The sequence below is a fragment of the Tardiphaga sp. P4_G1 genome, assembly GCF_056401215.1.
Window position 1 is genome coordinate 282,415 of the sequence record NZ_JBFUJU010000006.1, and the last position, 57,671, is coordinate 340,085.

Genomic DNA, 57,671 nt, shown 5'->3' on the forward strand with positions numbered 1-57,671 from the left:
GTTCAGCCGTCCGCCATTGTGAGATTTGCGCGTGCACTGGGCTATGGCGGCTTCACGGAATTGCAACAGGTGTTCCGTTCAAGGCTCGTCGCCAGCGTGCCACCGAGCTACAAGGAGCGCATCACCGGGCTGCGACGCGACGGCCGCTTTCAGGATGCGAACAATCCTCAGGCGGTTCTGACCCGCTTCGCGTCAGAAGGCATGGTCTCGCTCGAAAGCCTGCAGGACCGCGTAAGGCAGGCAGATCTTGCGCGCGCGATCGAACTGCTTGGCGCCGCAGAGACGATCTACGTCCTGGGCCTTGGCGGCTCTTTCCCGGTCGCAGCTCATCTGACCTATGTTTTGCGCAAACTCGGGCGCCGCGTTGTTATCCTTGATGGACTTGGCAGCGCGCTTGGCGACCAGGCCGCTTCGGCGACGCCCGCCGATGCGCTCGTTGCCATCAGCTTCAGGGTCTACAATCCCGACACAGCGCGACTGTTTCCGGAACTCGTAGCCCGCCGCCTGCCCGTCATCTCGATCACGGACAGCTTGCTCAGCCCCATTGTCGAGGGTGCCAGCGTCGTCTTCGAAATTCCGGATATGCCGGAAGCCGCACTTCGTACGATGGTCGCCCCCATGTGTCTCGCCCAGACACTGGCCGTCGGTCTCACGCTTACACTCGACTGAAGATAACTCTCATTTAACTGACAGGATGAAGTCATGTCCGCTCGTATGCTGGAAGGCCAGGTCGCACTTATCACAGGTGCAGGTCGCGGGCTTGGCCGCGCCTTTGCCGAACGGCTCGCAGCCCTCGGTTGCCATATCGCTATTCACGGCATGCGCGAGCACGGCCCTGCCGAATTTGGTGGTACCGAAACGCTTACGGATGTCGCTCGATCGATAGCCGACAAACACAGCGTCCGCACTTTCAAGGTTCTCGGCGATCTTACGATATCGGAAGACATCGAGCGGGTCGTTCAAGTCACCGAGACCAATCTCGGCCCCATCGACATCCTCGTGCATAATGCCGGCGGTGACATCGCGGCTGCAGGCGGAAAGCCAAACCCAAATGATGTCGTAAATATCAAGGCCGAAGATGTGCGGGCCGTCATCGACCGTAATCTTCTTAGCACAATCTTCGTCTGCCAGCAGGTGGCGCGAGGCATGATGGACCGACGCCGGGGGCGTATTATCAACATCGGCTCAGTTGCAGCATTCAAAGGACGCACAAATGCATCGATCTACGCAACGGCGAAAGCCGGCGCGATGCATTTTACCCGGTGTCTCGCCGACCAGATGCGAATCTATGATGTCACCGTCAACACGATCGCCCCAGGCGACACACGCACGGAGCGGTTTATGGCAACACGTACCGTCGATCCGGCGCGCCTGATCCAGGAAGGGTCGCTCGACCGGATTGCCACCATAGACGAGGTTGCGCGCGTCATTGAGTTATTTGCCGGACCTATGGGAGCGTTCGTATCGGGGCAGGTCATTCGCGTCGACGGCGGCGGCCAGCTCTGGCCGGCATGAGCCTCAAACTCTCAGCTAGGTGACCATCGGGAATGCAGGAACCGCAATCAGTTCGGTATTAGTTGCAAGCCGCTGCGCAACTTCGCCACGAAACCTGCGGCACCTTTTTCACAGGAGTCCGCTTTGCGCCAGGAGCGGACATAGACCTTGCAAGCGAATAAGTGACATCCCTTTGTCTCGCAAGCCGACGGATCGGCGGATGTGACCGCACCTATTGCGGCGAACAATGCGTGCCGCCCTATCTTCTCGGTGACACGCCAGGCCCAGCGTTATCGTGGGTGGCGCAGCGCGCAGATCCGCCGCGTCCTGCAGGCGATCAGCGCCCGCAGCAGTCAATGGAAGTGGGTGGCCCCGTTGATATCGAAAATCGCACCGGAGGCGTAACCACTGCCAGCGCCGCATAAGAACACCGCGGTGGCGGCGATCTCTTCCGGCTTGGCCATGCGCTTCAACGGATAGAGCGATGTGTCATAGCCTTTGCCCTCGGTCATCGCGGTCTCTACCGGCCCCGGCGCAATGCCGTTCACGAGGACGTTGCGCGGTGCGGCCCTACTCGCCAGCCAGCGCACGAAGGAATGGATGCCGCCTTTGGCAAAGGCATAATGCGGCCCGGTGCGCAGACCGCCCATCCACCCGGCCACCGATCCGCACAGCACGATGCGGCCTTCGCCGGCCTCCATCATGCCGGGCAGGAAGGCGCGGGTCAGATTGATCGGCCCCTTCACATTGGCGCGAATGACGCGATCAAGCGACTCTTCCCAGTCCTCGGCCATCCAGTCGTCATGCGGTGCGATCGCCGCCGTATCGATCAGTCCATAGACCGGTCCAGTCTGCCTCGCGAGCGCCGTCACGTCGGGCCGCGAGCCGGTGTCGAGGCCGTAAATTTCAGAGCGGTCCGCAACCTCGGCACCGACGCGTTCGCGGATACGATCCTTGCCTGCGATATCGACCAGCACAAGCGTCGCGCCTTGCTGTGCGCATAGCTTCGCCGTAGCGCTGCCGATGCCGCCGGCCGCGCCCGCGATCACAATGCGCTGTCCGGTGAGATCGAATGGGGATTTTTCAGAAGACGTCATGACGATAATTCCCGCTTGTGTTACCACACCTCTGTAAACCCACGCAGAGTACGGTGTTCAATTCGGTTGACGTGACGACGGTCAGCGCGCCGGCGGCACGCCGCCATACGTCGTCAGATGCGAACTCGCGAGCCACCCAGCATCAATCGGAAGATTGATCCCGGTAACCGCCGACGCGTCGTCGGACAGCAGAAACGCGACGCCGCGTCCGATTTCTTCCGGATCGACCATGCGTCCCAGCGCGGAGCCTTCGATCAGCAGTTTCGGATCTCGCGTCCCACGTTCGATGTTGGCGAGCACCGGTGGGGTTCCCACATAGCCCGGCGACACCGCATTGACCCGCACACCCGAACGGCCCCAATCGGCCGCGAGGCACGCCGCCATATGAACCGCCGCAGCCTTCGAGGGCGCATAGGCGTGTAACGGCGCTGTGCGCGATGCCGTGACCGAGCCGGTGATCACGATGCCGCCGCGTCCGCGCTTGGTCATGCGCTTGCCGGCCGCAAGGCAGGACACGTAAACGCCGCGCAAATTGGCGGCGATTACCCTGTCGAATTCGGCGAGCGGCAGGTTCTCTGCACGGCCGCCGGACTGGATCACGCCGGCATTGGCGAACAGCGCCTCGATCGGCCCCAGCCGCGCCTCGATATCCGCGAAAGCCGTTTCGGTCGCGTGTTCATCAGTCACGTCGAACGGCACGGAGTCCGCGCCGATCTTCGCTGCAGATTCCTGATTGGCCTTCGCATTGATATCCGAAATGACGACGCGCCATCCGCGCTCGATCAAGATACCGGCTGTGGCTAGGCCGATTCCGCTTGCTCCGCCCGTCACCACGGCGATGCGGCCGCGCCCCTCGTCTCGTTTCATCCTGCACTCCCGTTGTCCGTTTCTTGTTGCACGCAGCAAAGCTGCGCGTTTGACGATGGCGACGGCGCTAGACCGCAAGATAGCGTTGCTTGATGTCCTCGTTGTGCCTGAGTTCATCTATGGTCGCGCGATACACGATCTGTCCCTTGTCGATCACCGTGGCATGGGTCGCGATACCCAGGCAGAAATGCATGTTCTGTTCGGCCAGCAGAATGGTGACGCCCATGCCGCGCAGCGTCTTGATAAGTTCGCCGATGGCCTGGACGATGATCGGCGCGAGGCCCTCACTGGGCTCGTCGAGCAACAACACATCGGGATTGCCCATCAGCGTGCGGGCGATGGTCAGCATCTGCTGCTCGCCACCCGACAGCCGGCCGGCCAGGCGGTCCTTCATCGAGGCGAGGATCGGAAACACCTCATAGATGCGCTCGCGATTCCAGTGATGGTCGCCGCGCGGCCCCTTCTTGGCGGCGACGATGAGATTGTCATCGACCGTATGGTCGGGGAACACCTGCCGGTTCTCCGGAACATAGCCGATCCCCGCGCGCGCGATCCTGTAGGACGGTCGACCGGCCAGCCCTTGACCTGCAAGAGCAACCTTGCCGCGGCGTGGCGGCGCGAGGCCGGCGATCATCTTGAACGTCGTCGACTTGCCGGCGCCGTTACGGCCGAGCAGCGCCATGGTTTGCCCCTGCTCGACCGCGAGATCGACGCCGAACAGGATCTGGCTGGCACCGTAATAGACGTCTGCCGCTTCGACATGGAGGAACGGGTCGGTCATCATGCCTCTCCCACTGCTGCGGAGAGATGGTGATCGGCACCGAGATAGGCGTCGATGACATCCTGATTGCGCCGGATCTCGTTGGCCGTGCCCTGCGCGAGCACGGCGCCGTATTTCAGCACATGGATTTTCTGGGCGATCTTGAAGACGATATCCATGTCATGCTCGATGAACAGCACCGTCATCTTCTTGACCTGCCACAGATGCTGCACCTTGCCGATCATGCGCCAGCGCTCGTCCGGCCCCATGCCCGCGGTCGGCTCGTCGAGCAGCAGCACCTTTGGCTCCATGGCGAGCGCAAGGCCGATATCGAGCAGCTTCTGGTCGCCATGGGAGAGATTGCGCGAGAGCGTCCCCGCCTTGTCCGCGAGCCCGAGCAGTTCGATGATCTCTTCCGTCCGCGCCTTGGCTTCCGCGACAGGAAACCGCCGCAGAAAGGTCCATGACTTGCGCAAATGAGAGATCACCGTCGCCATGATCGCCTCGGTGACGGTCAGGCTGGGGAAGATCTCGGCGACCTGGAACGCCCGCGTCATGCCGAGCCGCCCGACCTCGAGGCTCGATTTACCAACGATATCCTGACCGTCGAAAATGACCTTCCCCGAATTCGGCCGGAACGCGCCCGAGATCAGGTTGAAGAAGGTGGTCTTGCCTGCGCCATTCGGTCCGATGATCGCCGTGAGCGAGCCGTCGGGAAAATCGATCGAGACATTGCGCGTGGCGTGAACACCGCCGAAGCGTTTGTCGAGGTTCTGCACCGAGAGCATCAGGCAATCCTCTCCTTGGCGAAGGCGGCATCCTTGGCGGAAGCGTCCTGGGCAGGAGCCACCCTGGCCTCTTTGCGTCGCTGCAGAAATTCGACGATGTAATCGGCGATACCCTGCCGCAGACCGAGCACGATGGCCAGAATGACGATGCCCAGCACCAGGCCGTGATATTCTGTGTAGATGGATACGAAATGCTCGAGCAGGCGCAGCAGGATGGCGCCGATGATCGGCCCGACGAACAGTTGCGAGCCGCCGAGCATGATCATGAAGATGGCCTCGCCCGAGGTCGTCCAGAAGCCGAATTCCGGATAGGCGCCGGAGACGAACAGCGACAGCAGGATGCCGGCAACGCTGGCCATCGCACCGGCCAGGATGAACACGCCGAGCTTCATGCGAACGATATCGACGCCGAGGTAATTGGCCCGGTTCGGATTGTCGCGGATCAAGCGCAGCGTGTAGCCGAACGGCGACTGCCAGACCTGACGCATGATCAGGATACAGACGACGAAGACGCAAGCCGAGAAGATATAAAGCGACACACCGCTGCTGAGATCGATGCCGAAGAACGGGGGCCGCGGAATGCCGCCGCGCAAGCCCTGATCCCCGCCGGTCAAGCTGACCCATGTCAGGATGATCGAGTGGATGAACATCTGGAAGGCCAGCGTGATGAAGGAGAAATAGATTTCCTTGAGCCGCACGCAGATCGCACCGATCACCAGCGCAAGCACCGCAGTGCCGAGCACCGTGACGAGAATTGCAACGGGGATCGACACGCGGCCGGACTGCATCAGCAGACCGAACATATAGGCGCCGGACACGAAGAAGGCCGCATGCCCGAACGAGACCAGCCCCGTGAGCCCCACGAGGAGATTCAGCGACATCGCCAGCAGGCCATAGGCCATCACATAGATGAGGAAGTCGCGCAGCGATGGCTTGGTGAAGATGAACGGTACGACAATCAAAACGATCAGCACGGCAGCCGCAAAGAACAGATCGCGCAGGAACCCCGCTTTCATCATCGCGCGATCTCCCGGCCGAGCAAACCGCTGGGCTTGACGATCAGAACGACGGCCATCATGCCGAACATGATCCCGTCAACGAAGAGCGGGAAGCCGATCGCTCCGAAGGCCCGCGTGAAGCCGATGAGCAACGCTGCGATCAGCGCGCCGACAATCGATCCCATCCCGCCGATCACGGTGACGATGAAGCTTTCGATCAGGATCGATAGACCCATACCCGGCGTCAATGTGCGTGTCGGCGCCGCGAGGGAGCCGGCGATACCCGCCAACATGCTGCCGACGCCAAACACGGCCGCGTAGAGCAGCGTCGTGTTGATCCCGAGTGCGCCGACCATCTGCGGATTGATGGCGAGGGCGCGGATGATCTTGCCGATCCGGGTCTTCTCGATTGCGAGCCAGAGCATCGCGCCGATCGACAGGCTCGCGACGATCATGAAGACGTAATAGGCCGGAACGAAGCCGCCGGCGAATTCAAGCGGCGGAAGCGCGAACACGTCGGGCATGCCCATCATCTTGTATTCCGGGCCGGCAATGATCTTCACCAGATCGTCGAAGATCAGGATGATGGCGTAGCAAACCAGCAACTGCATCAGGATGTCCTTGCCATACACCTTGCTGATGATGAACCGCTCAAAGATGACCCCGATCAGGCCTGCCCCGAGCGCGCCGGCCAGGAATGCCAGTAAAAAGCTCGATGTCGCCTGATAGGTGAAGAAGGCGATATAGGCGCCAGCCATATAGAACGCGCCATGGGCGAAATTGATGACGCCGAGCACGCCGAAGATCAGCGACAGGCCGGACGCCACCATGAACAGCAGCATGCCGATGATGAGCGCCGTCGATATCTGCGTCACGGCGCAGGCTGACGATGACAGGCAGGAGGCAAGGGCTTCGAGGTTCACAGCGCAGTCCTTTGATGGTCTGACCTTCGATGGTCTGAACGAGCCTGTTCCGGCCGACGCGAACGGCAGGCCGGATGTGCGACGGAGCGGCCGAGCCCGTCGCCATGCGACGGGCCACGTCATCTAGCGACGATGCCCGCAGACAGCTCAGGCGTAACCCTTTTCCTTCTTCCACTCCTTCTCGAGCTCGACGATCTTCGACCATTCCGTATCGACGTAATCGACCACCCAGGGTGACTTGCTGACCGTCTTGCCCCATGCGACGGGGTAATTGATGATCGTATGATCGCTGTCACGCATGGTGATGCCGGCACCGCCAAACGGCTTCTTCACCGTCATGCCGGAGATTTCCTTCGCCAGCGCAGAACTGTCGGTATTGCCGTTCGTGCGACGCAGCGCCTCGATAATGAATTGCGACGCCGCGTAGTTCTGCCACGCCCAGTTGGTCGGCTCGTGCGGCGCCACCTTGACATAGGCATCGCAGAAGGCGGTGTTCTCGGGTGAACTCGGAAATCCGTTGTTATACCGATAGGCCGTGTTGAGTCCCTGCGGCAGGTTCTTGATGGCCGTCAGGATCGGCGGATCGCCAAGACCACCGGAGAAATAGGCGGTGTTCTGGAACAGGCGATACAGGTTCGACTGCTCGATAAACGCGACGAGATCGCCGCCCCACAGCGCCGAATAGACCGCCTGCGGCTTCACCTGCATCAGCTTGGTGATGCTCTCGGTGTAATCGGGCGCAAACAGTTTCGGCCAGAGCTGATCGACCACTTCGATCGACGGCTCGAACACCTTGGCGTATTGCAGAAATTCCGCGGTGTTGTCGCGGCCATAGGCGTAATCGGGCGAACAGGTCGCCCACTTCTTGAGCCCCTTCTCCTTGGCAATCTTCGCTGCGTAGCTACCACCTGCGACGGCATCATGGATGCCCTGTCGGGCGCATCTGAACACATTCTTGCTGAACTGCTTGGGGTCTGCCGTCAGCGACGAGGTTTCGCTGCAGGTATGGAGGCAAAGGATGCCGAGATCGCGCACGACCTCATGCACCGCGAAGCTGCCTGACGACGCCTCGCCATCGACGATGATATCGCAACCGTCATTATTGATGAGATCGCGCGTGACCTTGGCGGCTTCGTCGGGACGCCCCTTGGAGTCGCGGTCGACCACTTCGAATTTGCGGCCATTGATGCCGCCGGCTTCGTTTATCTGATTGAAAGCGAGCTGGACTGCAAACCGACTGGACGTGCCGAGGATTGCAACGCGTCCCGACAGGATCGTCGGCAGGCCGATCTTGATGACTTTCGCCTGTGCACCGGCGATATGCGGCGCGCCGAATGCGGCAAGGCCTGCCATGGCGCCAGCGCCCTTGAGGACGCGTCGGCGTGAAATGCCCTTGGTCGTCTTGGTCATTGAACCCTCCCTGATTTTGATGTCCGGCTTTGCCGGTACAGATTTTATTATTTCCAGATCAGCGTCGTCTTGGTGGCTTACTCTCCTCACTCGGTCCTTTGGTCGATCAGCGCAATACGAAGATCGTGCAGCAGGAACGGCGCGCTGTCCAACGGACTTTCCGAATGCCTCGCGTAAATTCGCCGCAGCGAGGTCGGGGACCAATGCTGCGGCGCCGACTCCTCTTGCCCGCGGCTTTCGCTCCGTCGGCCGCGGCATGGGCAGTTAGCTCAGCGCGAAGCCGCGATAACCGCTTTGCGCAACGTCGTCACAGATCGAGGTGTAGCGCGCCAATCCACCGGCGTAGGGCATGAAGACACGCGGCTTGCCCGGTACATTGGCGCCAAGATACCAGGACGAACTTGCCATGGGCAGCAGCGTCGCATCCGCGGCTTCGTTGACATGCGCGACCCACTTTTCGGTCGAGTCGGTATTGGCCTCGATCCGCTTTTGGCCGTTCGCGCGCATGTCGCGGATGCAATTGGTGATCCAGTCTACATGCTGCTCGATGGCAATCGGCATATTGCACAACACCGACGGGCTGCCAGGACCGGTGATGGTGAACAGATTCGGGAATTTCGGCGACTGCAGGCCAAGGTAAGTGCGCGGGCCGGCCGCCCAGGCATCCTTCAGCTTGATACCCTGGCTGCCGCTGATGTTTAGATTGACGAGTGGTCCCGTCAGTGCGTCGAAGCCTGTCGCGAACACGATGATGTCGAGCGCGTAGTCCTGCTTCGTCGTGCGGATGCCGTTCGCCGTCACCTCGACGATCGGTTCTGCCTTGAGATCCACCAGCAGCACATTGTCCCGATTGAACGTTTCGAAATAGCCGCTGTCGATCGGCGGACGCTTGGTCGCGAATCCATGATCGCGTGGCGTCAACATCTCTGCGACCACCGGATTCCTGACGACGGTCTTAATCTTGTCGCGGAGGAAGTCTGAGGCCGTGAGGTTTGCCTCGACGTTCTGCAGGACATCGGAAAACGATGCACGGAAGCGCAATCCGCCGCGCTCCCACGCCTTTTCATAGATCTCCTCCCGCTCCGCATCGGACACCGACAGCGCGGAACGCGTCGAGATCGTGAACGGATGTCCGTTGGTACCGGCGCGTGCCAGCCGCCAGATCTCGTCGTAATTGTCCCTTGTATGCTTGATGTCGTCCGCCGTCACCGGGCCGTTACGCGCCGGAATGCTGTAATTTGCCGTACGCTGGAAAACCGTGAGATGTTTTGCCTGCTCGGCAATAACAGGTGCGGTCTGAATCCCGGTCGATCCGGTTCCGATCTGGCCCACACGCTTGCCGCTGAAATCGACGCCCTCATGCGGCCACAGGCCGGTATGGTACCATTGGCCCTTGAAGCTATCGAGGCCCTTGATATCAGGCACATTGGCTGTCGAGAGACACCCCACTGCCGTAATCAGGAATGGCGCGGAGAAGAACTGTCCGTTCTTCGTCTGCACCGTCCAGAGATTGGCATCGTCATCGAACGCGGCCGAGGTGACCTCGGTGTTCAGCCGGATATCGCGCTTGAGATCGAGCTTGTCGGCGACGAAATTCAGGTATTTCCGGATTTCAGGATGTTCGGGATAGCGCTCGCTCCAGCTCCACTCCTGCTCGATCTCCTTGTTAAAGGAGTAGCAATAGTAATAGCTCTCGGAATCGCAGCGCGCGCCCGGATAGCGGTTCCAGAACCAGGTCCCGCCGATGCCATCGCCCTTTTCAAGCACAACGACGTCGAGGCCGAGTTCGTCCCGTAATTTGTGCAACTGGTAGAGGCCTGAAAATCCGGCGCCGATAATGATCGCGTCACAGGCATGGCTCGATTGTTCGTTCACTGCAAAAGCAGTGCTCTCCTTGCTCGCCAACGGTCGTCTCCCCGTTCGTTTATGAGCGGCTTCGCATGGCCGCGCTATTGCCTCGAAGGCTAGAGATTTGCCGGATGGCTTTCCATACTCTATCGTTCAAACCTGATGTGAATTTCCGTCACAAGAGAAAAACGTGAACCGCTACACAGAGATGCAGGTTTTCGTCAGGGCCGCGGAAGACGGCAGCTTCTCTGCAGCGGCCCGGAACCTTGCCATCACGCCGTCCGCAGTCAGCAAGCTGATTGCGCGGATGGAAGAACGGTTGGGCGCGCTGTTATTCCGCCGTGCGCACCGCAACATCGTCATGACTCCGGAGGGAGAGGTCTTCTATCGGGCGGCGCTTGCAGCCATCGAAGCCGTCGAGGCCGCTGACGCGACGATCTTCAGCGGCAAGCTCGGTCGCGAAACCCTGCGCATTCGCTCGATGCCGATCTTCGGACAGGTCATCCTCGCCAAGAAGCTCCCGGAGTTCTGCCGGCAGCATCCCGACCTTCAGGTTGAACTTCAGCTGCGGATCGATCCCGGGCCGCTACTTGACGAGGGAACCGACGTTGCGATTCATGTTGGGCACCTCAATGACTCCTCGCTCGTGGCCACGCGATTTACGAGCACGCGATGGATCATTTGTGCGTCGCCGAGCTATCTGGCCGAGTACGGCACGCCGTCACATCCCAACGAGTTAGCGGACCACGCCTGTCTCAATTTTCATTCGTCCATTGCCGCCAGCACATGGACCGTTCGCGGTGCCGATGGCTTGTCCACACCGCTCGCCGTCAAGAGCCGTGTACGCTCGAACCAGGCTTCGATCCTTATCGAGTTCGCGCGCGCTGGCCTCGGCATCGTGCGATTGGTCGAAGTCCAAATCGCCGACGATCTCGCCCAAGGCCGCTTGGTCGAGCTCTTTCCGGAACATCAGTGCCCAGAGGAACATCCCATCTATGCGGTGTATCAGAGCCGCCGACTGGTAAGTAACCGTGTCAGGGTCTTCTTAGACTTCCTCAAGACGAAACTACCCGATCCGCCGCCTTGGCGGTATTGGCGGGACCAATAGACGTCCGCTTTGCGCCAGAAGCGGCCGCCAAGTGTATGTAATTCTCCGATTGACGAGATATAAGCGGGCCATGAGTTCTTTCGGTGTCTGTCCCCCGTTACGAATGCCTCCGGAAGACGGAACCGCTATTTTGGTCAGATCGTCTCGGCGTGGCAGCCGCTATCTGTGCAACGTTACTACAAAAAGACTCTTTAAAAACAGGTGCCGCCAAACCGCTCGCGGCCCTTGATCTGGGCGGCAGCCTGCGCATCGTTCGGCAAGGGCGGCGTGATCGTCAGCCAGAAGCGGACGAACAGGGTCAGCGTTTCCGCGGTAACCCCAAGATCGCGTTCGAGACGTTGGACTTGGCTCGACAGCCGGTCGAGACGGCGCGCGAACGCCGCCTCGCGCCGATCCTCCCCATCCGGAGACAGAAACGAGGTGACCGCCGCTTCCACGATCGCCGATCGGGAAAGCTTCTTGCGGTCGGCAAGATCGGCGATCTGCTTCAGAAGGTCCGGCGGGAAATACACATTCATCCGGTCCCGCATGGTCTCACAACTCCATACTGTCATTCGGGTCGAGCGAGACCTGGCGAGCGATGCCACGCATCTGCTGGTGCAGGATGCGAGCCTGACGGGCTGCATCGTCCGACTCGTCGTCGAGCGCAGCGGCGAACTCTTCCGCAGGCCTCGGATCAGTCGCCTCCTTGGCAATGGCGACATGGTCGGGAAGCTCGGGTTCGCGACGCAAGCCGCTATTGGCGGCATCCTGTTCCGCCTTCTGAATCTCACCAAGCAACACGGCGTCCGGTGCCTGCGGCGTTAGAGCTGACCACCCATCCGTCCGTGACGACCGGCCAGACTTCGCCGGATCGGGCGGCGTCAGCACCCGTTCGGTGAAACGGTGATCCTCGTAATAGCGAGCTTTCTTCGCCCGGATCGGGGGCGTGCCGGCAACCATGACGATCTCGTCAGTGGGCGGGAGCTGCATCACCTCGCCCGGCGTGAGCAGCGGCCTTGCCGTCTCCTGCCGCGAGACCATGAGGTGACCAAGCCACGGATTCAGCCTGTGACCAGCATAGTTCTTCATGGCGCGCATCTCGGTTGCTGTCCTCAGCGCATCGGAGACACGCTTCGCCGTGCGCTCGTCGTTGGTGGCAAAGCTGACGCGGACATGGCAGTTGTCGAGGATCGCGTTGTTGGGCCCGTAGGCTTTCTCGATCTGGTTCAGCGACTGCGCGATCAGGAAGCTTTTGATGTCGTAACCTGCCATGAAGGCCAGCGCGGATTCTAAGAAGTCGAGCCGGCCGAGCGCGAGCCGGGTGCCGAGATCGACTTCCATTTGCCGGGCGAGATCGCGCGTGAAAGCTTTGAGATCGGTCATCCAGCGGCGTCCTCGGGCGAGACGATGAAACGGAAATGATGCCGGTCGTCCTTGCAGCGATCTGCAAAGGCCGCGTCGTCAGTGCGGTCATGACCGGCATCGAACATCACCGCCTTCTCGCTGTTACGGGTGACGCCGTCGCGCTTCAGATAGGACAGATGAGCGGTCAGCGGCGCGGAACGAAACGAACGGCCCTGATGGCGGACGACGCGCGCCTTCACCACCACGCGCCGCGCCGGGCTAAACAGGCGGTTGCGGCCAAAACTGATCCGGCCGCGCCCGAAGGTCGAGCGCCCGTAGCTTGAGGAGCGCTTCCCCGCAGCCGCAAGACTGGAGGTGGGACCGGACTTCTTCGCCGCGCGCAGCACCTGGTTGATGAAGCTCTTGGGCTTTGCCGCTCGCGTGCCGCGGATGCGGCCAGGCCGGATGCGTAAATCGCTGTCGCCTACGCTCACAGCAATCGCTCCACGGGCAAGGAATGGGGAGCAGTGCCGAAAACACTTTTGAATTCATTAGCGAAAGCATCAGGCGCGGCACGCGCCCCGACCGACCGGCACGGCCGAACCCAAGCCATTCCAATGGCTTGCGGTTCGGCCGGCGAGCCACTTTTATCTCGCCGTCCCGCTGTCGTGCCTCCCCACTGCTCTCGCCTTCCCAGCCATTCTATCCCGGAGCACGCCATGGCACGCCAGACTGCACATCCTGTCATTGCAGGTCTCCCGCGCTGGATCGAGCAACAAACAAGCTGCGCGCTTGCGGCACGAGCGCAGAGATATTGCGCGTCGGATCGCTCGGCGGAACGCGGTCCGATCGCCGTTCAGCCGACACACGATCGACAGCGGTTGCGCGTTCGGATTGCCCGATGAACAGTGGCGCCTCGGTCCATGACTTCGCGTGAACGACTGCGACGGAGAGCGGACTGGCGAGTTCGGCGCCACCGAACAGGGGAGCAAGCGTTGCCGCATAAGCGCGGGTCTCGGCCGGCAATGGACGGCCCGCGAGATACTGTTCGTAGCGGCCTGGTCCCGCATTATACGCCGCAAGGAAACCGGGCGAGCCATAGCGGTCGTGTAGTTCGTGGAGATACGCTGCGCCTGCCAGAATGTTGTCGCGCGGATCGTATGGATTGTCGCCAATGCGATGACGTATGCGCAGGTCTGCCCAGGTCTCGGGCATAATCTGCATCAACCCCATCGCGCCTTTTGGCGATCTTGCCCGCGCGTCACCGGCACTTTCGACGGTCATCACGGCGCGTATCCAATGCACCGGTACGGCGTAGCGGCGTGAGGCCTCTTCGATCAGGTTCGCAAACGAGCCGACAGACCGTGCGCTCGCCGAATGCTTGGCTGATGCGCTGCCAGTTTGTGCGGCATTCAGCGGCACAATCGCAAACGACAACGCCATCACGGCGGTACAAGCTACCGTCCCCAAACGGCTTGCGGCCGCCCTGGACCGCCGCTGCGCGCGCCGGCGTTGCGAATTCTGGTCGGGACGGAGGAATGGTGCAGCGTTTGGTCGAACAGAGGAATGGCAGATCGAGCAAGGAAGATACGCACGCTCACTTCTCCCCAGTCCACACCGGGAGTGCACGGCCGATGACGGCAGATGCCGCGATCGGCCCGAAATACCGACCGTCCAGCGAGTCCTTGGACTGCCGGTTCATGAGAAAGAGTTCGTCCTCGCCGACAACACGACAGCCGTGCCAGACCGGCAGCGGTCGGCCGTGGCTGTCTCGCTCGCGCACCTCACCCATGTCGATCTTATCGATCGAGATAGTGTGCCCGCTTCTGCAAACCGTTTGCCCCGGGAGTGCCAGCACGCGCTTCAGCATGGGAATGCCGACCGGCAGATAGCCGTTCAGGTCAAGAAAGGTCGCCAGCGGCTCAGGCGGCTTGATGGCGACGAGTTCGGTGACAAACAGTCTGTCTGCAGGCTGCAAGCGATAGAGGCCAAGCGGCACACTTTCGGAAGCATTCCACACATAGAGGGGAACCGGCTCCGCGACGACCGGGGCAACGAGAACGGTGATCCCAACAAACATGACTGCGAGCACCGAGAACCGGCCATTCATGGTGCGATCCTCTGCCGGTGAAGCCAGGCCTGGTGACGCGATTTAGTGTAGGTCCGTGGAGCTTCGTTGACGGACAAGCGGTTATGGACGTGATGCCAATAATCAGGTGCAGCGTTCGCGGGATCGATGCTGAGCGCTTCGATCGCATCGATCAGTTGCAGCACCCGCTCGACCTTGGGCCAGCCCGACAGCCGCAACAGAATCTCGCCGCCGGGTTTCACATAGGGCACCGTGGTGCAACGCTGACCGGCCGCGACTGCCCGCAAGATGTCGATCCGCGAGATGACCGTGCCAAAGTCATTTGAGGTCCAGCGGACGAACGCGAAGATGCTGCCGGGTGTGAACGACACAACGCGCCGACGGCGATCTAGGATCGGCTCCGAACAGTGCCCCCACAGATGCCAGGTCCATCAGACAATTAGGATGCCGATCGCCCCCTACGATTCACAGTTGCTCGTCAACTTCGCGGCAAAAGGGGGCGATTCGTCCTATTTGTACGCCACAACTACACAGCAGCCATACCAGCGCTTTATATTTCTTTCTTGCTGGAGAAGCCTACGATCTTATTGTCTGAGACCGATGGTGGTTCGGGGCGGAGGCATGGGCGGCAAGAACGAAAAGACTCGGATCGAGGCATTTGCGTCGCCAGGTAGGGGGAAAATGCCGCGTGCCACGAAGCGCCCTCGCAAGAAACGTGGCATGCCGCCGCCAGCGACGTTCGATATCGATACGCTGCCGGGCAGCTCGAATTTGACGGCATTGGAAGCGGCCGCGGTCATCCGGCGCACGCCCGGAGCGCTGGAGCAGTGGCGGCGCGATCGGAACCATCCCCTGAAATGGCGCCATGTCGATGGTCGCCCGCTCTATCGGGTCGATGCGGTGCGCGACTATCTAGCCAGATGCGATAAAGCCACTAAGACGCCTCCGCCGCATAATGCTCGCGAAGACGACCGAGCAGCTCAGCCTTGATGGGGTCAAGTGGATTCGTCCGTTGCAGGCGCACGACCCCTCCGACCCGTTGCGCACCGACCAACTGCGCGATGTAGTCATGAGCAGCTTCGAACGCCATCTTGCGGATGATCCACTGTTCGTCGTGATTGTAGACCTGATCGATTCCGCGCGGCTTTTGCCCGACACATAACCGCTGGATTTCGTTGTCGTAGCCGCACCGTGACATAACGGTGCGCAAGCTGCGCCTCAAATCGTGCATGGTGAACCTGGCGACACCCGCTTCCTTAACCAAACGGTTCACCATCTTGGTGAAGCCCGACAACTGGCCGCCGGTCTTTGGTGACGGGAAGACGTAGTCGGACGTTGCGCGCTGGAAATGCTTCGCAGCTGTGAGCACCTCGTCAACGAGATGAGTGCGCGGCACGTCGTGATGCAGGCCCATCTTGGTCCACGCCGCATCGAAGGTGATGCGGTCATCCATGATGTGCTTTCGCCACTCAATGATGGTTGGCTCGCTGCGGCGCGGACCGCCGAGCAGGCACATGCGTGCTAATTGTCCAAAAGCCCCGAGCTTGCCGGATGCGTGCCAGACCTTGATGATCTCCTCATCCATCAGCGCGCGGCCCTTCGTTCGGCGCCCGACCCTCTGCGCACGGGTCTCTTTCGGCGCGCGATAGCCGGCAAGCACGTTGTGCTCGACGTAACCTTCGCCGACACACCACTCGAGGAATGTGTGGGTGTGCTTGCGCAAGTCCCTGGCTGCACCGCGCTTACCGGTCTTGGCGGTCTTGTCCACTGCCGCCATGATTTGCCGGCGCGTCAATTCGCCGATGGCGAGATCGAAATGATCCTTGAGACCGCGCCGCAGCGCCGACATCGCAGGCCTCCAGTTCACGACTTGGCGTCCGGTCAGGGATGTCTGATAAGGGCCGTCTTCACTGATCAAGGCCACCAGCGTAGTGCGCTGCATCTCGGCCAGTTGCCGGCGCTTGGCTTCTCGTTTGGCGTCGTTCGGATCGACCCCTGTGACCACCTCACTAGCGGCGATGGTGGCGGCCTTCCGAGCCGCCCGCTCATTGAACCTTGGCCAGGCCCCGAGGGTCTTGCGCTGAGTGCCTCTCACTCCCGGCTTGGTGAACAGGTAAACCCAGGTCCGGCCGCCCGTCGCGCGCATGCGCAGCGCCAGACCGGGCAGCTTGTCGTCGTGGAGGTAATGCTGCGCCTTGCCCGGTGGCATTGTCGTGTCGCGGATGACCGTGTCGGTCAGTGTCAAATAGTTGATCGGCTCTCCCACGGTCCCTGCCCTTCCGTCTTGTGCCCACGCGGGAATGATCGGACCGGCAAGAACCGGGTCTCAGACCTTCCCTCGACTGTGTGCCCCAAGGGAAAATTCGCGGGGGGCACAACAGGGGCACACAAGATGTGCTATGGCCCACCATGGTCAACTATGGTCACACACTACAAAAACACCATAATTAACAGGCCATTATGCAAATTTACTATGGTTAGGGCTGGTTGGCTAGGGTCTACAGATTGTGGTTCACACGGGAGAGGTCCAAGGTTCGATCCCTTGTGCGCCCACCATGTCTTCGTCGAATTCAATGACTTAACGGTCCAATTCCCTTGCGGGGTGCCCCAGAAGAGCGGGGGCACAGTGCGGCACATCGGTACGACACGGTCGCCAAAAATGACTCGGCCACCGCGCCCACCCAACTGCCGCTTTCGGGCTCAGGCAAGTCGGTGTTGTGGTCAGACTGCATTCCGACATGAATTAGCGAATGGTCAGCGTGAAGGGCGCCCGCTCTTGCCGTGCGCGTCGCGTTGCAGCCTCATGTTAAAATATCAGCGTGGATTCGCGATGCAGCCTTTCACCCTGTCCCTATGAACACTTAAGCAGACCAGCTCATGGACCCGCTCGACAGCCCCAATTCCAGGCCAGCGCATTCATCACCGCAAGGAATTGCGGCTGATCTTGTTGCGGTGCTCGTAGCCGTTACCTCGGGTGAGCCTCGTGTCCTAACGATCCAGGATCAGCGCGCCCTGCCCTCCGGGCCTTTCGAACTCGCCCATCGTTCGCTGCAATCGGGGCTGCGTGCCTGGGTCGAACGGCAGACACGGCTGCCGCTCGGTTATGTCGAACAGCTCTACACCTTTGCCGATCGCGATCGCGCTGGCACCACTGCGCAGCATGTCATCTCGATCAGCTATCTTGGCCTGACACGAGAACAACCGGCATTCGGCGCACACGAGGCCAGATGGCGCGGCTGGTATGATTACTTCCCCTGGGAGGATCATCGCGACGGCCCATCGCCGCTGATGGAAAAAGCTCTGCAGCCAGGGCTCAAAGCCTGGGCTTCTGCAGCATCCGACCGGGCGGCGCAGCGCGCTCGTCGGCAACGCGCCGCAATGCTGTTCGGTTTCGAGGAGCACGGCTGGAACGAGGAACTGGTTCTGCAGCGGTACGAACTACTATATGAGGCGAAACTGATCCCCGAGGCGACGCGCGGAAACACCTCGACATCCACGTCCACCCGTGCGGCTTCGCCGAACACGCCGGGTCATCCCATGATCCTGGACCATCGCCGGATCTTGGCCACCGGAATTGCAAGACTGAGGGCCAAGATCAAATACCATCCTGTCGTATTTGAATTGATGCCGGACACATTCACGCTGCTGCAATTGCAACGCTGTGTTGAGGCGCTGGCCGGACGGCAAGTGCACAAGCCGAATTTCCGCCGCCTGATCGAGCAGCAGGAACTTGTTGAGGAAACTGGCGAAACCAGCCAGGACACCGGCGGACGTCCGGCAAAACTCTTCCGCTTTCGCCGCGCCGTCCTTGCGGAACGCGCCATCGCCGGAACCAAACTTCCCGTCTCGGGGGCTTGACAATACTTATACTCGATTACAGTATAACATATGCTCAACGAGAGTATATGACATGCTGTCGATACCCGAACTGCGTCCTTCGGAACAACTCTATGCGAAAGTGCGCCACGCGATCCCCGCGATCGAATGGTCGATGCTGTCAGAAGATATCGACGCGATCATCGCGTTGAAGAAAAGCCGCAACGCGGTCATCCTTGCCCACAACTATCAGACACCGGACATCTTCCACGCCGTCGCGGACATTGTCGGCGACAGCCTTGCACTGGCGCGCGAAGCGATGCATGTGGAGGCCGACGTCATCGTTCTCGCCGGTGTTCACTTCATGGCCGAGACGGCCAAATTACTCAATCCGTCGAAGACCGTGCTGATTCCCGATCGCGGCGCCGGCTGCTCGCTTGCCGACTCCATCACGCCCGAGGACGTGAGGCTGCTGCGGCAGAATTATCCCGGCGTCCCGATCGTGACTTATGTGAACACCTCGGCAGCGGTGAAAGCCGAGTCGGATATCTGCTGCACCTCGGGCAATGCCAAGGCGGTGATCGAGTCGCTTGGCGTTGAACGCGTGATCATGCTGCCGGACGAATATCTGGCCAGGAACATCGCTGCCGAGACCAAGGTTAAGGTGATTACCTGGACCGGGCATTGCGAGGTACATGAGCGATTTAGCGCCGAAGAGGTGCGTCAATTGCGCGAGAACCACCCCGGTGTCGTCGTACTGGCGCACCCGGAATGCCCGCCGGACGTGCTGGCGGAGGCCGATTTTGCCGGCTCGACGGCCGCCATGTCGTCCTACGTCGCAAGCAAACGACCACCGCGGGTCGTGCTTCTGACGGAATGCTCGATGAGCGACAATGTCGCCATCCAATACCCGGACCTCGAATTCATTCGTCCGTGCAATCTTTGTCCGCACATGAAGACGATCACGCTCGGCAACATCCGTCACGCGTTGGAGACGATGCAGCATCAGGTCACGATCGACGACAGTGTCGCAGCGCGCGCACGCCTCGCGGTCGAACGAATGCTGGCCGTCACATGACAGCGTTGCACGATACGAACGGCGCTCCCGTTATCATCGGCGGCGGCATCGCCGGCCTCATGACCGCCCTGGCGCTGGCGCCGCAACCGGTGCTGCTCCTGACCGGCGCGCCACTGGGCTCGGAATCGTCGAGCGCACTCGCGCAAGGCGGTATCGCTGCCAGTATCGGGGCGGATGATAGTGCTTCGCTGCATCTGGCGGACACACTCGCCGCCGGTGATGGCTTGTGCGACGAAACCATCGCGGCCTCAATCCTCGCCGCAGCGCCCGCCGCGATCGAACAGTTGGCGCGGCTCGGCGTCATTTTCGATCGGGATGCCTGCGGCAAGATCATCCTCGGCCTCGAGGCCGCGCATTCGCGCCGCCGGATCGTCCATGCCGGGGGTGATGCAACAGGCCGGGACGTTATTCGAGCCCTGGTCCGCAAGGTCCGCGAGACGCCTGCGATCACGGTGATCGAGGGAGCCACGGCACAGGGCCTGGTCGTCGAAGACAATGCAGTGGTGGGTCTTCTCGGCCATACCGGTCGAGGACCCGTGCTCTTTGCGACCGATCGTGTCGTCATCGCGACCGGTGGCATCGGAGGTCTGTTTCTGCATGGGACAAATCCGGCTGGATCCTTTGGCCAGGGCCTCGCGCTCGCAGCACGCGCCGGCGCCGTCATGGCCGATCTTGAATTTATCCAATTCCATCCGACGGCGCTCGACAGCAAGTCCTCTCCACTGAAGCTCATCAGTGAGGCCGTACGCGGAGAAGGCGCGATCCTGGTCGATGGGAACGGCGATCGCTTCATGGCGGGTGTCCCCGGCGCCGAGCTTGCATCCCGCGATATCGTTGCACGTGCCGTCTGGCGGCACATCGCGGCGGGGCATCGGGTTTTTCTCGACGCAAGGGGCGTGAAGGGCCTCGACTTTGAGCGGCGTTTCCCGGCTATCACGGCACTTTGTCGCGACGCAGGAATCAATCCGGTTACGCAGCCGATCCCTGTCCGTCCCGCTGCGCACTACCACATGGGCGGCATACTGGTTGACCGGACCGGGCGGAGCTCCGTCGACGGTCTGTGGGCCTGCGGCGAAGCTGCCTGCACTGGCCTGCATGGCGCAAACCGGCTCGCCAGTAATTCACTCCTCGAGGCGGCCGTGTGTGGCGGCTGGGTTGCCGAGAATATTGCCGCAACGACCTCCACCCGGCGGCGGCAGCCAATGTTGCCCGGTGGAGTAACAGACAGCGACCCAAGTTTGGCGCGCCCTATTCTGTCGCGTGCCGCAGGCGTATTACGCGATGGCGAAGGCCTGCGTGCCGCCGCTCGCGCGCTCTATCCCTTCGCGATCTCGCAGCAAGCTGCAAGCGACCCCGCAATTGTCGGCCTGATGATCGTGATCGCTGCCTTGCGCCGCCAAGAAAGCCGCGGCGCGCATGCACGCACCGACTTCCCGACGCACACGAGTCTGGCACAGCGTTCGACGCTGCGCCTTGATGACGCGCTTCAAGCCGCGCGAGACGACATCCCGGAACTCGTCGCCTAACCCAAAGGATCGCCATGACGCCCTCACCGCTCCCCCATGTCATGATCGAGCCATTGGTTCGCATGGCGTTGCTTGAAGATCTCGGACGAGCCGGCGATCTCACGACCGATGCGATCGTGCCAGCCGGCCGACGCGCCACGACACTTCTTGTTGCGCGCCAGCCCGGCGTGGTGGCCGGGCTCGACCTGGCTCGACTGGCCTTTCAACTGATCGATCCCGCGATCGAGATGCATATCGAGCGCAACGACGGCGCAGTCCTGGCGCCCGGCGACGTGATCGCCACGATCACCGGCCCCGCGCGAGGTATTTTGACCGCTGAACGGGTTGCTTTGAATTTCCTGTGCCGCCTGAGCGGAATCGCGACGGCGACTGCCTCTGTGGTTGCAGCGGTCCGAGACTACCAGACGAAAATTGTCTGCACGCGCAAGACAACGCCAGGGCTGCGCGCCATCGAAAAATATGCGATCCGCGTTGGCGGTGGCAGCAATCATCGGTTCGGCCTCGACGATGCTGTGCTCATCAAGGACAATCACGTCGCCATCGCCGGCAGCGTAACCGAGGCGCTGAAGCGGGCAAGAAATGGTGTCGGCCATCTGGTCAAGATCGAACTCGAAGTCGACACGCTCGATCAGCTGCGCGAGGCGCTCGATCACGGTATAGACGCCGTGCTTCTCGACAATATGGATGCAGCGACGCTCACGGAAGCCGTTGCGATGGTCGCAGGTCGGGCAGTCACCGAAGCTTCTGGCCGCATCACACCCACGACGGCGCCACACATCGCTGCCACCGGCGTCGATCTGATCTCGATCGGCTGGCTCACCCATAGCGTCGGCGTTCTCGACATCGGGCTCGATTTCAAACGGGACGATTTGAAGATGTGAGTCAGGTTATTGATGTTGTTGCGGTCGAACTCAATATCAACAGAAAGCCTCAGCAATTATCCCGATTGCAACTTTTACCACTAGCTTCGTCGATCCCGCGCCGCGTGGCCTTCGTCCTCTAGCCAGAGTCTCTCGGGAGACCAAAAGCATCAGATCTTTTCACTGTTCCGCGGTAAAATGCACGTCCGATCGGTAAAGGCATCGTCACGTTCTAACTTCGCGTGGCAATGTTTCTCAACGCCTGAGCATTGAGAAGGACAAGTGTACGATTCTTGACCAGAACCCAGCCGCGATCGGCCCAGGTGGATATGATTTTATTTGCGCGCTCCCGCGAAATGCCCACCATCTCGCTGACGCTCTGTTGCGTCATATTCACCACAAGGGATCCATCCCTTTGCACATTCGGCTCCGCAAATTTTATGACGATATGGGCAAGACGAGCCTCCAGGCCGTGAAGAATTACCTCTTCCAGATGCTCGCTTGTCCATCTCAGGCGGGCGCATAACAAGTCAATGAACTTTGCAGCCAAAGCCGGCTCGGTTCTAACCAGGGGGATCAGATCGCGCCGCGCAATTCCCCAGATCTCACAATCGCTATTCGCTATTGCATCGGTTGTTCGGTCGAGGCCATCCAAAACAGCAATCTCACCAAATGTTTGACCGGCACTGATCAGATTTAACACCGCGCTCTTACCGTCAGGAGAGGATGCACACATCCTCACCGAGCCTTCCACAACTCCGAACAGGCACGTCCCAGGGTCTCCGCGTCGAAAAATGTAGTCTCCCCGTTCGAAGGTCTGGAAAGACGCGCGATGAAACAGCTGGGCAACCGTCTCGGGCGCGAGGTCGCTGAAGATCGCGTTCATGCGCATTGCTGCCTGACGGCTCGCTGAGCTCGCTGCCTTCGCTTTCGACACCGCGATGTTCCCTGTGCTCCGCACCGGTCCAAAATTAAGGTCTGTTTGGACGTCCGCACCGATCGAGCCGGCCAGCCCCAATCCGTACAGCCAATGGTGAGCCGGGACCTGGCGCCTTTGTGTCTCCTGTTTTCGCGATGCGCTGTACGTCCGGACGATCGCAAGCAAGCTGCGCGATCATCAATTCCGAGATCAATCGCGTCACCTGCGGAGCTGCGACACTTGTCCCATTCATCGTCACAACGGATCCGCTACGCGTACCGGCGGCAAGTAGATTCCTGTGCACTGGCGACTCGTCTCCAACTGCCGACACATCGGGGCTTCGGATGGGGGACGTGCCATCTGATGTCGCGCGCCCTCCGGCCCCCGAATACTCGCTGACGGCCTTGTCGCTGCGAAGATATGCACCCACGACGATTGCGTGCGTCCCTGTCGCCAATGCGTTGATTGTACTTTCCCTCCGGACCGGGCTGGAGCCCTTGTCATCTTGCTCCAGGCGCCCGGCAAGATCGAAGCGCACGTAATTCTCGTCTTCAAGCCGAGATTGCCGCCCTGACAACGGATAGCCAAATGGCGTGTCGCCGCGCTGAACCCAGACATCGACTGTCGTGGCTGCTCCCTTGTTTTTGAGTTCGATCAACCACGTCCCGCACGGCGCAGTCAGCGAGGGCATTGCGAGATCAGCCGTGGGCGCCATAGCAAGGAATATCTGCGATCGCTCCCCGACTGCAGTATAGTATTTCCCGAAAAACCGGAGCTGGCCTGATATGCGCCACTGCCAGTTCTGGTTAGCCCCAATCCAAGGACTGCGCTGGTTGGTCGGGGTGGTAATCCTTATGGCGATTTCGGGTTGGGACTTCTCTGTTGCCTGTTTGGGCAGCCAGAGCTCCATAAAGCTGTTGGCCTTATCGTCGGGCTGCACGCGCCACCGCAAGCGCTTGGGCGACTGGCCAGGGACTGATGCCTGAGACAGTTCGACCAAGGCATGACATCGCGCCAGATAGTGATTTCCGGCTGGCAGAACGACCCTGAGCGGTGCGGTGCGTGACGCTATCAACTGATCGATCGCAGCTTCCAGCTGTGACGTACCATCGTGCGGGCCGGCAATGGTCCCATAACTCAAATTGATGACCACAGGGATTGGCCCCGTCCCTTCGGCGGCCGAAATCTGATCCGCACGACTGAGTACATAAGAGATGGCGGCGTAGACATTCGGAGTCAGGAATGCGCCCGACGTCTCCTCTGTCACCCACTTCGGCAATTGAACTCCGATAATATAGGGAAGGCTGAGATCTTCAGGAACCGCATGCTTCGGATGGCGCCCGCAGGCGATATCCATGACATGCGTTCCGTGCTTGGCGCGGCGAGCAACCAGCTTCTGGCCGGCCAACCGATAGAACTCATCCTCATCCAGCAGTCCAGTATGCGTGCAGGACGTCAGCAGCCGATTGATCTCGTTCTCCTGCAGCTCGCGCCCCCAGCCGAAGCCCGTCGGCATGCCTGTATTTGTGTGATCATCCTGGTTCCAGAAGTACTTCACCCGTGATCGGCCATTCCGAAAGCGGAATCTCTCATGCGCGAATGCCAATCCGTCATCGATGATCGCAACAATTGCCCGCCGCGACGGCCTTGTGGCAAGCAACGGCTGCTCGATCGGGTCCGTCTTCTCGAACAGATGTGTCGTCGGCGTTCCAAGCTCGATTCGATTGATCGAGGGCAGCAGGGGCGCAAACCGTTTGGCCTCTCCGCGCGATACGTTGCCGCCAACAATTGCGGAAAGAGCCTCACGTCTCGCAATTGCCATACAGCACGTTAGATCGGCACCTCTCAGCGAGGGTGGTGCCCCCTGATAGACCGCCGGAATTCGAATGAACTGATCCAGCCCTGAGCGCACGACGGAACGGGCAAAGGCTTCCGCGGGTTCATCAAGCTCCAACAAGACCCAGAACCACTCACCCGGGAGATAACCGAACTCCGTCAGCACTGCCCATTCGAGATAAGGTGAAACCCGCTTCCGTTGTTCTGCCATAACGCACACCTCGCGAATGCGATCGCCTTACCGCCATTTCCCAGCAGCTACTTCACCTCTGCAAGCGCCGCGTCCCACAGCCACTTCATAATCGGTGATACAGCTGGCGGCGTGGAGGCGAGAAAATCGACATAGGGCGGATCAATCACGGGGCTCAGCTTTTCCTGTCCATTTGCTGGATTATAGAAATCATGGAAATTGAAGTCCTGAGTAGCTCCGTATCGTCCGCCGTCAAAACGCCAGGCGTTGAACCTCGGCCCACCTTTCGCCCGCAGAATGAAATAGCGGGCAAGTGACAGTCCAAGCACCTGACCGGCCGCAGTGTCGACCGGGAAATGGACACCTGCCACTGTGCGGTTGACCGCGATCCGCGCCGCCTGTCGCATCAACTGCTCGCCAAGTTTAGGCTCGCGCCCGTACAGCTCCCACAGGATGCGCGCAATCATGTGATTTTCGGTGGAATGACCGCTCGGAAATGTCCCGTGGCCCGGCGTCAGAATGATCGGTTGAACCTGAGACGACAGTTCATATGGTCGCCAGCACGCCAGAGCATGCTTGATGCGCATTTCCACCGCGGTTGCAAACCGAAGAGCAGCATCAAGCAGCTCGATCGTCTTCTTGGTACGATCCGGATGGAGGTTCACGACCGAACTCCAGAACGCATATTGAGGGCCGAGCTGGGTCACGATTTCCGAAACACGATCCTCGCGAAGATCGGAATATTGATCCAGAAAATCCAGCTGGCCTTTGAAAGTCTCGGCCGGCGGGCGGATCAAAGTCGCAATCCGGCTCGATTTCGCTTTGGGAGACGGATCTGTCGCTGTGGTTTGAACGTGGAACTGCCAGACCGTGACCGACTTCTCGCTCGGTGTCCGGGAGACGTTCTTGCCCTGATGCTTGTAGCTGAATCTCTCTGAGTGGCTCGTAAAATGGAGGTGCGACAGCAGTTCGAAGTCTATGACGGCCGCCCGCACCCACGGCTCCCAAAGCGCCAGGTTCTTCTTGTCGTCCAGCCCACGTGGCGACCGATTGACGGTCTGACCGAGCCAGCTTCCGACGATACCGTCGCGGTGCTTGACGAGTGCATCGGCAACCAGCGGCGACCCGTAACTGCCGTAGGGCCCAGCTCCAGCACCGCCCGCGCCTCCGGCACCTCCCGCTCCCCCAGCACCACCGGCGCCGCCTGCGCCCCCCGCACCTCCTGCGCCGCCTTCAGGACCTATCGTGCACATGTTTTTGCTCCCGTTCTGCTAATTCGGTACACCAGCTCCCTGCAATGCGCTCGACCAGATGCGGCCGGTTTCATATCCCCCACTGGGGTGACGCTCGCGATATTTCGCGACCGTCAGGCCCGGCTCGAGTTTCATCAGTTCGGTCACCGTCCTGCGCGCCTCTTGCTGAAGGCCGAGCTGCCATTGCGCGATCGCCAGCGCGCGAAACGTGGATGTATGCGTGCGATTGGCGCGCAACGAACGGTTCGCAAGGTCGATGGCGCGCTTGTATTGCCCGGCGGAGAGAGCAGCCGTTGCGGCCAGAGAATCGTAGAAGTATCTGTGAGGATCCAGCGGCGACAGTTTCAGCGCATGCTCGGTGTGTTCGACTGCCGACTTTCCTGCATCCTTGAAGGCGAGAAGCGTTCCCTTTAGCAGCCACGCCATCGCATCGTTGGGATTGACGCGCAGCGCGAGGTCATACTGCTCCTGCGCGACGTCAAATTGTTTCAGCAGATTGGTATGAGCAAAGCCCATAACCACCAGCGCGAGAGAACAGCGCGGATCGGCACTCAGCGCTCGCCGCCCGCAATCGAGCGCCAGTTGCGTATCCGCACTCCAGTCATCGGTCCATCCCTGCTGGACCCGCAATATGTGCCACTTGGCCATCCATGCCCAGGGTACGGCCTGGCGGGGCATACGCTCCGTCAGGACCAGGAGCATCTGGCGCGATCTGTCAAAATCCTGCACCGAAAGGCGATGCATGAGCGCGATCGCCCCCATCAACAGCGTGTAGCTCTCGACGGTCGGGAGTGATTGCGACTGTGCACGTTCAAGCTCGCGCGCCATGATCGCCAAGCTGACCGCCGTCACAATACCCGCGACGGCACCATCCTTTCCGCTGATCAAAGCTGTCGCGCTACAAACGAACGAGTCAGACCAAACGATTGTCAGATTCGACGAAGATGCCAGTTCGAGGTTCACCCGTAGCTTACTTCCGGCCTTGCGGTAAGAGCCCGACAGAACGTAGTTCGCCGTCAAATAGCTGCTGATCTCCTCGACCGAACTATCCCGCCCGCGAAAGACAGACGTCGACAGGCGCGAGATGACGTTCAGCTCCGATGAACGCGAAAGCGCGGATATGATTTCGTCAGCGAGCACTTCGCCAATGACCCGATGTTCCGGACCATCATCCAGCCCGGTAAAAGGCACGACCGCGACAGTGGCGCGCAACTTCGGCATTGATACAGCACCTGGCTCGATCACGGGTCGCGGCCCTGGTGGGCCGACACGATACGCTCGAACGGGTTCATGCACATGTTTAAGGTAACAAGCTCCCAAATCCTCGACGTCGGCATCCAATACAGGCACGAGTTGGTCGCGAACATCGGCCGATACAACAATTTCCCCCGGCCCCGCTAAACCTGTAAGCCGGGCTGCAAGGTTAACGTCAGCCCCGTAAACATCGTGCTCGTCAGCAAGAAGATGACCGACGTGAGCTCCTTCACGGACGAGGATATACTGATCTTGCGGAACGCCTTCATTGATAACCGCACACGCATTCTGGACTGCAAAGGCAGCTCTCACCGCAAGGGGAGATTGAGGGAATTCCATCAGGAGCCCATCCCCAAGGCTCTTTACAAGCCGCCCCTCGAACCGCGGCAGGACATCTTCATCTATCGTTTTAACGAGTTTACGCCATCGCTGTACGGTGCTGGCCTCGTTCTCTTCCATCAGTCGCACGGACTCGACCACGTCCACGAAGAGCAGTGTGCGCACCACCCATTCCGGATTCTCGAATGCGAGTGAAGCGCTTGATCTAGCCATCAGCCACGCTGGTCACTGTTCTGATCCGCACTCTTGTGCACTAATGCGCACAAACTCGGTATCGCGGACGGATCACACTCAATTTTGCCCGCCAAGAACTTGTTAGCTAGACTTGAACAACGGCGATTTCAGGACGCCGCTCCTGACGACTAGATTGCAACCACGTCGCCACGCGACTCGACTTTGATACGCCAGCCGTTGTCTTCAATACCTGCCGCCGGACCGAATGGTGCTATCCCGATCATAGACCAGGAGTTCTTCAGCCGGCAACTACGACCTACGCGTAGCGATCGCGCCTCCGCCCCTGGGGATGGATGCATATCGTTAAAGCCTGAAACGATTTGCTTCACGATGGCGGGGACTGCGGCGGTCTGCCCAACCATGATCGCACAGATGAGGACGACGCAAATCACTCCGGCCCTGATCATCAAGCGGTGGTATAATCGACGATAGGATTGCTCCAGTTCATCTTCCGATGCACTCATGATCGCCTCCAGATAAGGCACATAGCCTTACTGCTTCCCGCTGGAGGTGGATGTGACGAGCGTCACATCTCGAGATAATTTTGTCTGATTGCCGATGCTCTTGTCCCGGCCTCGCCGCCCCTTGAACCCAAAGATGGCGTATCAGGCTACGCGTGGCTTCGAGGAAGCGCAGCGTACTCTTGGTCGTAGCTGGCGTAGGATTCCTTGAGCGTCGCCAGATTGAGCAGCATCGTCGCGACCAGCGCGTTCGAGCTATCGAAGACTTCAGTGCGCACCCACAGACTCTCGGTGCGTTTGCTGCCGGACATCGCGACGACCTTGCGGTCTATGCGGTAGTCTTCTCCAACGAACAGCGGACCGCAGAGCAACCGGATTTCCTGATCAGCGAACAGGCCAACTGCCGGCCCCTTGACCGGCAGACGATCCTTCTTGCTGCCGTGCTGAAATAACACGCTGAGCATTTCCATCGGAATGATCGCGCGTCCCCATGGCGAGTTGCCTGCGCTCTCGGGCACGTAATATGGCGACGGCTCGGTGATGACCTTGAGCTTTTGTTCAAGCGAGAATGGATAGAGCTCGCCCATGTTCTGATCGAAATCCATCCGAACCGTCTGCGATGCGGTGGTCATGCCGAGCTTGATGTCGCGCAGGATTACGGCATCACTCAGCGGCTTCAGTTCGGTCAGCCGTATGTCGAGGGCAGAGGCTGGCACATCGCGGCCAATTGAGGCACTGCCGCGCAACACTTCGGTGCCATCACGCTTCACCATCCTGATCGTGCAATAATGCCCGTCATCGATCGGCTTTTCGACAATGGCCTGTACCTCCTCGCCGTCAAAGGCGGCAGCACGATAATGCGCCGAGATACAGCCCGTCTCAAACCAGCCCTAGCCCCACAGTCGTTCGCAGAGCGGTGCAAACTGGCTGAAATGGGTCGGGCCCTCGATGGTCCCGCCCTTGAAGCCGAGCTTCTGCGCGGTGGCATCGTCATGGATGGATGCGTGAGAGTCGTAAGTCTGCGCATGGAGCATCTGTCGGGGCTGTCGCCACGGACCGATCAGTGCATTTCCGGCGTCCTCAATCACCGTATCGAATGCTTTTGATATCATTGGAAACTCCTCCGGGAATGTGGGCCGTCGGTTCGTTATGGCTACCAGGTATCGACACAGGGGCGCTTGCGACCCTCGCGTTGCGGTGGCTTCGGCACCGAACGCAGGCCGGCCATCACCCAGCGGCGCGTCTCGGCGGGGTCGATGACATTGTCGATCTCGAACACCGACGCGATCGAGGTCGCCTTGCCGTTGGCATAGAGCTCAGCGACCTTATTCTTGTAATAGGTCTCGCGCTCCAACGGATCGGCGATCGCCTCCATTTCCTTGCGGAAGCCGAGCCGCACGTAGCCTTCCAGCCCCATACCGCCGAATTCTCCGGTTGGCCACGCCGCCGTGAAGAACGAGGCGTGGAAACCGCCGCCGATCATCGACTGCGCGCCGAGTCCATAGCCCTTGCGCAGCACGATGCCGAACAACGGCACCGTGATGCTCGCGCCAGTGACGAACATACGCGCGACATGGCGCACGATCGCAGTCTTCTCCGCTTCCGGCCCGACCATGAAGCCCGGCGTGTCGCAGAGCGACACGATCGGAATGTCGAATGCATCGCAGAGCTGCAGAAAGCGCGCCGCCTTGTCTCCGGCCGCGGCGTCGATGGCACCGCCGAGATGTTTGGGATTGTTGGCAATCAGGCCGAATGGCTTGCCCTCGATACGAATGAACGCGGTGATCATGCCGACGCCAAAATCGCGCCGGATTTCGAGCACGGATTCCTCATCAGCGATCAGATCGATCACCGCGCGGATGTCATAGACGCGCAACCGGTTCTCCGGGATCGCACGTCGCAGCAGCCGCTGGTCAGGCGCACGCCATTCGGTGACGGCGCCTTGGAAGTAGGACAGATATTTCTGCGCGGCCCGTGTCGCTTCCTCTTCGTCCTCGACGAGAATATCGACGACGCCGTTCGGTGACTGGAAAGAGACGGGTCCGACTTCGGCCGGATGATAAACGCCGAGACCCCCGCCTTCGATCATCGCAGGACCCCCCATGCCGATCGAGGCGTTCTTCGTGGCGATGATAACGTCACAACAACCGAGCATCGCAGCATTGCCCGCGAAGCAATAGCCAGACACCACGCCGACCACCGGGACGAGACCCGAAAGTTTCGCGAATTGCACGAAAGACGGCCCGTCGAGACCCGTCATGCCGAGCCGATCGGTATCGCCGGGACGACCACCGCCGCCTTCGGCATAGAACACCAGCGGCATTTTCCACTGCTCGACCAGCGACAGCATGCGGTCGATCTTCTTGTGGTTCATATGGCCCTGGGTGCCGGCCAGCACGGTATAGTCATAGGAGATCACCATACAGCGTGCTTCGTGCTCGCCGAATTTGGTGGCATTGACCGTGGCCGTACCGGCGACCAGACCATCGGCCGGCGTGTTCTTGATGAGATCATCGACCGCGCGGCGGCGCCGCTGGCCGGCAATGGCGAGGCTGCCGTATTCCATGAACGAGCCGTCATCGACCAGTTGCGCAATATTCTCGCGCGCGGTGCGCTGATTGGTCTTGCGCCGGCGCTCGACCGAAGAGGGCCGGTTTTCATCGAGCGTGATCCCCTGGCGAGCGATCAGTTCGGCAAGGTCGGGACGAATGTGGTCGAGATCGATATCGGCTTCTTCCGTGGCGAGGTCGCCGGCCACGTCCTGAGGTTCGATATACAGAATGGGCTCGCCCTGCATCAACGTGACGCCATCGGATGCCGCGATCCGGGTGACGCGACCGCCCTGCTCCGCAGTCACCAGATGCTCCATCTTCATGGATTCGATGATGGCGAGTTGCTGGCCGGGCCTGACAACATCGCCTTCGGCCACCGGAATGGACACGACCGTGCCCTGCAGCGGCGCCGCGACCGGGATCGATCCTTCCGGCGCGGGCTGTACGACGCCGGCGGAGGTCCGTGCATCACCGGTTGATCCGCTGACGGCGAATAGCGGCTTGCCCGCTGTCAGTGTGGCAGCGACCAGATCGGCGACGTTGCGATCGATGAAGCTGGTGTTGATCCGATTGGCCTGGAAATCGGCGTTGGCCAGGATCGCCCGCATCAACGGGATATTGGTGGCGACGCCCTCGATGCGGAATTCGCGCAGGGCTCGCGTGCCCTTGGCTATGGCGTCGGACCATTTCGACGACGGCGTGTGGACGATCACCTTGGCCAGCAACGAGTCGAAGGCAGCACTGGTCTTGTAACCGGCATAACCGAACGTATCGACACGCACGCCCGGGCCTGACGGTGGCTCGAAAATCGCGAGCGTGCCGCCGGTCGGTTTTGTGGCGCCGGTGGCATCCATGGTCTCCATATTGATGCGGAGCTGCATGGCGAAACCGCGCGGGCTCGGCACCGAGGCCTGATCGAGGCCGAGCGACGCCAGCGTGGCGCCGCCGGCAACGGCGAGCTGCGACCGCACCAGATCGACCGACAGCACTTCCTCGGTCACGGTGTGCTCGACTTGCAGCCGCGGATTGGCCTCGATAAAGGCGAAGGCGCCATCGCCCTCGCCAACCTCGCCATCGACCAGGAATTCGAACGTACCGAGGCTGTCATACTTCGCCTCCGCCGCAAGATTTTTGGCGGCTTCAACGATGCGGCTGCGCAATTTGTGTGACAGCGACGGACTTGGCGCTACTTCGACCAGCTTCTGATTGCGGCGCTGGATCGTGCATTCACGCTCCCAGAGCTGGCTGATATCGCCGTGACGATCGCCGATGATCTGCACTTCGATATGACGGGCATTGCGAATGAGCCGCTCGACATAGACGCCGTCGCTGCCGAAGGCCGCCTTGGCCTCAGACTGACAACGCGCATAGGCGTCGTCGAGATCTGCGGCGCGTTCGACCACGCGCATGCCGCGGCCGCCGCCGCCAGCCATGGCCTTGATCATCACGGCGGCATTGCTCCCCAGCGATGTGAAAAACGCTTTCACCTCATCAAGCGTCGAGGGGCCCGTGGTGCCCGCGATGATCGGCACACCACAGCGCTTGGCGAGTTGCTTGGCCGCAACCTTGTCGCCAAACAGCTGCAATGCCGCGGGTGACGGGCCGACAAAGGTGATGCCCTCTTCGGCGCAGCGGCGGGCCAGATCGGCGTTCTCGCTGAGAAAGCCGTAGCCCGGATGCAGCGCATCACAGCCGGTGGCTTTCGCTGCACCAATCACACCTTCGATGTCGAGATAAGCACGCGCACCACGGCCGGGGATTTCCGTGGACTCGTCGGTGATCCGTACATGCAGCGACAGCGCGTCATCGGCTGGATATATGGCAACGGTGGCAAGGCCGGCGTCCGCCGCGGCGCGCGCGATACGAATGGCGATCTCGCCGCGATTGGCAATCAGCAACTTGCGAAAGGGCATCAAAACTCTCCGTGAACAACAGACGCGATCCGGGGTGGCATCATCCACACCTAGGGCCATGTAACGTTTCGATTTACTGCGGCGCGTTGGCGTCGAGTTCCTGCTTCTTCACCTTGCCGGTGGCAGTCATCGGCAGCGCGTCGATGATGCGGATCTCAGGCACCTTGTAGACGGCCATCCGTTCGGCACACCACGCCTGCAGTTCCGCTGGCGTGATGGTGCCTCTCTCTTCCGGCTTGAGCTGGATGAATGCGACCGGCACTTGCCCCTTGCTGGCATCTTCACGGCCGACCACGCCCGATCCGAGAACCTTCGGATGCTGCCCGAGCAGCGCCTCGATCTCCGGCGGGAATACACTCATGCCCTTGACCTTCAGCATCTCTTTGCGACGACCGAGAAAGTGCAGGAAGCCGTCGGTATCGATGGTGCCGATATCGCCGGTGCGCAGCCAGCCATCGATCAACGACTCCGCTGTTGCTTCCGGCTTATTCCAGTAGCTCTTCAGCAGCGATGGTGTCCGCACGCGGATCTCGCCCTCGCCGCCGAGCGGCACGAGTTCACCTGTCTCGAAATCGGTGATCTTGAACTCGGCGCCGGGCACCGGGAGCCCAACGAAGATCGGCTGCGACAGCAGATCGAAATCATCATCTTGGAAGCCAGCCGTGAGGGTGTTGGATGTATGGGTCTCCGTCATCCCCCACGAAGCTTCCGTAAGGATCGTGCCGGTGAGATCCTTCCAGCGCTTGCGATAGGCCGGGTTGAGCTTCTTCACGAAGGATACGACACGCACCTGATTAAGCGACGACAGGTCGAATTCCCCGAACCGCGGATGATCCATCAGCTCGACGGCGCCATCCACCGGCATTGCAGTGACATTGACCTTGTAGCGATCGATTGCCGACAGTGCCCCGATCGCATCCCAGCGCGCCAGCAGGACAAGCGTTGCGCCCGTAAACATCGGGAAGATCAGGCCGAAATTCTCACCGGCAATCCAGAACTCTGGAAAGAACGACAGAAAGACGCTGTTTTCATTGGCAACGACGGAGATGCCGTGATTGGCGGCGGCCGTATAGACCATATCGCGCTGTGTGTGCACGCAGCCCTTCGGCATGCCGGTGGTGCCACCGGTGTAATTCAGCGCAGCGATATCATCGAGTCCGGCGGGCGGAAGCGGCTTTGGCGCGGGCAGCGCAGCCAGCGCCGGTAGCAGATCGGTCGCACCGGAGATGGCAATGCGCGGCGCACTGATCGAGTCAGGGACGGGAATGGTCGGCTTGGCCGGAAGTACATCCGCGAAACTGGTAACGATCACTTCGCGCAGCTTGGACTCGCTCCGCACCTGGTCGACCACTGGCGCCAGCTGATCTAGCGCCACGATGACTTCGGCGTCGGTATCATTCAATTCGTAGGACAATTCGAACGCGCGCGACAGCGGGCTGACGGGGACGTGGATAGCGCCAAGCTTGAGGATGCCGAAGAATACGATATGGAATTGCGGGCAGTTCGGCAGGAACACCGCGACACGGTCGCCCTTGCGAACGCCCTTCTCCATCAGCAACGCCGCGAGACGATCACTCTGCGCGTCGAGTTCGGCATAGGTGGTGACGTGACCGTAGAAGATCACCGCAGCCTTTTCAGGATTACGTTTGGCCCACGTGCGCAAATATTCGGTCAGCGCGATTTCGCCATGCAGATATTGCGGCTTGTTTGGCGTGCCTTTCGGCCAGGCCTTAGCCCACAGCTCGTGCAGCCTGGCGAGATATTCAGTTTCTTTGGCGCTTGCGGTCATCACCGACGTCCTTGTTCTTGGTCTTGGTCAATTGCGTTTCATGGTCGGGTCGAGCGCGACGCGCAGCGATTCACCCAATGTGTTGAAGGCCAGTGCGGTAAACAGGATGGCGAGGCCGGGCGGATACATCTGCTCGGGCGCGATTTCCATGTTCTGATAGGCGCGCGCCAGCATCGAGCCCCAGCTCGGATCGGGCGGCTGAATGCCGAGGCCGAGGAAGCTGAGGCTCGCTTCCGCCAGGAGCGCTGCGGCCAGTAACAGCGTGACCTGCACGATGACGGGTTGGATGGCATTCGGCAGCACGTGACGCCACAGGATGCGTGGTGTTGATCCACCGAAACAGCGCGCGGCATCGACATAGAGTTCATTGCGCACCACCAGCGTGCGCGCACGGACGAGGCGCGCAAGCTGCGGCGAAAACACGATGCCAACCGAGATCATGCCGTTCGTGAGGCCGATGCCGAGCGCACCTGTCACGGCGATCGCGAGCACGATGGCCGGGAACGACAGGAAGCTGTCGATAACGCGGCTGATCACCGTATCGGCCCAGCCGCCAAGATAGCCGGCGAGAATGCCGACCGGCACGCCGATCAGAACGGCGATCGTCACCGCAAGGAAACTCGCATAGAGCGACGCCATACCACCATAGATCAGGCGGCTGAGCGTATCGCGACCGAGATCGTCAGCACCAAGCCAATGTTGGGTCGACATGGTTGCCAGCGCCGCGTCGAGATCCTGTGCGGCCGGCGCATATGGCGAGATCCACGGGCCGAGGACCGAAATCACGAACAGCGCGACGAGGAAAGTTAGGCTGAAAGCACCGCGTAGATCACTGAGGAACCAGCGTACAAAACCCGAGAAACGTCCCTGCCGACGTTCGGGCGCCATCACAGCATCCGTCATGACGAAATCCTCGGATCGAGGACGCTGTACAGAATGTCCGTGAGCAGATTGAGCGTGACGACGATCAGCACCATGGTGAACACCACGCCCTGCACCACCGGGAAATCGCGGTTCATCGCGCCGTTGACGATCAACCCGCCCATGCCGGGAATCGCGAACACCGCCTCGACCACGACGGTCGCCGCGAGCAGGCGGTTCGCGAGCAGGCTGACGACGGTGAGCAGGTTGACGCTGACATTCTTCAAACCATGACGCCACAGGATCGCCGATGGCGGCAAACCCTTGGCGTGCAGCGTGCGAACCTGTTGCGACGACAGTATCTCGACGAGTGACGACCGCAATTGCCGCGCCACCTCGGCAATGCCGCCGGACGCAAGCGCCACCGCCGGCAGGATGGCATGACTGAGTGACGCCCACGGATCTTTCATGAGCGATACTGCACCCGTGGCCGGCAGCCAGTTCAGCTGCAGCGAGAAGAACGCCACCAGCAGCATGCCGAGCCAGAAATTCGGCACGGCGACACCGAGTGAGGCAATCGCCATGACGAAGCCGTCGATCCACGAGCCGGGCTTGGTTGCCGCGGCAATGCCCAGGGGGATGCCGACCAACATCGCCATGAACAGCGCGAGTGCGACGATCAGCAGCGTATGCGGCAGGCAGCGCTGGATCGAGGTCAGCACCGCTTCGTTGGAAATCAGCGAGCTGGAGAGATCGCCATGCGCTGCCTTCCAGAGCCATGAGCCATATTGCAGCAGGAACGGCTGGTTCAGACCATAGAGCTCGCGGATTTCGGCGATCCGCTGCTCCGACGCATTGTCGCCAGCAAGCGTCACAGCAACATCGCCCGGCACCAGCTTGAGCAGGCCGAACACGATGAAGGTCGACAGCACCACCACCGGGATTGCCTGCAGCAGGCGACGACCGATGATGCGGAGACGTCCGGAATTCAACATGCGCAATTCACACCAGTTAGGGACGCCGCGATGATCGCGGCGCCGGTTGCTGTGTCGGACGGATTAGCCGAGCGAGATGTTTTCGAATTTCGGCTTGCCGAGCAGATTGGGCCTGAAGCCCTTCACCTTGGCGGACAGCGCATCGAGTTCGAACTGGAATGCGAGCGGTGCCGACAGGGCGTTCTCCACCGTGAATTTCTGGATCTTGGCGAACACATCGGCGCGCTTGGCGAGGTCTTCGCTGACGCGGCTCTCCTGGATCAACTTCGACAACTCCGGCTCACCGCTGCGGCCCGCATTGTAATAAGCGCCTTTGTCGAAGCTCAGCCCGTAGGTCATGCTCGGATCCGGACGCCCGGTCCATGCCGAGACAAGAAGGTCGAACTTTTTCTCGGTGGCAAAGAACTGCGCGCTGATTTCGGCGATGGTGCCGCGGGTGAATTTCAGGCGGATACCAGCCTTGCCGAGCTGATCCTGGATCACCTCGCCACGCCGCACGGAATCCTGATCCATATAGCCGCCGATGGTCAGTTCAAGACCATCCTTGTAGCCGGCCTCGGCGAGCAGCTGCTTCGCCTTTTCCGGATTGTTCGGATACATCCCCGCGACGTCCTTGTTGAACGCCCAGTGCGAGCTCGGCAGCGTCATGCGCGCCGGTTCGCCGAGTCCGTTGAGGGCCGCCTTGACGAAAGCATCGCGGTCGAGCGCGAAGTTGATCGCCTGACGGACCTTGACGTTGTCGAGCGGTGCGCGGCCGTAATTGAAGTAGACCTGAATGCAATACAACGTCGGCGAGCTGACGGTTTCCAGATTCTTGGCGCGCTCGATCACCGGCTTCAATCGCGCCGGCAGCTGGAATGCCATATCGTTCTGGCCGGCGACGACCGAACGCAAGGCGGTGGCATTTTCCGGAATGATGTTGAATTCGATGCCGTCCAGATAAGGTCGGCCCTGACGCCAGTATTGGTCATGGCGCGCCACGACGATGATCTCGTTGTCGTTCCAGCGCACGAATTTCCATGGGCCAGCGCCGACCGGCTTGCGGTCGGTCTCATTGCCGAGCGCCTTGATATTGGTCGGCGACACCATCATGCCAGCACGGTCCGACAGAATGGCCGGCAATGCCGTGTCCGGATTCTTAAGCTTCAGCGTGACCTGCAGCGGACCGGTCACCTCAACCGCTTCCACGCTGGAGAGATCGGGCTTGACGTTGGAGCGCTGATCGGTGCGGTTGCGCTCGAGGTTGAATTTGACGGCCTCGGCATCCATCGGTGTGCCATCGTGGAATTTGATGCCGGCGCTGATGTCGAGCACCATGGTCTTCGGATCGGGGAACGCCCATTTCGCCATGCCCGGCTTCGGCTTCAGCGTCTCGTAATCCCACTCCACCAGCGTGTCATACATGGTCCACAGAATGCTGTGGTCGGAGCCGGCGCCGCCGGTGGCCGGATCGAGCGATGACGGATTGGCCGGCGCGGCGACCTTCAGCACGCCGCCCTTCTTGGCCTCTTGCGCCCAGGCCGGCAGGCCGAGTGCGCCGGTCACGGCAGCGCCGCCCATCAGCGCCAGAATGTCACGACGACGCAATGTTTGCTTGCCCAGATCAATTGTCTTCATTTGAAAATCCTCCCGTTGATTATGATGCGCGTTGCGCTTTTTGATTATCTGGCGGTGGCCCGTCCACCGTGGCGAAATGGCAGGCCACGCGGTGTCCCGGCTTCACGTCGCGCCAGGCTGGCACTTCTTTGGCGCAACGCGGTTGCACCGACGGGCAGCGCGTGCGGAAGCGGCAACCTGATGGCGGCGCCACCGGGCTCGGAATTTCACCTTCGAGAATGATGCGGCGGTCGACCCGCAAATGCGACGGCAACGGCACCGGCTCGGCCGACAACAGCGCACGCGTATAGGGATGCAGTGGCCGCTCGACCACATCCTCGGCCGGACCGAGCTCCATCAGCTTGCCGAGATAGGTGACGGCGATGCGGTCGGAGATGTGCGAGACCACCGAGATGTCATGGGTGATGAACACATAAGTCAGACCGAATTCGCGCTGCAGATCGGCAAACAGATTGAGCACGTCGCCGCGGATGGAGACGTCGAGCGCCGCCACCACCTCGTCGCAAACGATGACCTTGGGCCGTAACGTCAGCACGCGCGCGATGTTAACGCGCTGCTTCTGGCCGCCGGACAGCTGATGCGGATAGCGATCGGCGGCTTCGGCGGCGAGGCCGACGCGCTCCAGCACCTCGATGCCACGACGGTGGCGCGAGGCATGATCGCCCTCGCCCATGATCTCCAGCGGCTCGACCACGCTGTCGATGATGGTCATGCGCGGATTAAGCGCGGCATTCGGATCCTGGAAGATGATCTGGTAATCGCGGCGGTGCTTACGGAATGCGCTGGTGCTGAGGGCAGCCGGATCGGTGCCGTCATGCAGGATCTGGCCATGACTCGGCGGCAGCAGCGACACCAGCGCACGGCCGAGTGTGGTCTTGCCCGAGCCGGACTCACCGATAATGCCGAAGGTCTCGCCAGCGCGAACCTCGAAATCCATGCCGTCGATCGCCTTGACGGTGTCGCGGCTATCGCGGGTCGGAAACAGGATCCGCAAGTCGCGCACTGCGAGAATGCCGCTGTCGCTATTATGGTTCTGCGCGGAAGACATCAATTCACCGCCCCCGGCAGCACAAGTTCGGGAGCACGCCAGCAGCGTGCAGTACGACCGCTTTTGATCTCGATCATCGGCTGACTCCGCTCGCAGCCCGCCACGGCATGCGTGCAACGTGATCGGAAGCGGCAGCCGGCCGGCATCGCATTGGGCGACGGTACGCGGCCGGGGATCGAGGCCAGCACACCGCGGCGCGGGCTGAGGCTAGGCAGCGAGCGCAGCAGTCCGGATGTATAGGGATGACGCGGCCGCGTCAGCACGTCGTCCACCGGCGCGTCCTCGACGACCTCACCGGCATACATGGTGATCATGCGGGTGCAGGTTTCGGCGACGACGCCAAGGTCATGGGTAATGAAGATCAATGCCGTGCCGGTGCGCTCGCTCAACGAACGCAAGAGATCGGTGATCTGCGCCTGCACCGTGACATCGAGCGCCGTGGTCGGCTCGTCGGCGACCAGCAGCTTCGGCTTGCAGATCAACGCCATCGCGATCATCACGCGCTGGCGCATACCGCCCGAGAGTTGATGCGGATATTCGTCGCAGCGGCGTTCCGGCGCGGGGATACCGACTTCACGCAACGCAGCGATGGCGCGCTCGCGCCCCTCCGCGCGACTGACCGGAAAATGGATGCGATAGGCTTCGCTGATCTGGTCGCCAACCGTGAAGACAGGATCAAGCGCGCTCATAGGCTCCTGGAAGATCATCGCAATCTCGCGCCCGCGCACGGCGCGCATGCGCCGCGGCGACAGCGTGGCCAGATTGGTTCCGTTGAACAGAATATCACCTTCGATCCGCGCCGATTGCGGCGGCAACAGCCGCAGCAGCGAGAGTCCGGTAACGGTCTTGCCGCATCCGCTCTCTCCGACCAGACCGACGCGCTCGCCCGGCGCGATGGTGAAATTTACGTTCCGGGTGATCGGCAATGCGCCACGCGCCGTCGCGAATGACAGCGAGAGATCGCGTACTTCCAGCAGCGGCTGCGGCGAAACGCCCGCGTCGGGCATTCCAGCAACGCGCGTTGCCGTGGGAGCGGAGATGTCGATCGCACCTGTCATTGCGCTTCGCCAGCCAGAACACGACCAATGACGCCGCGCCTCATCCGCTGCTGCAGGGTTTGCCGGTGCTGCACTTGCACATACGGATGAAAGCCGCAGACGCGTGTCTGTTGGGCTGTTGTCAGTCGGACATGCGCCGACGCAAACAGAGCCGCCATGTTCACCTCCCTTGCCATCCCTGTTCTGCAGATCTTGCATCGGGACGTTCCATCGCGGTCCGGCTTGAGCCGGTATGTATTGAAGCGACAGTAACCCAATGAAAGGTCATCGACTGTCAATTGTCAACAATTGACTTCTGCGGTAGACAGGACCGTATGACGCGGCAAGCGTGCATCGACAGGAGGCAGCCATGGCAGCGACACTTCGCAGGCCATTCAACGATAACCAGCACGACGTCGAACGGAGATTTGCACCGCGTACGATCCCCGACCAGGTTGCGGAGGAACTCGGTGCCGAAATCGTCTCCGGCCGTCGCAAAGCGGGCGAGCGTCTTGTCGAACTCGACCTCGCGCGCGATTTCGGCGTCAGCCGTGGCCCAATCCGTGAAGCGATACGCATTCTCGAGCGCCGGCGCTTGGTCGACATCTTTCCGCGGCGCGGCGCCTATATCAGGCCGCTGTCACTCAAATCGGTGGCTGACCTGTTTAATGTCCGCACCGCACTGTCGATGCTGGCAGTGCGCACCATGGCGACCACGCCGGTCGAAAGCTTCATCGACACATTGGCGCGCCGCTGCGACGAGTTGAGAGTCGCAGTCGAGATCGATGATCCAATGGCTTTCGCACACACAACGACGCGCGCGGTAAAGACCATTGCGCGCGGCTCGGGCAACGAACTGCTCGTCGAACTGCTCACCGACCTTGCCAACCAGACCGTATGGGAAACCATCTGGAAGACACCGCTGGACTATCAGACCCGCGACATCCGCCGGCTCAGCGCCGACCTGATGGCGTCGACATTGAAAGCGATCCGGCAACGTAAGCCGAACGCTGCTGTCACACATCTCGGTCAGCTTCTGGAAAGTGATCGCGACCGCGCCTTGTCCACCCTATCGCGCATTCGCGGAGAGACATTCGACCTGAGCGCGCTAACACATAGCGACGGGCACGATAGTATGCCGGCGGACATTGCGCCCGCTCCGCGCGGATGAATTCGACGGGGCTGTAGGCTCAGACGGTAGCGACCGCAATTCATCAACGCAAAAACGTAGGGTGCACACGGGGCGCCAGTAACGCCCCGTGTGCATGTCCGTCGCTAGACGAAGCGGAAGTCGTCAGCGGTGAGCGACGCCAGGCTGGTGTTGGCGAGCGTAACTGCATGGTTTTCATCCAGCGTCACCACGATGCTGCTGCCGACCTGGGCGCTGTGAGACATCACATCGGCATAGTCGGAGAACAGATCACTGGAGAACTGGATGAAGTCCTTGGACGCTCCGCTCGCGGCGAAGTCGGTGATCATATCCTTTCCGAACCCGGCGGCGAACACGAACACGTCGGAGCCAGAACCGCCGGTCAGGATATCGTCGCCGGTTCCACCGCCGATGATGTCGTTGCCGGAGCCGGCATTCACCTTGTCCGCACCCGCACCGGCCACGATGATGTCGTCGCCCGAGCCAGCATCGATGATGTCGTTGCCGTCGCCGCCATCGACGCTGTCATCGCCGGAGCCGGCCTTCAGCGTATCGTTGCCGATGCCGCCGGACACCACGTCGTCGCCGGAACCGCCGTCGATCGCGTCGTCACCAACGCCGCCGCTGAGCGCATCGTCACCCGCACCGCCATTGATGGTGTCGTTGCCGGCACCGCCATCGAAGGTGTCGTCACCGTTGCCGCCGGTGATTTGATCATTGCCCGTACCGAACAGGATCTCCTCGATGCCGGTGAAATGATCGGTCCCGATCCCGGCACCCGTCACCGTTCCAGCCGCGTAGTTGACCGTCAACGCTCCGGTCGCATCCGACAGGTCGAGCACATCGTAGCCCGCTCCGCCGTCGATCGTGTCGTTACCGGCACCGCCGCGCAGGATGTCGTCGCCGTCACCGCCGTTCAGAACGTCGTTGCCCGCGCCCCCGATCAACGTGTTGGCACCGCTGGTTCCGATCAGAAGATCGTCATAGCCGGTCCCGATCGCATTTTCGATATTGCTGAAATGATCGGCGCCGGCGAGATAGCCGGGGTAGTAAGCGAGCCCGGAGGCAAGATCGACCGTCACCTTGAAGGTGATCTGGCTGTAGTCGATTGTGTCGGTTCCGTCGCCGCCGTCATAGGTATCCAGCCCGCCGGTGCCGAGGAAAGTATCATTTCCGCTGCCGCCAAACACCAGATCATTGCCGGCAGAACCGGTGATCGCGTCGTCGCCGTTGGTGCCGACCACTAGCTTCCAGGTCCCATCGACAAAATTGAGCTGCTCGACATTACGCAGCGTGTCGATCCCGTCCGGCGCACCATTGCGCAGGTCGGTGACCTTGACGGAGCCATCACCGTTCAACGCGTAGCCGTGGTTATTGAACGTTCCCGTGTAGAAGACGGTATCGTTCCCTTCGCCACCATCGATGCTGTCATTGCCGCCATCACCATGAATGGTGTCAGCTCCAATGCCGCCGGCGATATCGTCATTGCCGGATCCGCCCTTGATCAGGTCATCGCCGTCATTGCCATAGAGCGTATCGTCGTCAGCCCCGCCATCGACCTGATCGTTGCCTGCACCGGCATAGATGTAGTCGTTGCCGTTTCCGCCGCTGAGGATGTCAGCACCGCCATATGCGTAGTCCATGGCCATCGTATCGCTGCCGTCGCCGCCATCGATCTCGAAGCCACCAGCCGAGGTGGAGAGAGCGACGTCATCGCCGGTTCCGAGCAGGATCTTGCCGGTCACCGTCGCACCGACATAGAGGTTCACCTGGTCGTTGCCGGCGCCCATGTCGATGGCCGATCCACCGGTCGCGATGATCGAGCCGGAGTTATTCAGGGTGTCCCTGGCCCCGCCCATCGATATGCCGCCGATGATCCGGCCGGTGCTGTTGTTGCCGACGAAATCCTCATAGTCGCCAACCAGATTGATCGCCTCATTGCCGCGCAGGTCGAAGCGGGCAGCGTCTTCCGCAGAGACGCCTTCCGGACCGTGACCATCGCCGCGGATCAGGCCATCATTCACGATCGTGGACACACCCAGCGCGTTGCTGTTGCTGGAATTATCCACCTGGATAGCACGACCGTAACCGTAGATCTCGCCAGTAGCACTGTTGACGACGGAGCCTCCTCCGATGGCGATACCCTCGGAGACGTTCGGTTCGCCATCATGGTAGCCCTCGGCGCCGAGGCCGGCGATACGGCCGTAGTTCAGGACCTGCACCAGACCATCGACGTCGATGGCATCGCCATCGGAGTCGGACAGTTCCGCCGAGCGACCTTCCATCGTGCCGTGGTTGGTGATGAAGACCTTCTCGGCTTCCGAACCGCCATTGTCGATGTTCACCGCCGAGCCGTTGCGGCCGATCATCGTGCCTGAATTGACAACGGTCACAGCATTGTCACCGGTCACGGCATGGCGCGAACCTTCCATCCAGCCGCCGGCATAGTTGTTGACCTTGCCGCCGGTATCGCTCTGGAAGTCGATCAGGTCACCTCCGCCAACGAAGCCAGGATCGGTAGTGATGGTACCCCAGTTATTAACAATCCCGTCATTGCCGGGGCGGATCACGTCGGTGTCGCTCCCGTACTGGCGGATAATGCCGCCGGCGAGATTGTTGATCACCGCCGAAGCGCCGGCTCCATCGAAGCTGCGGAAGTCGATGACGCGACCGCCCGCTTCCATCACGCCAGCATTGTTGATCGTGATGGTCGCATCAGCGTGTCCCGCCTGTTGTGGGCTCAGCGCACCGCGAAGAATGCCGCCTGCTTCGTTGTTGAAGGTCAACGAGCCCGTCACACCGCTCGTGGTGTTGAGCACGCGGCTCGATCCTTCGATCAGGCCGGCATTGTCAACCACGGCGGCTCCGCCGCCCGACCAGAGGATGGCGGTGCCGGCGATCAGCTTGCCGCCAGCATGGACCGAAAGCAGATCGCCGTTGTTGACAGCCACGTTGCTGATGAGTGTGGCGTCGCCCTCGACTGTAACCGTGGAGTAGTCGCTGCCGGTGACCGACCAGGTACCTTCACTGACCACGAGATTTTCGACGTTGATAACGATGTTGCTGGTGTCGATGACGCCGGTAGCGGAACCCACCAGTTTCAGGATGTCATTGCCGTCACCGCCATCGATCAACGCCGGCGCGTAATCGTCGGTCGAGACCACGATAATGTCGTCACCATCGCCGCCGGATGCGCTATCGCCGGCTCCGGCAATCAGCCGGTCGTTGCCAGCACCGCCGTCGAGGGTGTCGTAGCCTTCGCCGCCATCGAGCTCATCGTCACCGGCGCCGCCGGAGAGCGTGTCGTCACCTTCGCCGCCGGCCAGGACGTCGTTGCCGGCATCGCCGCTGAGAGCGTCGTCACCTTCGCCACCGGTGAGATTGTCGTTTCCGGCACCGCCGAGCAACGTATCATCGCCGTCGCCGCCGTCGAGTTCGTCATTGCCGCCAAGACCCGTCAGCGTGTCATCGCCCTCGCCGCCGGAGATCGTATCGTTGCCGAGTGCGCCAGTGAGGATGTTGTCATCATCGTCGCCGACCAGCACGATCGGCTGCACGGAGAGCACCGTATCCGACCGATAGTCGAGGTTCTGGATTCGAGTGTCATGCGCGCGGTCGGTGTCGAGGACATCGTAAGCCGTTTCGGAATAGTGCGCCGCGAGATATTCGGCGAACGCGTCCTGTTCGGTGCCTTCGGCCGCAAAGTTAGCCACCTGACCAGCATCGGGAACGAGATTCGGAGACAGGTTCACAACATTTGCAAAGGCCGGATTGGCCGCAATGAAGCTCGCGAACGGATAGCCGTCGCCGCCCGTGAGCAGGAAGCTCAGCGTCACGACCCGGATCGCCATATTGGCATCGACAACGAGCTCACCGTTCTCGACCAGGGCAAGGACGGGATTGCCGTTCTCGTCGATCAGCGCCGCCGACTGAATACGGTTGCCGGCCGGGCTATCCTTGTCGAAGGAGTAAGCGATGCCGCCGACCTGTGCGAACTGACCGGGGGTGGCGCCATTCGCAGTCGCGGCCACCGCATGCTCCAGCACCGTCAACAACTGCGTTGCCGTCACGGTGACCATGGACAAAGCATTGTTGAAGCGCAGCGAGTTGGCGATATCGAGCTGCGAGATGTCGCCTTCTTCCTTGCCGACACCGGGATTGGCCGATGGCGGCTTCTCCTGGGCGACGCCGCCCACTGCGGAGACGCTGCCGATCGAATCGCGGACACCGCCGCCATTCTTGATCGAGACCGTCACCGTTGCATCGGCCTTCTGGGCGTACCAGAGATTGGCGTCGGCCGTGAGGTCGCCCAGATTGGTCTCCTCGGTGCGGACCTCACCGCGACGGCCTTCCAGATAGACATTGGTGCTGCCGAACAGATTGCCGTCCTGAGCGTCGATCACATTACCGACCCCCTGGGCGATGTCGTTGACGAGATCCCCCTTGCTGCCTTCGGCGAACGGATTGGCATCCGCCGCATCGATATCGCCGTCACCGTCGACGTCGATGACGTCGTCATAAAGATCGGCGACCTCTTCGTCAGTGGTCGCATAAGCACCGCTGACATTAGGATCGACACTTCCCGCGATAACGTTGCCATTGGCGTCGAAATCGACCACCAGCCGGCCGACATAGGAGTATTCACCGTCAGTATTGACGATCAGCGTGGTGTTGCCGTCGGCATTATGGGTCACGATCGGGTAAGTGCCATCGGCAGTGTCGCCCGGACGCAGCGTATCCTGCGCATCGGCGAGCAGCGTGTTCGATCCGCCCGAGATGATGATGTCGACGCCGTGCAGCAACGGTGCAAGCGCCTGCTCGAACGCGATCTGCTGGAGATGGCTGACCAGGATGATCTTGTTGATACCCTGAGCGATCAGGCTGTCGATAGTTGGCTGCAGGATCGCAGCAAGTGCGGCCATGTCGTCAACATCGTCGCCGATCACCTCGACGCCACCGGTCGAGGAAATGCTTTCGACGATCTGGGTGGTAGCGCCCACCACACCGATCTTTTCACCGCCCTCCTCGATGATGGTTGCGGGTGCGATCTTCTTGCCGATGCCGGCGGCCGGCGGGAAGCCGGAATAGTTGTCAGCGTTCTGGATGAGGCTGGTGTAGAGGCCGGCAAGATTGGGATCGCCTGAGAAATCCAGATTGGCAGATAGGAAGGGGAACTGTGCGCCCGGGAAGCCGGCAGTTTGCCGAATGATTGCTGCGAGCGGATTTGTGCCCGCGTCGAATTCGTGATTTCCGATCGCCGAGGCCTGCACGCCGATGATGTTCAGCACCGAGATGTCAGCACTACCGAAGCCCGGCGTGATGTTCAGCGTGCCGCTGGCAAGACCGTAATAGGTCTCGAGCGCGGTCTCATAGACTTCCTTCAACGAGGCGTCGCTGCCGGCACTGAAGAACGGGCTGGGGATGAAGTTGTCGCCCGACGACAACGTGATCGAATTCGCCTGTGTCTCTTCGAGGTAATCGACGATGGCGGCGAAATTGCCGGCGCGATCGACCGCATCGAGACCGGCCTCGAAATCCGACGCATGCAGGATCTGCAGCCTGTAGGTCGACGGCGTCTGGTTCTGGTTCAGATCGAGGCCAACGATGACCGGATCGTGGTCGGAAACGCGGACATTCGTATCGGCATCGAAGATCGCTGGATCGCGCGAAAAGTCCGTGTTGTAGTCGAGGGCATCGGCCTCATCGGCATTGATGTGCCAGGTGGTGACGCCAGTAACCTGCGACGACAGGCTGTCATTCGCGAATGCGTAATCGAGGGTGCCGGTTTGACCATCGAAGACGTAAGAATAAGCACCGTCCTCCCGGCCATGCAGGTTTTCATAGCCTGCGTTCTCGATGATGCCCGTTGCCTGCTCCTTGGCGTAGCTGTTGAAATCGCCGAGCATCAGCACGTCGCTGTCGCCGGAACCGGTCGGGTCGCTGTTGGCCCAAGCGGTGAGCGCAGTCGCCGCGAGTTCGCGCTGGTTCTGCCAGTTACCCTGACCGTCACCCTGGTCAGCATCGAGGCCGGTGCCGGTGCCGCTCTTGGATTTGAGGTGGTTGGCGATTGCGGTGAAAGTTTCTCCGGTGGCGATTTGTTCGAACGTTACTGCCAGCGCGTTGCGGCTGGTGTTCGCGCCGTCGAAGATGTGCCCAACAGTGCTCTGGCTGAGCAGGCCGGAAAGCCCGAGTCCAGGCAGATCGGCATCGTTGAGGATCGCGACCGTTGTCCCGTCCGCGATTTTCACATCCGCGGTCTTGTAGATGAAGCCAACCGCGATGGCATCACCACCAACGAACTGCTGACCGGGATTGACCCAGGCATAGGTACCGGGACCCGCAGCGGCATTGAGCTGGCCGACCAGATATTCGATGGCATTGCCAGACGAACCCGGCAGAAAATCATTCTCCAGTTCGGTCAGTGCAAGCACGTCGGCATCCATTGCAAGAATGGTATCGACCAGCTTGCCGGTCTGGCGCGAGAGCTCGACGGAGTCGTTGGCGCCGCGCGGCTCCTGGCCGATGGCGGTGCTGGCGCCATTGTCCAGCGTCTTGAAGAAATTCAGGACGTTGAAGCTTGCGACCTGGAGCGTACCTCCGACATCGTCGGGTGCAGTAGTCCGCGGCGCGGCGCCGTCTTCAAACGTATTGGTGCCGTTCTCGACGGAGCGGACCCGCCAGGTCGCGCCCGATGCGGCATTGCCAGCCCACTGATAGTCCAGCACGCCCGTCAGCCCGGTGATCGTGTCCCCCATCCGCGGCGCCGTCGCCGTGTTGTAGGTCGGGCTGAAGCCGTCGAGATTGCTGATGGCCGCGTTCTGGGCGTTCAGGCCATCATCATAGGTGATGGTGCGCGAGCCGAGTTCGGCCAGATAGGCCTGGTAGGCTGCAGCGTCCGGCGCATTTTCCTGAGTGAACTGGGCCGGGCGATCGCCTGCCACGAGCTTGATTTCATTGAAGCGATCGAGGTTGAACTGCTCGGTAATCACGAGTGTCTCTGGCAGCGTGACCAGCATGCCCTCATAGGCTTCGAGGTTCGGCTGATAATCGCCGTCCTGGCTCAGCGTGGTGCCGGCACCCGGCAGATCGATCACGGTCGCCATCGTGTTGATATCGGCAACTGCTCCCGCTTCAACCACGGAAATGTTGGTCGCGGTGAGTTCGGTGAGACCGAAATACTCGCTGATCGAACCGGTGACACGGACACGGTCGCCGACGGCCACGTCACCGTTGCCGCCGAATACGAAGATGGCTTCAGAGGTCAGGACATTGCCGTCGGAGTCGGTCACCTCTTCCTGAACATAGAAGCCGTTCAGGTTGCGGCTGTTGTCGCCGTCCCCATTCTGGAAATCACCGACGACGATGGCTTCGACGGTGACCGTCTGGCCGACCATTCCGCTGGTGGCGCCCGTACCCTGGATGGCGCTGATCTTGGTGATCGCGACGTCATCATTGACGATGGTGCCGGTGGCTTGCGCGGTGCCGATCGTGGTCGCCACGGCGGTGGAATTGGAAGCGCTCTGAAGCGTCAGCGTGAAATTTTCATTCGGCTCGCTGGTGGTGTCACCGGCGACCATAACGGTCACCGTTGCCGAGCCCTGCCCAGCCGGGATCACGCCGCTAAAGCTGCTCGGCACGCTTCCAACAAAATCCGATGCGTCGGTCTGCGCAGAGGCAATGGTTCCGGAGAATGAGACATCGCCATCGGTGCCACCACTGCGCTCCACGGTGAATTGATAGACCGTCGAGCCGCTATTGCCCTCGTCATGCGAGACCGACACTGTGCCTGCAGAAAAGCCGACAGTCTGACCTACGACCGGGGTGCTGGCATTGCTCGTGACGCGGATATCGTCGATCCCGACCCACTCGTCATTGCCACCGGCATTGGTGGTGAGAATCCGGACCTGCAAGTCCGCGTGGCCATTGACTTCGGACGGCAGCAGTAAATTGAAAGGCGTCACTTGAGTTGCGGCATTCGCGGTGGTCACGTCGGCAGCGTAGCCACCCGGCACATTCGTCCAGGACCCGGCGGAACCGATACGGTACTGCACGGCAATTGGCTGGGACGCATCGTCTGCGCTGCCGTCGAGATCGCGCGCATTGAAGGTCAGTCGCACATTATCGCGGCCGCTCGCATCGAGATAAAGCACGAGGCTCGGTGCGTCGGCAGTACCCGAGCCGTTCAGCGCAATGGTCGGATTGGCAACAGCGAATTCCGCAACGCCGCCATTGGTAAGAGAATTCGGGGCAGTCTGATTGGCGATCACATCGACGGCGCCGAGCCCAGCGCCGGTCAATGTCCGCGGATCGGTGCCAGTTGGCGAACCAGCGTTGATGTCACCGAGATAGCCAACGATCGATGGAACGGAAGACCAATTATCATCGACGTTGATTGCGCCGGCATTGGACCAATCCTGGACGAGATCGCTAACGGCAAGGGCGTGATATGTCGTTGACATGAAATCGGCTTCCATCGTTGAGGCGTGCGTCGAACATCGCTCGCTTCGCAGAATGCGAAGACGCGCGACCGACTGCCTTTGGTTAACGAAAAGTTAATGCGCCGGATGTAGCCACGTCGATTTAACAGCCGCGTGACTGGTTTCTAACGTCGCAGTGAAGCCACGCGCCGACCGCTCTTTTTGCTCGACTATACAAAGGCGACACAGTAAATCGCGACATCGTGCCACACCCGCAAAAGTGCAAAGCGTTGCGGGTTGCTCCACCGTGGCTTGGTCGCAGTTCGCACGGAAGAACGATGAAACTGATCGAACTACACTGAATTACTTTGAGCTCCCGATCGATCGCGCGGCAAAACAGCGGCCGAGGTTCGCGCACGCAATGCGCAAGAAAGAATGTGTTTGCTGTTGCAACGTCTTGTCGCGCACATCGCTCACCATTTACATGGCCGATCGCGCGACAGAAAAATTGCACGCGCACGCAATTCACACGCTGTCACGCAGTTGACGCTGAAGCCAGATAACGAACTCGATCGGCGCGCATCGCTGTCGCTTACTGGCCCAGGTGAAATATGACCGCAGCAATTTCGACAGACAGAACAGCCGGATCGAAGCACCAAGATCTTCCGAGTGCCGCTCTCGCATCATGTCGTAGCGCGTTCCTGTCTGTCGGGTTGTTCTCCGCCGTGGTCAACATCCTGATGCTGACCGGATCCATTTACATGCTGCAGGTCTATGACCGCGTCATTCCCTCGCGCAGCATTCCTACTCTCGTATCGCTCTCGATTATCGTAATTGCGATCTACGCTGTGCAGGGTGTTTTCGACTGGTTGCGCCAGCGGATCCTGACGCGCATCGGAGCTGCACTTGATGGCGCGTTGTGGGAGCCGGTGAATTCCGCCATTCTGCGATCGCCTTTGAAGTCCAACCGCGGCAGCGGCGTTCAACTCGCGCACGATCTGGATTCAGTGCGCGGGTTCCTGTCCGGCCTCGGGCCGACAACGCTGTTCGATCTGCCGTGGATGCCGCTGTATCTCGCCGGGTGCTTCCTGCTGCATCCCTATCTTGGATGGACCCTGGTCGGTGGCGCAACCATTCTGTTCGGCATTGCTCTTGTTACGGAGATTCTGACACGGAAGCCCACGCGAGAAGCATCCCGCCATGCCGCCCTACGCAACATCCAGCTGGAGGCGGGACGCCGCAATGCCGAGGTCGTCGCCGCCCTCGGCATGGAGCGACGAGTCATCTCACGCATCGGCGCAGCCAATGCGGATCAGATCGCTGCTCAGCAGCACGGTTCCGATATTGCCGGTGCACTTGGCACGCTGTCGAAGACCCTGCGGTTCATCTTGCAATCGGCATTGCTCGGATTAGGCGCTTGGCTGGTAATCGAAGGACAGGCCAGCAGTGGTGTCATGATTGCCTCCTCGATCATGGGCAGCCGTGCGCTGGCTCCCGTCGAACTGGCGATCTCGGTTTGGCGTCCTTTCGTCGGCGCCCGCCAGGCCTGGCAGCGGTTACGCGACGCGCTGTCGTCTCAAGACGAGAGCCCTTCTGCCGTTGCGCCAGAACGTGCTCAACACATTCTCACGGTCGATCAGGTTTTCATTGTCGCGCCGGGCGGCACCAAGGCCATCGTTCAGAATGCCACGTTCCAACTCAAAGCCGGCCAGGCTGTTGGAATCATCGGACCGTCGGCGTCGGGCAAATCCACATTGGCGCGTGCGCTGGTCGGGATCTGGCCTGCAGCGCGCGGCGAGATCCGCCTCGATGGCGCAACCCTCGACCAGTGGCCCGCCGAAATTCGGGGCGGCTTGATGGGCTATTTGCCGCAAGACGTCGAACTGTTCGACGGCACGGTGGCCGAGAACATTGCCCGCTTCGATCCGGAGATGGATGGACCGACCGTCATTGCCGCCGCGAAAGCCGCGGGTGCCTATGACATGATCCTTAACCTGCCAAAGGGCTTCGAAATGCGAATCGGTGAAGCCGGCGCTGCCCTCTCGGGTGGGCAGCGGCAACGGGTAGCGCTTGCACGCGCGCTCTACAGGGACCCGTTCATGGTGGTGCTCGACGAACCGAACGCCAATCTCGACGTCGAAGGCGACGCTGCGTTGACGCAGGCAATCAAGGGCGTACGTGAGCGCGGCGGAATCGCCATCATTGTTGCACACCGCCCGGCGGCTCTCGCAGGGGTCGATCTCGTGATGACGCTCGCCAATGGCCAGGTCCAGGCATTTGGTCCGAAAGATGAAGTCCTGCGCAAGGCGCTTGCCTCGCAACATCCTGCAAACCAGGTGGCGCCACAGCCGGTGCACGAAGTCCGCATGACCGCTGAAGGCCGAAGCTGAGGAAACCCTGATGCCAAATTCTGCAACGCCCAACTCAAGCCGCCCTGATCCCTTCCGCGATATCCGGCGAACTGCGTATGCGGGACTGGCTATACTCGCCGTGGCGATCTCCACCGCTGGCGTCTGGGCGGCAACCGCGCCACTCGCGAGCGCGGTGATAGCGCCGGCACAGATCGTCGTCGATAGCAACGTGCGCAGGATTCAGCATCCGACCGGCGGGGTGGTCGCCGAAATTCTTGTCAATGACGGGGACCGCGTACGAGCAGGCGACGTTCTGGTCCGGCTTGACGAGACCATGACGCGAGCCAACCTGGCGCTGATCGAAAACCAGCTCAACCAGTTCTGGACGCGCCGAGCGCGGCTGCGCGCGGAACAGGATGGTCGCGACGCTTTCGTGATACCGGCCGAACTTGCGGACCGTATCGAGTTGCCCGCGATCGCCGACATCATCACCGGTGAAACGAGCCTGTTGCTCAGACGACGCGAAGCCGTCAGCGGCCAACAGTCGCAACTGCGCGAGCGCACGTCGCAGATCGGTGAGGAGATCCACGGCCTCGCCGCTCAAATCGAGTCAAAGCGCGAACAGATCCGACTGATCCAGCGCGAACTCGAAGGGGTTCGCCAGCTCTTCGAGAAAAATCTGATTCCCTACGCACGGCTGACCACACTCGAACGCGAAGCCGCGCGGCTGATCGGCGAGGAAGGACAATTGATCGCCGAAACGGCGCGGGCCAAAGGCCGCATCACCGAGACAGAACTACAGACGCTTCAGGTCGTGCAGGATCAGCGACGCGAGATCGCGACCGAGCTGCGCGAGGTGGAGATCAAGATGGCCGATCTCTCCGAGCGCCGGATCGCAGCAGTCGATCAACTCGCGCGCGTGATGCTGCGGGCGCCGCAGGACGGGATGGTTCACCAGAAGACGATCCATACGGTGGGCGGCGTTATTACTGCGGGCGAACAGTTGATGCTTATCGTCCCGGAGAAGGATTCTCTCGTGGTCGAGGCGCGGGTCGATCCGCAGATGATTGACCGTCTCCGACTAGGTCAATCCGCGAAGCTGCGCTTCACGGCTTTCGATTCCGCGATCACACCGGATCTCAACGGAAGGCTTACCCGCATAGCGGCCGATCTCACAAAAGACCAGCAGTCCGGCGCGTCCTATTATGTAGCGCGCATTAGCCTCATCGACGGAGAACTCGCCAAACTCGGCGGGAAGGCACTTGTGCCGGGCATGCCGGTCGAAGCCTATATTCAGAATGGCTCCCGTACCGCGTTCGCCTATCTCCGCAAGCCGATCGAGGACCAACTGGCTCGCTCGTTCCGTCACGACTGAATCGAGTCGCCCCGGCCTCAACCTCCGCATTGATGACCCCATCAATCTGCGCAAGGTTTTCCGTGACTATTCATTACCCATACCGCGGCACCCTTCCCTCAGCGTCAACCTAAGCGAATCGGCGGCGACATCATGGACAGGCATGAGGGACGCGAACTGTTGCTCGCAGATACGATAGCATTCCTGCAGCAGGCGATCGGAGAAGGACTGGTGCTCGCCGTCAAGCTGAAGGCGCCGCTTTCGCCGGAGATCGTCGCCGCGGCCAGGTATTTGCGGGGATATCACGAGGGACCGAGACCGACGCAGATCGAAGAGCTGCGCAGGGAGCTCCGTACTGTCGTCGAGGTGTTCGGCAAGATGCAGTCCGCCCTGCGTCGCAGGCAACTCGGTGACAATCAGATCGCTGTCGACTGCACAACTGACAACGACGAGTCGATAATGAGGAAGGCCGCCTGACAGCCCAATCCACTGCTCTCGCTGCTCCACTGAACCCGAGCCGCGCTATCTGCGACTAATCGGTATGCCACATGCCCTGAAACGCGCCTGGACGAGATTGATGGACTGGATCGAGAATGCCGTCCACTTCGTGGACTGGCTGACGGATGACCCATCCCCGACCAACAAATTTCTGGAAGAGCCGCCAATTAAGGAACGAGCCACACCGGACAAACGCTCGACACGCTAGCGCGCAACGTCGCACGGATTTCAGTTGACCGAGACCGATCGCCGGCCACGGGAGCCGCGCCAGCTTGCTGGCGCATAGGGCAGCGCCGTGTATGCCGATGAGCGCCTCACCGGTGCGGCGCCACGCGACACGCGGTTCTTCGGCGCAAACATCCATCCGATCAGGCCAAGCGTCGTTTTGCACGCCGTCGCGGGCGTCAACGCTGCAATCGATGTCGCCTTCAATCCAAATTGTCTGGGCATTCAAACCTCCATCCCGGAATTCCGATTACGCCAAAAGGGCGCTCCGAATCCCAGCCGAGATTGAATTTGTACACCGCGAATCTTGTGGCGCACTTGCGCTGCATCAAGTCACCAATCAGTGCAGAACGGCGTGCGCCATCTGCTCATCGAACGGCCGTGCGGCCATCTGCGCACGCAGCTCGGCCAGTTCGGTCTCGAGTTGCTGATTGACGAGAATGAGTGCTGCCACGGTACCGCGGGTGTCGCCGTGGCAGGCGGCGATGAGATCGTCGACTTCCGCGTCTAACTTGGTCATTGAAAAAATCTCCTGCCGCGCTTTCGGTTGCCTTCAATAATCGGCTGAGCGTTGCATCAATATTAAACGATACCGGAGTCGTTGGCGTCATCGCCAACGTGCATGAATACCGGTTAAGAGCGCCTTTCCGGGCTCAAAGAATCCACAAGCGACTTTCTGCAATCGGTTTAAGCGACCCGTTTCAATCACCGCGCTGCAACCGCGCGTTGATCGCAAAATCACCTGTTTCTGATTAGTCATAGTCCGCCGAACCGGCTACCGCCGTCAGGCCGATCACGATGCAAATTCAAGGACATGCCAATGATGAACGATGGTCGCCCGTTCGGGCTTTATATCAATGGCCGGTTTCAGCCAGCCTCGACCGGCCGCACCATCAGGATCGAGAACCCGAAGGACTGCAGCCATCTGGCCGATGTCGCCGAGGGGGACGAAAAGGATATCGATCTGGCCATCGACGCCGCCGAACGCGCCGGCAAAATCTGGGCGGCGACACCGGGCGCGGTACGCGGCGACATCATGCACCGGGCCGGCGAACTTCTGGCCAAAAAGCTCCCCGAACTGGTGACCATCGAGGTCGATCAGATCGGCCGCGCCCGCCGCGAAATGACCGCCCAGCTCGGCCGGCTACCGGAATGGTTTCGTTATTTCGGCGCTCTGGCGCGCACTCATGAGGACACCGTGCCGCCGTTCGGCGGCAACTTCCTGAATTATACCCGCCGTGTCCCGCTCGGCGTCGTCGGCCATGTGACGCCATGGAATCATCCGCTCCTGATCCTCACCAAGAAGATCGCGCCATCGATGGCTGCCGGCAATACGATGGTGGTGAAGCCCAGCGAACTGGCGCCGATCACACCTCTTCTGCTCGGCGACATCTTCAAGGAGGCCGGCGTGCCCGACGGCGTCTATAATGTCGTGCCCGGCTATGGTGCGACCGCCGGCAAGGCTCTGACCACCAGCAAGCGCATCAAGAAGATCGACCTCACCGGCGGCACCGAGACCGGCAAGATGGTGGCATCACTGGCGGGCGCGAACCTCACCAAGGTCGCGGCCGAACTTGGCGGCAAGGCAGCGGTCATCCTGTTCGACGATACGCCGATCGAGCGCGGCGTCGCAGCCGCGCTGTTCGCGTCCTTCATCGCAACCGGCCAGACCTGCGTGCAAGGTGCTCGGCTGTTGGTGCAACGCTCCGTGCATGACGCCGTCGTCACCGAGCTGGTGAAGCGCACCAATGCGATCCGGATCGGCGATCCGCAGGACATGGCGACGCAGATGGGCCCGCTGGTCTCGGCGAAGCAGCGCGAGCTGACCGAACGCTACGTCAAGATCGGACTCGAGGAAGGCGCGACGCTTGCCGCCGGCGGCAAACGTCCGGACGGCAAGGCCTTCGAGAGCGGCTACTATCATCAACCGACCATCTTCACCGGCGTGACCGGCAATATGCGGATCGCGCAGGAAGAGATCTTCGGGCCGGTCGTCGTCATAATCCCCTTCGACACCGAAGAGGAAGCCATCGCGCTATCCAATGGCACCGAATTCGGCCTGGCCACCTCGATCTGGACCCGCGACGTCACCCGCGCGCACCGTGTGGCACATCAGCTCGAGAGCGGCATCGTCTGGATCAACGACCACCACCGCATCGATCCCTGCTCGCCCTGGGGCGGCTTCAAGATGAGCGGCATCGGCCGCGAGAACGGCATTGTCGCCTATGAGGAATACACCCAGATCCAGAACGTGATCGTCAATCTCTCGGACGAAACCTTCGACTGGTATGCGGACGATGGTCAGGAGAAGCGGTACAGCTGAGACGAACGTCGTTTCATTAGACAGGCAAGGCGCCCCTCCACTCGGTCGTCATACGCGGGCTTGACCCGCGTATCCATCCTCGCCCAACGCTCGAACATGCGGCCTGAAGTTGGATTGCCGGGTCAAGCCCGGCAATGACGTGAGGAGGGGTGCGAGCGCATCACCATCGATTCTAGCTTTCTAAAGCCAACACTAACCAAACCCCGCCACCGCATGCGGCACATAGGGCGCTTCGAGCGAGGCGATCTCCTCACTCGTCAGCTTCAACGACAGCGCCGCCACCGCATCCGTCAGATGCGCCGGCTTCGATGCACCGATGATCGGTGACGTGATGCCTTTTTTCTGCAGCAGCCAGGCCATCGCGACCTGTGCCTGCGGAACGCCGCGCGCCTTGGCGACGGCAGCAACCTGCTCGACGATCTTGCGATCGGACTCCTCGGACTGCACATAGAGCGTCTTGCCGAATTCATCGGTATTTTGACGCGCGCTGGTCTCGTCCCAGGCCCGCGTCAGGCGCCCGCGCGCCAGCGGGCTCCACGGCATGACCGCGATCTTCTGGTCGGCGCAGAGCGGCAGCATCTCGCGCTCTTCCTCGCGGTTCAGCAGATTGACATGGTTCTGCATGCTGACAAATTCGGTCCAGCCGTTCAGCCGCGAGGTATAGAGCGCCTTGGAGAATTGCCATGCATACATGCTGGACGCGCCGATATAGCGGACCTTGCCGGCTTTCACGACGTCGTGCAGCGCTTCAAGCGTCTCCTCGATGGGCGTGTTCTTGTCGAGACGATGGATCTGATAGAGATCGATATAGTCGGTGCCGAGCCGGCGCAGGCTGTGATCGACTTCCGTCATGATCGCCTTGCGCGACAGGCCCATGCCGTTCGGGCCCTTGCGCATGCGGTTGTAAACCTTGGTCGCCAGCACAACATCGTCGCGCTTTGTAAAATCCTTCAGCGCACGGCCGACGATCTCTTCCGAGGTGCCGTCCGAATAGACATTCGCCGTGTCGAAGAAATTGATGCCGAGTTCGATCGCCTGCTTGATCAGCGACCGGCTCTTTTCCTCGT

General features: G+C 60.9%; 41 protein-coding genes and 3 pseudogenes (2 of these 44 only partly in view). 12 read left to right on the top strand and 32 right to left on the bottom strand.

The window, feature by feature from the left end:
- Positions 1 to 669, top strand: the 3' portion of a protein-coding gene (locus AC1DUY_RS16645) for a MurR/RpiR family transcriptional regulator (protein ID WP_439057579.1). The gene continues 174 nt to the left of window position 1, outside the view; the window shows 669 of its 843 coding nt (coding positions 175–843); its start codon lies beyond the left edge, outside the window; the stop codon is at positions 667 to 669.
- Between the two features lie 33 nt (positions 670 to 702).
- Entirely contained in the window at positions 703 to 1,515 is an 813-nt protein-coding gene (locus tag AC1DUY_RS16650) for an SDR family NAD(P)-dependent oxidoreductase (RefSeq protein WP_231077720.1), read from the top strand.
- Positions 1,516 to 1,847: 332 nt separating this feature from the next.
- Here AC1DUY_RS16650 and AC1DUY_RS16655 read toward each other — a convergent pair whose 3' ends face one another.
- From AC1DUY_RS16655 to AC1DUY_RS16690, 8 genes are all read right to left on the bottom strand, one after another.
- Complete coding sequence (locus AC1DUY_RS16655; protein WP_478115631.1) at positions 1,848 to 2,591, bottom strand: SDR family NAD(P)-dependent oxidoreductase; 744 nt, start codon at positions 2,589 to 2,591, stop codon at positions 1,848 to 1,850.
- Between the two features lie 81 nt (positions 2,592 to 2,672).
- Entirely contained in the window at positions 2,673 to 3,458 is a 786-nt protein-coding gene (locus AC1DUY_RS16660) for an SDR family NAD(P)-dependent oxidoreductase (protein ID WP_231077722.1), read from the bottom strand.
- A gap of 67 nt (positions 3,459 to 3,525) precedes the next feature.
- Positions 3,526 to 4,239 (bottom strand): ABC transporter ATP-binding protein, encoded by a 714-nt coding sequence (locus AC1DUY_RS16665; protein WP_374725681.1) that lies wholly within the window; start codon positions 4,237 to 4,239, stop codon positions 3,526 to 3,528.
- Positions 4,239 to 5,006, bottom strand: coding sequence for an ABC transporter ATP-binding protein (locus AC1DUY_RS16670; protein ID WP_478115634.1), 768 nt, complete (start codon positions 5,004 to 5,006; stop codon positions 4,239 to 4,241). The genes AC1DUY_RS16665 and AC1DUY_RS16670 overlap by 1 nt, the downstream gene beginning before the upstream one ends.
- A complete protein-coding gene (locus AC1DUY_RS16675; RefSeq protein WP_231077724.1) occupies positions 5,006 to 6,025 on the bottom strand; it encodes a branched-chain amino acid ABC transporter permease in 1,020 nt (339 codons plus the stop codon). The genes AC1DUY_RS16670 and AC1DUY_RS16675 overlap by 1 nt, the downstream gene beginning before the upstream one ends.
- Positions 6,022 to 6,927, bottom strand: coding sequence for a branched-chain amino acid ABC transporter permease (locus AC1DUY_RS16680; RefSeq protein ID WP_089263793.1), 906 nt, complete (start codon positions 6,925 to 6,927; stop codon positions 6,022 to 6,024). The genes AC1DUY_RS16675 and AC1DUY_RS16680 overlap by 4 nt, the downstream gene beginning before the upstream one ends.
- 147 nt (positions 6,928 to 7,074) lie before the next feature.
- Entirely contained in the window at positions 7,075 to 8,337 is a 1,263-nt protein-coding gene (locus tag AC1DUY_RS16685; RefSeq protein ID WP_120288860.1) for an ABC transporter substrate-binding protein, read from the bottom strand.
- A 264-nt stretch (positions 8,338 to 8,601) separates the two neighbouring features.
- Entirely contained in the window at positions 8,602 to 10,212 is a 1,611-nt protein-coding gene (locus AC1DUY_RS16690) for a flavin-containing monooxygenase (protein WP_478115637.1), read from the bottom strand.
- Between the two features lie 163 nt (positions 10,213 to 10,375).
- Here AC1DUY_RS16690 and AC1DUY_RS16695 point away from each other — a divergent pair, with 163 nt between their 5' ends.
- Positions 10,376 to 11,293, top strand: coding sequence for a LysR family transcriptional regulator (locus AC1DUY_RS16695; protein ID WP_089263791.1), 918 nt, complete (start codon positions 10,376 to 10,378; stop codon positions 11,291 to 11,293).
- 203 nt (positions 11,294 to 11,496) lie between these two features.
- Here AC1DUY_RS16695 and AC1DUY_RS16700 read toward each other — a convergent pair.
- The 7 genes and pseudogenes from AC1DUY_RS16700 to AC1DUY_RS16730 form a co-directional block, all read right to left on the bottom strand.
- Positions 11,497 to 11,823 (bottom strand): annotated as a pseudogene (locus tag AC1DUY_RS16700) (CopG family transcriptional regulator); the annotation flags it as partial.
- 4 nt (positions 11,824 to 11,827) lie between these two features.
- Positions 11,828 to 12,670 (bottom strand): annotated as a pseudogene (locus AC1DUY_RS16705) (type IV secretory system conjugative DNA transfer family protein); the annotation flags it as partial.
- Positions 12,655 to 13,113, bottom strand: coding sequence for a hypothetical protein (locus AC1DUY_RS16710; protein ID WP_478115640.1), 459 nt, complete (start codon positions 13,111 to 13,113; stop codon positions 12,655 to 12,657). The gene AC1DUY_RS16710 and the pseudogene AC1DUY_RS16705, both read right to left, overlap by 16 nt.
- Before the next feature lie 250 nt (positions 13,114 to 13,363).
- The gene (locus AC1DUY_RS16715; RefSeq protein ID WP_231077727.1) at positions 13,364 to 14,062 is read right to left on the bottom strand and encodes a lytic transglycosylase domain-containing protein; all 699 of its coding nucleotides are present in this window, start codon (positions 14,060 to 14,062) and stop codon (positions 13,364 to 13,366) included.
- Positions 14,063 to 14,216: 154 nt separating this feature from the next.
- Complete coding sequence (locus tag AC1DUY_RS16720) at positions 14,217 to 14,729, bottom strand: S26 family signal peptidase (RefSeq protein ID WP_199712040.1); 513 nt, start codon at positions 14,727 to 14,729, stop codon at positions 14,217 to 14,219.
- Positions 14,726 to 15,127: a DUF2840 domain-containing protein gene (locus tag AC1DUY_RS16725; RefSeq protein ID WP_231081177.1), complete on the bottom strand. Its 402-nt coding sequence runs from the start codon at positions 15,125 to 15,127 to the stop codon at positions 14,726 to 14,728. The genes AC1DUY_RS16720 and AC1DUY_RS16725 overlap by 4 nt, the downstream gene beginning before the upstream one ends.
- Positions 15,128 to 15,642: 515 nt before the next feature.
- Positions 15,643 to 16,974 carry a tyrosine-type recombinase/integrase gene (locus AC1DUY_RS16730; RefSeq protein WP_175368201.1) on the bottom strand — a complete coding sequence of 444 codons (1,332 nt, stop codon included), beginning with the start codon at positions 16,972 to 16,974 and terminating at the stop codon, positions 15,643 to 15,645.
- 611 nt (positions 16,975 to 17,585) lie between these two features.
- On the opposite strand from AC1DUY_RS16730, the gene AC1DUY_RS16735 reads away from it, so the two are divergent.
- From AC1DUY_RS16735 to nadC, 4 genes are read left to right on the top strand one after another with little or no spacing between them, the layout of a single operon-like run.
- Positions 17,586 to 18,566, top strand: a complete 981-nt coding sequence (locus tag AC1DUY_RS16735; RefSeq protein ID WP_478115643.1) for an NUDIX hydrolase — start codon at positions 17,586 to 17,588, stop codon at positions 18,564 to 18,566.
- A 52-nt stretch (positions 18,567 to 18,618) separates the two neighbouring features.
- Positions 18,619 to 19,602 (top strand): quinolinate synthase NadA, encoded by a 984-nt coding sequence (nadA, locus tag AC1DUY_RS16740; RefSeq protein WP_478115645.1) that lies wholly within the window; start codon positions 18,619 to 18,621, stop codon positions 19,600 to 19,602.
- Positions 19,599 to 21,128 carry an L-aspartate oxidase gene (locus AC1DUY_RS16745; protein ID WP_478115647.1) on the top strand — a complete coding sequence of 510 codons (1,530 nt, stop codon included), beginning with the start codon at positions 19,599 to 19,601 and terminating at the stop codon, positions 21,126 to 21,128. The genes nadA and AC1DUY_RS16745 overlap by 4 nt, the downstream gene beginning before the upstream one ends.
- Positions 21,129 to 21,142: 14 nt before the next feature.
- Entirely contained in the window at positions 21,143 to 22,009 is an 867-nt protein-coding gene (nadC, locus tag AC1DUY_RS16750; RefSeq protein ID WP_478115649.1) for a carboxylating nicotinate-nucleotide diphosphorylase, read from the top strand.
- Positions 22,010 to 22,220: 211 nt separating this feature from the next.
- Here nadC and AC1DUY_RS16755 read toward each other — a convergent pair whose 3' ends face one another.
- The 13 genes and pseudogenes from AC1DUY_RS16755 to AC1DUY_RS16815 all read right to left on the bottom strand — a co-directional run bounded on the left by AC1DUY_RS16755 (position 22,221) and on the right by AC1DUY_RS16815 (position 40,307).
- Positions 22,221 to 22,925, bottom strand: a complete 705-nt coding sequence (locus AC1DUY_RS16755; RefSeq protein ID WP_478115651.1) for a Crp/Fnr family transcriptional regulator — start codon at positions 22,923 to 22,925, stop codon at positions 22,221 to 22,223.
- A 34-nt stretch (positions 22,926 to 22,959) separates the two neighbouring features.
- Entirely contained in the window at positions 22,960 to 24,954 is a 1,995-nt protein-coding gene (locus AC1DUY_RS16760) for a S8 family serine peptidase (RefSeq protein WP_478115653.1), read from the bottom strand.
- Positions 24,955 to 25,001: 47 nt separating this feature from the next.
- The gene (locus tag AC1DUY_RS16765) at positions 25,002 to 25,928 is read right to left on the bottom strand and encodes a phosphatase PAP2 family protein (protein ID WP_478115655.1); all 927 of its coding nucleotides are present in this window, start codon (positions 25,926 to 25,928) and stop codon (positions 25,002 to 25,004) included.
- A gap of 276 nt (positions 25,929 to 26,204) precedes the next feature.
- Positions 26,205 to 27,944, bottom strand: a complete 1,740-nt coding sequence (locus tag AC1DUY_RS16770; protein ID WP_478115657.1) for an adenylate/guanylate cyclase domain-containing protein — start codon at positions 27,942 to 27,944, stop codon at positions 26,205 to 26,207.
- Between the two features lie 197 nt (positions 27,945 to 28,141).
- Positions 28,142 to 28,477 carry a hypothetical protein gene (locus AC1DUY_RS16775; protein WP_478115659.1) on the bottom strand — a complete coding sequence of 112 codons (336 nt, stop codon included), beginning with the start codon at positions 28,475 to 28,477 and terminating at the stop codon, positions 28,142 to 28,144.
- 146 nt (positions 28,478 to 28,623) lie between these two features.
- A pseudogene (locus AC1DUY_RS16780) lies at positions 28,624 to 29,586 on the bottom strand (hypothetical protein).
- A gap of 41 nt (positions 29,587 to 29,627) precedes the next feature.
- On the bottom strand, positions 29,628 to 32,939 hold the full coding sequence (locus AC1DUY_RS16785) for a carboxyl transferase domain-containing protein (protein WP_478115661.1): 3,312 nt from the start codon (positions 32,937 to 32,939) through the stop codon (positions 29,628 to 29,630).
- A 73-nt stretch (positions 32,940 to 33,012) separates the two neighbouring features.
- Positions 33,013 to 34,728 carry an AMP-binding protein gene (locus AC1DUY_RS16790; RefSeq protein WP_478115663.1) on the bottom strand — a complete coding sequence of 572 codons (1,716 nt, stop codon included), beginning with the start codon at positions 34,726 to 34,728 and terminating at the stop codon, positions 33,013 to 33,015.
- A gap of 27 nt (positions 34,729 to 34,755) precedes the next feature.
- Positions 34,756 to 35,631, bottom strand: a complete 876-nt coding sequence (locus AC1DUY_RS16795) for an ABC transporter permease (RefSeq protein ID WP_478115665.1) — start codon at positions 35,629 to 35,631, stop codon at positions 34,756 to 34,758.
- Entirely contained in the window at positions 35,628 to 36,584 is a 957-nt protein-coding gene (locus AC1DUY_RS16800; protein WP_478115667.1) for an ABC transporter permease, read from the bottom strand. The genes AC1DUY_RS16795 and AC1DUY_RS16800 overlap by 4 nt, the downstream gene beginning before the upstream one ends.
- 63 nt (positions 36,585 to 36,647) lie before the next feature.
- Complete coding sequence (locus tag AC1DUY_RS16805) at positions 36,648 to 38,201, bottom strand: ABC transporter substrate-binding protein (RefSeq protein ID WP_478115669.1); 1,554 nt, start codon at positions 38,199 to 38,201, stop codon at positions 36,648 to 36,650.
- 19 nt (positions 38,202 to 38,220) lie between these two features.
- Positions 38,221 to 39,249, bottom strand: a complete 1,029-nt coding sequence (locus tag AC1DUY_RS16810) for an ABC transporter ATP-binding protein (RefSeq protein WP_478115671.1) — start codon at positions 39,247 to 39,249, stop codon at positions 38,221 to 38,223.
- Positions 39,249 to 40,307 carry an ABC transporter ATP-binding protein gene (locus AC1DUY_RS16815; RefSeq protein WP_478115673.1) on the bottom strand — a complete coding sequence of 353 codons (1,059 nt, stop codon included), beginning with the start codon at positions 40,305 to 40,307 and terminating at the stop codon, positions 39,249 to 39,251. The genes AC1DUY_RS16810 and AC1DUY_RS16815 overlap by 1 nt, the downstream gene beginning before the upstream one ends.
- A gap of 349 nt (positions 40,308 to 40,656) precedes the next feature.
- On the opposite strand from AC1DUY_RS16815, the gene AC1DUY_RS16820 reads away from it, so the two are divergent.
- Positions 40,657 to 41,457 (top strand): GntR family transcriptional regulator, encoded by an 801-nt coding sequence (locus AC1DUY_RS16820; RefSeq protein ID WP_478115675.1) that lies wholly within the window; start codon positions 40,657 to 40,659, stop codon positions 41,455 to 41,457.
- A gap of 104 nt (positions 41,458 to 41,561) precedes the next feature.
- Here AC1DUY_RS16820 and AC1DUY_RS16825 read toward each other — a convergent pair whose 3' ends face one another.
- The gene (locus AC1DUY_RS16825) at positions 41,562 to 49,895 is read right to left on the bottom strand and encodes an ExeM/NucH family extracellular endonuclease (RefSeq protein WP_478115677.1); all 8,334 of its coding nucleotides are present in this window, start codon (positions 49,893 to 49,895) and stop codon (positions 41,562 to 41,564) included.
- A gap of 569 nt (positions 49,896 to 50,464) precedes the next feature.
- Between AC1DUY_RS16825 and AC1DUY_RS16830 the strand changes: the two genes are divergently transcribed.
- The 3 genes from AC1DUY_RS16830 to AC1DUY_RS16840 all read left to right on the top strand — a co-directional run bounded on the left by AC1DUY_RS16830 (position 50,465) and on the right by AC1DUY_RS16840 (position 54,035).
- Complete coding sequence (locus AC1DUY_RS16830; RefSeq protein WP_478115679.1) at positions 50,465 to 52,243, top strand: type I secretion system permease/ATPase; 1,779 nt, start codon at positions 50,465 to 50,467, stop codon at positions 52,241 to 52,243.
- Positions 52,244 to 52,253: 10 nt separating this feature from the next.
- Positions 52,254 to 53,579 (top strand): HlyD family type I secretion periplasmic adaptor subunit, encoded by a 1,326-nt coding sequence (locus AC1DUY_RS16835; protein ID WP_478115681.1) that lies wholly within the window; start codon positions 52,254 to 52,256, stop codon positions 53,577 to 53,579.
- A gap of 159 nt (positions 53,580 to 53,738) precedes the next feature.
- On the top strand, positions 53,739 to 54,035 hold the full coding sequence (locus AC1DUY_RS16840; protein ID WP_478115683.1) for a hypothetical protein: 297 nt from the start codon (positions 53,739 to 53,741) through the stop codon (positions 54,033 to 54,035).
- Between the two features lie 249 nt (positions 54,036 to 54,284).
- Here the strand turns inward: AC1DUY_RS16840 and AC1DUY_RS16845 are convergent, their stop codons facing one another.
- Together AC1DUY_RS16845 and AC1DUY_RS16850 are read right to left on the bottom strand one after the other, a co-directional pair.
- The gene (locus AC1DUY_RS16845) at positions 54,285 to 54,506 is read right to left on the bottom strand and encodes a hypothetical protein (RefSeq protein ID WP_478115685.1); all 222 of its coding nucleotides are present in this window, start codon (positions 54,504 to 54,506) and stop codon (positions 54,285 to 54,287) included.
- Between the two features lie 115 nt (positions 54,507 to 54,621).
- Positions 54,622 to 54,801, bottom strand: coding sequence for a hypothetical protein (locus AC1DUY_RS16850; protein ID WP_089268001.1), 180 nt, complete (start codon positions 54,799 to 54,801; stop codon positions 54,622 to 54,624).
- A 300-nt stretch (positions 54,802 to 55,101) separates the two neighbouring features.
- Between AC1DUY_RS16850 and AC1DUY_RS16855 the strand changes: the two genes are divergently transcribed.
- Complete coding sequence (locus AC1DUY_RS16855; RefSeq protein ID WP_478115688.1) at positions 55,102 to 56,604, top strand: aldehyde dehydrogenase; 1,503 nt, start codon at positions 55,102 to 55,104, stop codon at positions 56,602 to 56,604.
- 192 nt (positions 56,605 to 56,796) lie between these two features.
- Here the strand turns inward: AC1DUY_RS16855 and AC1DUY_RS16860 are convergent, their stop codons facing one another.
- A protein-coding gene (locus AC1DUY_RS16860) for an aldo/keto reductase (RefSeq protein WP_478115690.1) crosses the window boundary here: on the bottom strand, positions 56,797 to 57,671 show its 3' portion. The gene runs 106 nt beyond the window's last position; 875 of the gene's 981 nt are visible here — the last part of the coding sequence; its start codon lies off the right edge, out of view; it ends in the stop codon at positions 56,797 to 56,799.

Bases quoted from the DNA above. Each gene is read 5' to 3' on its own strand.
- AC1DUY_RS16830 (WP_478115679.1), top strand. From the start codon at position 50,465: ATGACCGCAGCAATTTCGACAGACAGAACAGCCGGATCGAAGCACCAA.
- AC1DUY_RS16675 (WP_231077724.1), bottom strand. From the start codon at position 6,025: ATGATGAAAGCGGGGTTCCTGCGCGATCTGTTCTTTGCGGCTGCCGTG.
- AC1DUY_RS16720 (WP_199712040.1), bottom strand. From the start codon at position 14,729: ATGAATGGCCGGTTCTCGGTGCTCGCAGTCATGTTTGTTGGGATCACC.
- AC1DUY_RS16685 (WP_120288860.1), bottom strand. From the start codon at position 8,337: ATGACCAAGACGACCAAGGGCATTTCACGCCGACGCGTCCTCAAGGGC.
- AC1DUY_RS16745 (WP_478115647.1), top strand. From the start codon at position 19,599: ATGACAGCGTTGCACGATACGAACGGCGCTCCCGTTATCATCGGCGGC.
- AC1DUY_RS16715 (WP_231077727.1), bottom strand. From the start codon at position 14,062: ATGGCGTTGTCGTTTGCGATTGTGCCGCTGAATGCCGCACAAACTGGC.
- AC1DUY_RS16850 (WP_089268001.1), bottom strand. From the start codon at position 54,801: ATGACCAAGTTAGACGCGGAAGTCGACGATCTCATCGCCGCCTGCCAC.
- nadC (WP_478115649.1), top strand. From the start codon at position 21,143: ATGACGCCCTCACCGCTCCCCCATGTCATGATCGAGCCATTGGTTCGC.
- AC1DUY_RS16820 (WP_478115675.1), top strand. From the start codon at position 40,657: ATGGCAGCGACACTTCGCAGGCCATTCAACGATAACCAGCACGACGTC.
- AC1DUY_RS16845 (WP_478115685.1), bottom strand. From the start codon at position 54,506: ATGCCCAGACAATTTGGATTGAAGGCGACATCGATTGCAGCGTTGACG.
- AC1DUY_RS16815 (WP_478115673.1), bottom strand. From the start codon at position 40,307: ATGACAGGTGCGATCGACATCTCCGCTCCCACGGCAACGCGCGTTGCT.
- AC1DUY_RS16790 (WP_478115663.1), bottom strand. From the start codon at position 34,728: ATGACCGCAAGCGCCAAAGAAACTGAATATCTCGCCAGGCTGCACGAG.
- AC1DUY_RS16855 (WP_478115688.1), top strand. From the start codon at position 55,102: ATGATGAACGATGGTCGCCCGTTCGGGCTTTATATCAATGGCCGGTTT.
- AC1DUY_RS16665 (WP_374725681.1), bottom strand. From the start codon at position 4,239: ATGACCGACCCGTTCCTCCATGTCGAAGCGGCAGACGTCTATTACGGT.
- nadA (WP_478115645.1), top strand. From the start codon at position 18,619: ATGCTGTCGATACCCGAACTGCGTCCTTCGGAACAACTCTATGCGAAA.
- AC1DUY_RS16760 (WP_478115653.1), bottom strand. From the start codon at position 24,954: ATGGCAGAACAACGGAAGCGGGTTTCACCTTATCTCGAATGGGCAGTG.
- AC1DUY_RS16810 (WP_478115671.1), bottom strand. From the start codon at position 39,249: ATGTCTTCCGCGCAGAACCATAATAGCGACAGCGGCATTCTCGCAGTG.
- AC1DUY_RS16735 (WP_478115643.1), top strand. From the start codon at position 17,586: ATGGACCCGCTCGACAGCCCCAATTCCAGGCCAGCGCATTCATCACCG.
- AC1DUY_RS16805 (WP_478115669.1), bottom strand. From the start codon at position 38,201: ATGAAGACAATTGATCTGGGCAAGCAAACATTGCGTCGTCGTGACATT.
- AC1DUY_RS16800 (WP_478115667.1), bottom strand. From the start codon at position 36,584: ATGTTGAATTCCGGACGTCTCCGCATCATCGGTCGTCGCCTGCTGCAG.
- AC1DUY_RS16670 (WP_478115634.1), bottom strand. From the start codon at position 5,006: ATGCTCTCGGTGCAGAACCTCGACAAACGCTTCGGCGGTGTTCACGCC.
- AC1DUY_RS16825 (WP_478115677.1), bottom strand. From the start codon at position 49,895: ATGTCAACGACATATCACGCCCTTGCCGTTAGCGATCTCGTCCAGGAT.
- AC1DUY_RS16655 (WP_478115631.1), bottom strand. From the start codon at position 2,591: ATGACGTCTTCTGAAAAATCCCCATTCGATCTCACCGGACAGCGCATT.
- AC1DUY_RS16660 (WP_231077722.1), bottom strand. From the start codon at position 3,458: ATGAAACGAGACGAGGGGCGCGGCCGCATCGCCGTGGTGACGGGCGGA.
- AC1DUY_RS16650 (WP_231077720.1), top strand. From the start codon at position 703: ATGTCCGCTCGTATGCTGGAAGGCCAGGTCGCACTTATCACAGGTGCA.
- AC1DUY_RS16775 (WP_478115659.1), bottom strand. From the start codon at position 28,477: ATGAGTGCATCGGAAGATGAACTGGAGCAATCCTATCGTCGATTATAC.
- AC1DUY_RS16785 (WP_478115661.1), bottom strand. From the start codon at position 32,939: ATGCCCTTTCGCAAGTTGCTGATTGCCAATCGCGGCGAGATCGCCATT.
- AC1DUY_RS16795 (WP_478115665.1), bottom strand. From the start codon at position 35,631: ATGACGGATGCTGTGATGGCGCCCGAACGTCGGCAGGGACGTTTCTCG.
- AC1DUY_RS16835 (WP_478115681.1), top strand. From the start codon at position 52,254: ATGCCAAATTCTGCAACGCCCAACTCAAGCCGCCCTGATCCCTTCCGC.